This is a genomic window from Methylobacterium sp. UNCCL125, assembly GCF_900116795.1.
In the GTDB taxonomy this organism is placed as follows: domain Bacteria; phylum Pseudomonadota; class Alphaproteobacteria; order Rhizobiales; family Beijerinckiaceae; genus Methylobacterium; species Methylobacterium fujisawaense.
Genome location: NZ_FPBW01000023.1, coordinates 56532 through 113600, shown reverse-complemented (window position 1 = coordinate 113600; position 57069 = coordinate 56532). Strand labels below are relative to the sequence as shown.

47 protein-coding genes (1 of these 47 cut by a window edge) are annotated in these 57069 nt (G+C 70.9%); 28 read left to right on the top strand and 19 right to left on the bottom strand.

From position 1 onward, the window contains the following. The 5 genes from BM396_RS22565 to BM396_RS22540 all read right to left on the bottom strand — a co-directional run. On the bottom strand, window positions 1-1259 hold the 5' end (the start) of the coding sequence (locus BM396_RS22565) for an efflux RND transporter permease subunit (RefSeq protein ID WP_043384827.1). The gene continues 2209 nt to the left of window position 1, outside the view; 1259 of the gene's 3468 nt are visible here — the first part of the coding sequence; it begins with the start codon at window positions 1257-1259; its stop codon lies beyond the left edge, outside the window. Then, window positions 1256-2011: an endonuclease domain-containing protein gene (locus tag BM396_RS22560; RefSeq protein WP_091994954.1), complete on the bottom strand. Its 756-nt coding sequence runs from the start codon at window positions 2009-2011 to the stop codon at window positions 1256-1258. Before BM396_RS22560 ends, BM396_RS22565 begins: the two co-directional genes overlap by 4 nt. A gap of 101 nt (window positions 2012-2112) precedes the next feature. Next, complete coding sequence (locus BM396_RS22555) at window positions 2113-5238, bottom strand: MdtB/MuxB family multidrug efflux RND transporter permease subunit (protein WP_043384825.1); 3126 nt, start codon at window positions 5236-5238, stop codon at window positions 2113-2115. Window positions 5239-5512: 274 nt separating this feature from the next. Next, window positions 5513-6907 carry an MdtA/MuxA family multidrug efflux RND transporter periplasmic adaptor subunit gene (locus tag BM396_RS22545; protein ID WP_043384823.1) on the bottom strand — a complete coding sequence of 465 codons (1395 nt, stop codon included), beginning with the start codon at window positions 6905-6907 and terminating at the stop codon, window positions 5513-5515. Window positions 6908-7193: 286 nt separating this feature from the next. Further along, entirely contained in the window at window positions 7194-7370 is a 177-nt protein-coding gene (locus tag BM396_RS22540) for a hypothetical protein (protein ID WP_244538931.1), read from the bottom strand. A gap of 341 nt (window positions 7371-7711) precedes the next feature. On the opposite strand from BM396_RS22540, the gene BM396_RS22535 reads away from it, so the two are divergent. From BM396_RS22535 to BM396_RS22520, 4 genes are all read left to right on the top strand, one after another. Beyond that, entirely contained in the window at window positions 7712-8881 is a 1170-nt protein-coding gene (locus BM396_RS22535) for an aminotransferase (protein WP_170861859.1), read from the top strand. Between the two features lie 81 nt (window positions 8882-8962). Continuing rightward, entirely contained in the window at window positions 8963-9451 is a 489-nt protein-coding gene (locus tag BM396_RS22530) for a DUF4112 domain-containing protein (protein WP_043346332.1), read from the top strand. Between the two features lie 118 nt (window positions 9452-9569). Further along, window positions 9570-10784, top strand: a complete 1215-nt coding sequence (locus BM396_RS22525) for an ABC transporter permease (RefSeq protein WP_043384821.1) — start codon at window positions 9570-9572, stop codon at window positions 10782-10784. A 393-nt stretch (window positions 10785-11177) separates the two neighbouring features. Beyond that, entirely contained in the window at window positions 11178-11717 is a 540-nt protein-coding gene (locus BM396_RS22520) for a Ros/MucR family transcriptional regulator (protein ID WP_043346338.1), read from the top strand. A gap of 142 nt (window positions 11718-11859) precedes the next feature. Here the strand turns inward: BM396_RS22520 and BM396_RS22515 are convergent, their stop codons facing one another. Then, window positions 11860-13293 carry an FAD-linked oxidase C-terminal domain-containing protein gene (locus BM396_RS22515; RefSeq protein WP_043384819.1) on the bottom strand — a complete coding sequence of 478 codons (1434 nt, stop codon included), beginning with the start codon at window positions 13291-13293 and terminating at the stop codon, window positions 11860-11862. A gap of 228 nt (window positions 13294-13521) precedes the next feature. Here BM396_RS22515 and BM396_RS22510 point away from each other — a divergent pair, with 228 nt between their 5' ends. Then, the gene (locus BM396_RS22510; protein ID WP_043346349.1) at window positions 13522-14547 is read left to right on the top strand and encodes a KpsF/GutQ family sugar-phosphate isomerase; all 1026 of its coding nucleotides are present in this window, start codon (window positions 13522-13524) and stop codon (window positions 14545-14547) included. Between the two features lie 103 nt (window positions 14548-14650). On the opposite strand, the gene BM396_RS22505 is transcribed toward BM396_RS22510, so the two are convergent. From BM396_RS22505 to BM396_RS22495, 3 genes are all read right to left on the bottom strand, one after another. Further along, window positions 14651-15487 carry an SHOCT domain-containing protein gene (locus tag BM396_RS22505; protein WP_078947378.1) on the bottom strand — a complete coding sequence of 279 codons (837 nt, stop codon included), beginning with the start codon at window positions 15485-15487 and terminating at the stop codon, window positions 14651-14653. A gap of 156 nt (window positions 15488-15643) precedes the next feature. Beyond that, window positions 15644-16243: a nitroreductase family protein gene (locus BM396_RS22500; protein ID WP_043384817.1), complete on the bottom strand. Its 600-nt coding sequence runs from the start codon at window positions 16241-16243 to the stop codon at window positions 15644-15646. Between the two features lie 93 nt (window positions 16244-16336). Continuing rightward, window positions 16337-17404: a GSCFA domain-containing protein gene (locus BM396_RS22495; protein ID WP_043346353.1), complete on the bottom strand. Its 1068-nt coding sequence runs from the start codon at window positions 17402-17404 to the stop codon at window positions 16337-16339. A gap of 74 nt (window positions 17405-17478) precedes the next feature. On the opposite strand from BM396_RS22495, the gene BM396_RS22490 reads away from it, so the two are divergent. Further along, window positions 17479-18513: a WcbI family polysaccharide biosynthesis putative acetyltransferase gene (locus BM396_RS22490; protein WP_043384815.1), complete on the top strand. Its 1035-nt coding sequence runs from the start codon at window positions 17479-17481 to the stop codon at window positions 18511-18513. Window positions 18514-18582: 69 nt separating this feature from the next. On the opposite strand, the gene BM396_RS22485 is transcribed toward BM396_RS22490, so the two are convergent. Then, the gene (locus BM396_RS22485; RefSeq protein WP_043384812.1) at window positions 18583-18987 is read right to left on the bottom strand and encodes a response regulator; all 405 of its coding nucleotides are present in this window, start codon (window positions 18985-18987) and stop codon (window positions 18583-18585) included. Window positions 18988-19339: 352 nt separating this feature from the next. Between BM396_RS22485 and pal the strand changes: the two genes are divergently transcribed. The 6 genes from pal to glmM all read left to right on the top strand — a co-directional run bounded on the left by pal (window position 19340) and on the right by glmM (window position 26463). Continuing rightward, a complete protein-coding gene (gene pal, locus BM396_RS22480) occupies window positions 19340-19834 on the top strand; it encodes a peptidoglycan-associated lipoprotein Pal (RefSeq protein ID WP_043346359.1) in 495 nt (164 codons plus the stop codon). A gap of 112 nt (window positions 19835-19946) precedes the next feature. Next, entirely contained in the window at window positions 19947-20933 is a 987-nt protein-coding gene (ybgF, locus tag BM396_RS22475) for a tol-pal system protein YbgF (RefSeq protein ID WP_043384810.1), read from the top strand. Continuing rightward, the gene (gene tilS / locus BM396_RS22470) at window positions 20921-22093 is read left to right on the top strand and encodes a tRNA lysidine(34) synthetase TilS (RefSeq protein WP_348273026.1); all 1173 of its coding nucleotides are present in this window, start codon (window positions 20921-20923) and stop codon (window positions 22091-22093) included. The genes ybgF and tilS overlap by 13 nt, the downstream gene beginning before the upstream one ends. Before the next feature lie 3 nt (window positions 22094-22096). Further along, the gene (gene ftsH / locus BM396_RS22465; protein WP_043346363.1) at window positions 22097-24019 is read left to right on the top strand and encodes an ATP-dependent zinc metalloprotease FtsH; all 1923 of its coding nucleotides are present in this window, start codon (window positions 22097-22099) and stop codon (window positions 24017-24019) included. 223 nt (window positions 24020-24242) lie between these two features. Beyond that, window positions 24243-24989 (top strand): sulfite exporter TauE/SafE family protein, encoded by a 747-nt coding sequence (locus BM396_RS22460; protein WP_043346365.1) that lies wholly within the window; start codon window positions 24243-24245, stop codon window positions 24987-24989. A 133-nt stretch (window positions 24990-25122) separates the two neighbouring features. Next, window positions 25123-26463: a phosphoglucosamine mutase gene (glmM, locus tag BM396_RS22455; protein ID WP_043384857.1), complete on the top strand. Its 1341-nt coding sequence runs from the start codon at window positions 25123-25125 to the stop codon at window positions 26461-26463. 4 nt (window positions 26464-26467) lie between these two features. On the opposite strand, the gene BM396_RS22450 is transcribed toward glmM, so the two are convergent. Continuing rightward, on the bottom strand, window positions 26468-26806 hold the full coding sequence (locus tag BM396_RS22450; protein ID WP_043384808.1) for an MmcQ/YjbR family DNA-binding protein: 339 nt from the start codon (window positions 26804-26806) through the stop codon (window positions 26468-26470). 277 nt (window positions 26807-27083) lie between these two features. Between BM396_RS22450 and BM396_RS22445 the strand changes: the two genes are divergently transcribed. The 3 genes from BM396_RS22445 to BM396_RS22435 all read left to right on the top strand — a co-directional run bounded on the left by BM396_RS22445 (window position 27084) and on the right by BM396_RS22435 (window position 29440). Further along, window positions 27084-28052, top strand: coding sequence for an outer membrane protein (locus BM396_RS22445; RefSeq protein ID WP_043384806.1), 969 nt, complete (start codon window positions 27084-27086; stop codon window positions 28050-28052). Between the two features lie 252 nt (window positions 28053-28304). Continuing rightward, entirely contained in the window at window positions 28305-29204 is a 900-nt protein-coding gene (locus BM396_RS22440; RefSeq protein ID WP_043384804.1) for an outer membrane protein, read from the top strand. Then, window positions 29204-29440: a hypothetical protein gene (locus tag BM396_RS22435; protein ID WP_051044635.1), complete on the top strand. Its 237-nt coding sequence runs from the start codon at window positions 29204-29206 to the stop codon at window positions 29438-29440. Before BM396_RS22440 ends, BM396_RS22435 begins: the two co-directional genes overlap by 1 nt. Before the next feature lie 16 nt (window positions 29441-29456). Here the strand turns inward: BM396_RS22435 and BM396_RS22430 are convergent, their stop codons facing one another. Next, entirely contained in the window at window positions 29457-30005 is a 549-nt protein-coding gene (locus BM396_RS22430) for an HNH endonuclease (RefSeq protein ID WP_043346385.1), read from the bottom strand. Window positions 30006-30514: 509 nt separating this feature from the next. Between BM396_RS22430 and BM396_RS22425 the strand changes: the two genes are divergently transcribed. Continuing rightward, window positions 30515-33247, top strand: a complete 2733-nt coding sequence (locus BM396_RS22425; protein ID WP_043384802.1) for a DUF3772 domain-containing protein — start codon at window positions 30515-30517, stop codon at window positions 33245-33247. Here the strand turns inward: BM396_RS22425 and BM396_RS22420 are convergent, their stop codons facing one another. After that, window positions 33248-34270 carry a diguanylate cyclase domain-containing protein gene (locus BM396_RS22420; RefSeq protein WP_043384800.1) on the bottom strand — a complete coding sequence of 341 codons (1023 nt, stop codon included), beginning with the start codon at window positions 34268-34270 and terminating at the stop codon, window positions 33248-33250. It lies immediately after the preceding gene. 204 nt (window positions 34271-34474) lie between these two features. Between BM396_RS22420 and BM396_RS22415 the strand changes: the two genes are divergently transcribed. After that, on the top strand, window positions 34475-34969 hold the full coding sequence (locus tag BM396_RS22415; RefSeq protein WP_043384797.1) for a CAP domain-containing protein: 495 nt from the start codon (window positions 34475-34477) through the stop codon (window positions 34967-34969). 36 nt (window positions 34970-35005) lie between these two features. Here BM396_RS22415 and BM396_RS22410 read toward each other — a convergent pair whose 3' ends face one another. Together BM396_RS22410 and BM396_RS22405 are read right to left on the bottom strand one after the other, a co-directional pair. Next, window positions 35006-35839, bottom strand: coding sequence for an OmpA/MotB family protein (locus tag BM396_RS22410; protein WP_043384794.1), 834 nt, complete (start codon window positions 35837-35839; stop codon window positions 35006-35008). 42 nt (window positions 35840-35881) lie between these two features. Continuing rightward, window positions 35882-36655, bottom strand: coding sequence for a motility protein A (locus BM396_RS22405; RefSeq protein WP_043384792.1), 774 nt, complete (start codon window positions 36653-36655; stop codon window positions 35882-35884). A 283-nt stretch (window positions 36656-36938) separates the two neighbouring features. Between BM396_RS22405 and BM396_RS22400 the strand changes: the two genes are divergently transcribed. After that, the gene (locus tag BM396_RS22400) at window positions 36939-38714 is read left to right on the top strand and encodes a glucan ABC transporter ATP-binding protein/ permease (RefSeq protein WP_043384789.1); all 1776 of its coding nucleotides are present in this window, start codon (window positions 36939-36941) and stop codon (window positions 38712-38714) included. Between the two features lie 60 nt (window positions 38715-38774). Here the strand turns inward: BM396_RS22400 and BM396_RS22395 are convergent, their stop codons facing one another. Continuing rightward, window positions 38775-39647: an alpha/beta fold hydrolase gene (locus BM396_RS22395; protein WP_043351465.1), complete on the bottom strand. Its 873-nt coding sequence runs from the start codon at window positions 39645-39647 to the stop codon at window positions 38775-38777. Then, window positions 39626-40498: a YihY/virulence factor BrkB family protein gene (locus BM396_RS22390; protein WP_043384854.1), complete on the bottom strand. Its 873-nt coding sequence runs from the start codon at window positions 40496-40498 to the stop codon at window positions 39626-39628. The genes BM396_RS22395 and BM396_RS22390 overlap by 22 nt, the downstream gene beginning before the upstream one ends. Before the next feature lie 230 nt (window positions 40499-40728). Between BM396_RS22390 and BM396_RS22385 the strand changes: the two genes are divergently transcribed. The 5 genes from BM396_RS22385 to BM396_RS22365 all read left to right on the top strand — a co-directional run bounded on the left by BM396_RS22385 (window position 40729) and on the right by BM396_RS22365 (window position 48129). Further along, on the top strand, window positions 40729-41637 hold the full coding sequence (locus BM396_RS22385; RefSeq protein WP_043384785.1) for a DMT family transporter: 909 nt from the start codon (window positions 40729-40731) through the stop codon (window positions 41635-41637). Window positions 41638-41722: 85 nt separating this feature from the next. Beyond that, complete coding sequence (locus BM396_RS22380; protein WP_244538930.1) at window positions 41723-43288, top strand: FAD-dependent oxidoreductase; 1566 nt, start codon at window positions 41723-41725, stop codon at window positions 43286-43288. A gap of 128 nt (window positions 43289-43416) precedes the next feature. Beyond that, on the top strand, window positions 43417-43623 hold the full coding sequence (locus tag BM396_RS22375; RefSeq protein ID WP_043357188.1) for a hypothetical protein: 207 nt from the start codon (window positions 43417-43419) through the stop codon (window positions 43621-43623). Window positions 43624-43856: 233 nt separating this feature from the next. Then, window positions 43857-45539 carry an acyl-CoA dehydrogenase family protein gene (locus BM396_RS22370; RefSeq protein ID WP_043384782.1) on the top strand — a complete coding sequence of 561 codons (1683 nt, stop codon included), beginning with the start codon at window positions 43857-43859 and terminating at the stop codon, window positions 45537-45539. A gap of 94 nt (window positions 45540-45633) precedes the next feature. After that, window positions 45634-48129: a putative bifunctional diguanylate cyclase/phosphodiesterase gene (locus tag BM396_RS22365; protein WP_081948710.1), complete on the top strand. Its 2496-nt coding sequence runs from the start codon at window positions 45634-45636 to the stop codon at window positions 48127-48129. A 30-nt stretch (window positions 48130-48159) separates the two neighbouring features. Here the strand turns inward: BM396_RS22365 and BM396_RS22360 are convergent, their stop codons facing one another. After that, complete coding sequence (locus tag BM396_RS22360; protein ID WP_043384781.1) at window positions 48160-48339, bottom strand: hypothetical protein; 180 nt, start codon at window positions 48337-48339, stop codon at window positions 48160-48162. 249 nt (window positions 48340-48588) lie between these two features. Further along, the gene (locus tag BM396_RS22355) at window positions 48589-49854 is read right to left on the bottom strand and encodes a glycosyltransferase family 4 protein (RefSeq protein WP_043384779.1); all 1266 of its coding nucleotides are present in this window, start codon (window positions 49852-49854) and stop codon (window positions 48589-48591) included. A gap of 124 nt (window positions 49855-49978) precedes the next feature. On the opposite strand from BM396_RS22355, the gene BM396_RS22350 reads away from it, so the two are divergent. The 5 genes from BM396_RS22350 (at window position 49979) to BM396_RS22330 (ending at window position 56686) form a co-directional block, all read left to right on the top strand. After that, window positions 49979-51244, top strand: coding sequence for a glycosyltransferase (locus tag BM396_RS22350; RefSeq protein WP_043384845.1), 1266 nt, complete (start codon window positions 49979-49981; stop codon window positions 51242-51244). Between the two features lie 337 nt (window positions 51245-51581). Further along, window positions 51582-51938, top strand: coding sequence for a phasin (locus BM396_RS22345; protein WP_043357179.1), 357 nt, complete (start codon window positions 51582-51584; stop codon window positions 51936-51938). 197 nt (window positions 51939-52135) lie between these two features. Then, window positions 52136-52699 (top strand): phasin family protein, encoded by a 564-nt coding sequence (locus BM396_RS22340; protein ID WP_043384776.1) that lies wholly within the window; start codon window positions 52136-52138, stop codon window positions 52697-52699. 124 nt (window positions 52700-52823) lie between these two features. After that, window positions 52824-54083, top strand: a complete 1260-nt coding sequence (locus BM396_RS22335; RefSeq protein ID WP_043384773.1) for an N-acetylmuramoyl-L-alanine amidase — start codon at window positions 52824-52826, stop codon at window positions 54081-54083. A gap of 170 nt (window positions 54084-54253) precedes the next feature. Next, the gene (locus tag BM396_RS22330; RefSeq protein WP_043350075.1) at window positions 54254-56686 is read left to right on the top strand and encodes a penicillin-binding protein 1A; all 2433 of its coding nucleotides are present in this window, start codon (window positions 54254-54256) and stop codon (window positions 56684-56686) included. Window positions 56687-57069: the final 383 nt, after the last annotated feature.

Below are 57069 nucleotides of genomic sequence, written 5' to 3'. Positions count from 1 at the left end.
CGGGGCTTGCCCTCCTCGATGTGCCGCTGGACGTTCTCCAAGACCACGATGGCGTCGTCGACCACGAAGCCGGTGCCGATGATCAGCGCGGTCAGCGACAGGATGTTGAGCGAGTAGCCGAGCAGGTACATCGCCGAGAAGGTGCCGATGATCGAGATCGGCACGGCGACCGCCGGGACCAGGGTCGCCCGCCAGGAGCGCAGGAAGGCGAAGACCACCAGGATGACGAGGCCGACCGCCACCAGCAGCGTCTCCTCGGTGGCCGAGAGCGAGGCGCGGATCGTGGCGCTGCGGTCGCCGGTGAGCTTGATGTCGATGCCGCCCGGCAGCGCCGCGGTGATCTGCGGCAGGGCCTCCTTCACGGCGTTGATGGTCTCGACCACGTTGGCGCCGGGCTGCTTGTAGACGAACAGCAGCACGCCGGGCTTGCCGTTGACGATGCCGAGGTTGCGCTTGTCCTCGACCCCGTCGAGCACCTCCCCCACGTCGGTGAGCTTCACCGCGGCGCCGTTGCGATAGGCCACGATGATGTCGCGGTAATCGGCGGCCTTGCGGCCCTGGTCGTTGGCGTAGAGCTGGTAGCGGCGGTCGCCCGCATCGATCTCGCCCTTGGGCGAGTTGGCGTTGGCCGAGGCCAAAGCCGCCCGGATGCCTTCGAGGCCGATGCCGTAGTTGAACAGGGCCGTGGGATCGAGCTCGACCCGCACCGCCGGCAGGGACGAGCCGCCAATATCGACATTGCCGACACCGGGCAGCTGCGACAGCTTCTGCTGCACCACGGTGGCGGCGGAATCGTAGACCTGCCCGCGGGTGAGCGTCTCCGAGGTCATGCCGAGGATGATGATCGGCGTGTCGGCGGGGTTGAACTTCCGGTAGGTCGGGTTCTGCCGGAGCGAGGCCGGCAGGTCGGCGCGGGCCGCGTTGATGGCGGCCTGGACGTCGCGGGCCGCACCGTCGATGTCGCGGTTCAGGCCGAACAGCAGCACGATCCGGGTGGAGCCGAGGGCGTTCGTCGACGTCATCTCGTTGACGTCGGCGATGGCGCCGAGCCGCCGTTCGAGCGGCGCCGCCACGGTGGTGGCCATGGTCTCGGGCGAGGCGCCGGCCATCTGCGCCTGGACGAGGATGACCGGGAAGTCGATCTGCGGCAGCGGCGCCACCGGCAGCTTCAGGAAGGCGAACACGCCCGCCAGCAGCACGCCGATCGTGAGCAGCGTGGTCGCCACCGGCCGCCGGATGAACGGCTCGGAGATGTTCACGGGATGGGGCTCCCGTGGGGTGGGTGGCTGGCTGGCGCATCCTCACCGGAAGAGAAGCGACCGATGCCGCATCTCTCCCTCCCCCCTCTGCGGGGGAGGGTGGCCCCTGCGTCAGCAGGGGTCGGGAGAGGGGACCCGGGTTCTGGATAAGGCGAGGCCTTCATGACGGGCGCGGCCGCATTCTGCACCGTCGCTCCCCTCTCCCGACCCCCTTCGGGGGCCACCCTCCCCCGCAGAGGGGGGAGGGAAGAGCTACGTCCTGACCGCGCCGCGATAGCTGCACCGACCGCTTCCAGCACAGCGTACAGATTGTTGAGCACAACCTCGTTCGGGAAGCGCAGAACCGTGAAGCCCTGGCGCTTCAGCCAAGCATCGCGCTTCGCATCGCGGAGACGGCGTCCCTCCGTCTCATGCGGCTCGCCGTCCAGCTCGACGATCAGCCGTGCAGAGGCGCAGAGGAAGTCGGCGATGTAAGGCGGGATCGGAACCTGACGGCGGAATTTCAGGCCGTGAAAGCGCCTGCCGCGCACCTGCTGCCAGAAGGCATCCTCAGCCCGCGTGTAGGATTGCCGCTGCTCTCGGGCAAAGGCGCGCAGGCGTGGATCGGGCCTGCCGTAACGCAGGTCGTTCCGAGGTGACCCTGAGTCGGACCTGTCACACGCCCTCCCGCCCCCCTCTGCGGGGGAGGGTGGCCCCCGAAGGACGTCGGGAGAGGGGAGCGACGCATCCGGAAAGGTCGCGACGGGTTCCATATCCTGAACTGTCGCGCTGCCCCTCTCCCGACCCCTGCTGACGCAGGGGCCACCCTCCCCCGCAGAGGGGGGAGGGGATGCCTTGGAAACGTCCCGCTTCGTCATGGCAGGACCTCACCACGCTCCAACCCGGGCCCCCGCCGCCCGGAAATCCGCCGCTCCAGCCGGTCGAACGCCAGGTAGATCACCGGCGTCGTGAACAGCGTCAGCACCTGGCTGACGATCAGGCCGCCCGCGATGCAGATGCCGAGCGGCTGGCGCAGCTCCGAGCCCACGCCGGTGCCCAGGATCAGCGGCACCGCGGCGAACAGAGCCGCCAGCGTCGTCATCAGGATCGGCCGGAAGCGCAGGAGGCAGGCCTGGAAGATCGCCTCCCGGGGCTCGAGCCCGTCCTCGCGCTCCGCCTGGAGCGCGAAGTCGATCATCATGATGGCGTTCTTCTTCACGATGCCGATCAGCAGGACGATGCCGATCACCGCGATGATGTCGAGCGACAGGCCGAACAGCATCAGGCCGAGCAGGGCCCCGATCCCCGCCGACGGCAGGGTCGACAGGATGGTGATCGGGTGGATGAAGCTCTCGTAGAGCACGCCGAGCACGATGTAGACGGTGACGATCGCCGCCAGCACGAGGAACAGCTCGTTGCCGAGCGCCGACTGGAAGGCGAAGACCGAGCCCTGCGGCACCACCCGGAACGAGGGCGGCAGGCCGATCTCGGCCTTGACCGTGTCGATCGCCTCGACCGCCTGACCGAGGGCGGCGCCCGGGGCGAGGTTGAACGACACGGTGGTGGCCGGGAACTGGCCGAGATGCGAGATCAGGAGCGGCGCCCGCCGCTCGCTGATCCGCGCCAGCGCGGAGAGCGGCACCTGCCCGTTGGTCGCCGTGGAGGAGGGCAGGTAGATCGCGTCGAGGCTGCGCAGGGTCGTGTGCAGCTTCGGATCGGCCTCCAGGATCACCCGGTACTGGTTGGACTGGGTGAAGATCGTCGAGATGATGCGCTGGCCGAAGGCGTCGTAGAGGGCGTTGTCGATCGTGGCCGGGGTGATGCCGTAGCGGCCGGCGGTGGGCCGGTCGATGGTCACGTAGGCGGCGAGCCCCTGGCCCTGGTGGTCGCTCGCCACGTCCGCCACCACGGGCGACTTCGCCAGCGCCGCGGTGAAGCGCGGCACCCAGGTCTCGAAATCGTCGATGTTCGGGCTCTCGAGGATGACCTGGTACTGGGTCGCCGAGACCGCCGTGTCGATGGTCAGGTCCTGGACCGGCTGCATGTACAGCCGCATGCCCGGCTCGTTCGCGACCGCCGCCGAGATCCGCCGGATGATCGCGCTGGCCGAGGCCGTGCGCTCATCCCGGGGCTTCAGGTTGATCAGCATCCGGCCGGAATTGAGCGTGACGTTCTGGCCGTCGACCCCGATGAACGAGGACAGGCTGGCCACGTCCGGGTCCTTGAGGACGATCTCGGCCATGCGCTGCTGGCGCTCGGCCATGGCCGCGTAGGAGACGGACTGGTCCGCCTGGGTGATGCCCTGGATCACGCCCGTGTCCTGCACGGGGAAGAAGCCCTTGGGGATCACCACGAACAGGTAGACGGTGAGCCCCAGCGTGCCGAGCGCCACCAGCAGCGTCAGGCCCTGGTGGTCGAGGACCACCCGCAGGGAGCGCCCGTACGACGCGATGGTGGCGTCGATGGCGCGCCGGCCGAGACGGGAGAGCACGCCCTCCCGGCGGCGGGTCTCGGCCTCGGGCACGTGCTTCAGGAGCCGCGCGCACAGCATCGGCACCAGTGTCAGCGAGACCACCGCCGAGATGATGATGGTGGCCGCCAGCGTGATGGCGAATTCGTGGAACAGCCGCCCGACCACGTCGCCCATGAACAGCAGCGGGATCAGCACCGCGATCAGCGAGACGGTGAGCGAGATGATGGTGAAGCCGATCTCGCGGGAGCCCTTGAGCGCCGCCTCCAGGGGCGAGTCGCCCGCCTCCACGTGGCGGGCGATGTTCTCGATCACCACGATGGCGTCGTCGACCACGAAGCCGGTGGCGATGGTCAGTGCCATCAGCGACAGGTTGTCGAGGGAGAAGCCGTAGAGGTCCATGACCGAGAGGGCGCCGATCAGCGACAGGGGCACGGACAGGCTCGGGATCAGGGTCGCCGACAGGCTGCGCAGGAACAGGAAGATCACCAGCACCACCAGGGCGATGGCGAGGCCCAGCTCGAACTGCACGTCCTCCACGGAGGCGCGGATCGTGGTGGTGCGGTCGGTCAGCGGCGCCACCGCCACGGCGGCCGGCAGGCTCGCCTGGAGCTGCGGCAGCAGCGCCTTGATCTTGTCGACGGTGGCGATGACGTTGGCGCCGGGCTGGCGCTGGATGTTGAGGATCACCGCCGGCGTCGCGTCGGCCCAGGCGCCGAGCTTGGTGTTCTCCGGCCCCTCGACCACGTCGGCGACCTCCGAGAGCATCACCGGGGCGCCGTTGCGGTAGGCGATGATCGCCGAATTGTAGGCCTTCGGGTCGCGGATCTGGTCGTTGGCGTTGATCGCGTAGGACTGCGTCGGCCCGTCGATCGTGCCCTTGGGCGTGTTGACGTTGAGGTTGGTGATCGTGGTGCGCAGGTCGTCGATGTTGAGCCCGTAGGCGGCGAGCGCCCGGGCGTTGAACCGCACCCGCACGGCCGGGCGCTGGCCGCCCGAGATGCTCACGAGGCCGACCCCCGCCACCTGGCTGATCTTCTGCGCGAGGCGCGATTCGGCGAGGTCGCGCACCTGGGTGAGCGGCAGGGTCTTCGACGTCAGCGCCAGGGTGAGGACCGGCGCGTCGGCCGGGTTGACCTTGGCGTAGATCGGCGGCGCCGGCAGGTCCGAGGGCAGCAGGTTGCCGGCGGCGTTGATCGCCGCCTGGACCTGCTGCTCGGCGATGTCGAGGGACAGGTCCAGGCTGAACTGCAGGGTGATGACCGAGGCCCCCGCGGAGGATTGCGAGGTCATCTGGTTGAGGTTGGCGAGCTGCCCGAACTGCCGCTCCAGGGGCGCCGTGACCGAGGAGGTCATCACCTCGGGGCTGGCGCCGGGATAGAAGGTCTGGATCTGGATCGTCGGGTAGTCGACGGCCGGCAGCGCCGAGACCGGCAGGTTCAGGTACGACACGCCGCCGACGATCAGGATCGCCAGCATCAGCAGCGTCGTCGCCACCGGGCGCAGGATGAAGAGGCGGGACGGGTTCATGGGCGCGACCCTTCCGCGCCGGACAGCCTGCGCTGCAGGGAGGCTTGAATCGGGGGGCACGGACGTCCCATCCGCGCCCTCATCCTGAGGTGCCGAAGCGCAGCGCAGGCCTCGAAGGAGCCCTCCAGCCGGGCGCGCGATCCCTGAAGCCCTCCTTCGAGGCGGTGTCGCCGCACCTCAGGATGAGGAGGAGACTGGGACTGACCTTCCAGATTCTCCCCGACTCCGCGGAAGGGGGAGGGGAGGCCGCGGGTCCCGCGCGCCAGACCCGTCCTCACTGCGCCTGACGGCGCCGGTGCCGACGACCGCCCTCCGCTGTCCCTTGGGCATCCGCCGCCGCGTCGGTCGGCGCGCCGGACTTCACCTCACCCTTGCCGTCGGGCTTGGCCTCCGCGGCCTTCCCGTCCCCTGCCGCCGCCTGTGCGCCCTCCGTGATCCGCACCGGGGCGCCGTCCTTCAGCCGGTCGGTGCCGTCGGTGACGACCCGATCCCCGGGCTTCAGGCCCGAGACCACCACGGTGTTGGTCCCGTCGGTCTCGCCGGTCTTGATCGGCCGGACCGTGACCTTGTTGTCCCCGTCCATCAGGTAGACGTAGGTGCCGGGCGTACCCTGGAGCAGGCTCGCATTCGGCACGAGCGCCGCGCCCCGCACCGTGTCGACGGTGAGCTTGGCGTTCACGAACTGGTTCGGGAACAGCTCCTCGTCGCCGTTGTCGAACAGCGCGCGCAGCTTCACCGTGCCGGTGGTCGTGTCGATCTGGTTGTCGACCGTGTCGAGCCGGCCGGCGGCGATCTCGTGGGCGTCGCCGCGGTCGTAGGCCCGCACGGTCAGCTTCGCGCCCGCCCGCACCTGCCGCATCACCCGCGCCACGTCGTCCTCCGGCAGGGTGAAGATCACCGAGATCGGGTGGAGCTGGGTCACCACCACGATCGCCGTGGAGGCGGCCGAGATGTAGTTGCCCTGGTCGACCTGACGCAGGCCGACCCGCCCGTCCACCGGCGACGTGATGTGCGTGTAGGCGATGTTGAGCTTCTGCTGGTCGACCAGCGCCTGATCGGCCGCGACCGTGCCCTCGTTCTGCTTCACCAGGGCGCCCTGGGTGTCGACGTTCTGCTTCGAGATCGAGTCCTGCCGGTTCAGGGTCTGGTAGCGCTGCAGGTCGAGCTTCGAGTTCTGCAGGAGCGCCTGATCGCGGGCGAGCTGGCCCTGGTACTGGGCCAGCAGCGCCTCGTAGGGCCGGGAATCGATCTGCGCGAGTTCGTCGCCGGCCTTCACGGTCTGGCCCTCGCGGAACTTCACCTGGGTGAGATAGCCGCTGATCTGCGACTTCACCGTCACGGTAGCCAGCGGCGTCACCGTGCCGAGGCCCTGGAGCACCACCGGCATGTCGCCGGTCGTGACCGCCGCGACGCCCACCGCCTGCGGCATGTCGGCGCCGCCGTGCCGGCCGCCGCGGCCGCCGCCCTTGTGCGCCGTCGCTGGCTCCGCGCCCTTGTCGGTGCGCGCCTCGTACCAGCGATGACCGATCGCCCCGGCGCCGGCGAGCAGCATCAGGATCACGAGCCAGCGGATCGGCCGGAAGCGCCGCGTCCGGACCTCCCGCGCGGGCGCCTCGCCGGGCTGGTAAGCCCGGGCCGTGTCGGTCCGGATCGGTGAACTCTCGTTCATGCCTGACTAGAGCACATGCCGGTCGCCTGCGCGACCGGCGGCACCCTATCCCTCGCTGTCGAAGCCCCCACTCCGCCTCCGGAACGCCGCGTCCCGAAGACCTGTCCTGAAGCCGCCCTGTCCCTCGGGAACCGACGGCTCCGATCCCGTGTGCGGGAGCATACGCCCATAAAGCTGTCCGGGCCCCGAACGGCTCCTTACCGCGGCGACATGTTCACCTGCGGGTTCACCTGTCGGTGCACTTACCGGTGCCCGGCCAATGCGCCGTCACTAGGGCGGCGACGTTTCAGTCGTGTTGCTGGGTCCCGCCGGCCGCATCCGGCGCCGCATAGGCCCGCAGCACCGCGCGGAAGGCGTCATCCACCGGGGTGACTGTCACGGCGCGGCGCAGGCCGATCCCGACGCCGCCGATCAGCAGCGCCAGGATCAAGCAGCCGAGGACCGTGCGTGAGGAAGACCGCATCGTCGCATCCGGAAGACCCGCCCGACGATCGGAGCGGCCGCCTCCGGACATGCCGAAAGGGCCACCGACCCGCAAGTCGATGGCCCTTCTTGGGGACCGGAGCGGAACCCCGCTGACGGAGCGAGGGGGCGAAGCTCCGTCGGCGTGTGCGCCGCTCCGGCCGTGATCCGAACCTAAGATACGGGTGATGAATGTCAACATTCGTCAGCCGGTGCGTGCGCGTCGGAATCCGGGTCTGTGCGACCGCGCACATTCCGCAACGCGCGGCGCCCATGCTACAGGCCGGCGATGCCGACCCCCTCGATGCCCGGCGCCCCCAGCCGCGCCCCCTGCCGCGCCGCATGACGCCCGCCTTCATCAACCCCGTCTTCGACGCCCTCCCCACGACGGTGTTCGAGACCATGTCCCGGCTCGCGCGGGTCCACGGCGCGATCAATCTCGGCCAGGGCTTCCCCGACGATCCCGGGCCGGAGGACGTGCGCGAGCGGGGCGCGCGGGCGCTCCGCGACGGCTGGAACCAGTATCCCCCGATGATGGGGCTGCCGGCCCTGCGGGAGGCGGTCGCCGCCCATTACGCGCGGCACCAGGGGCTCGTCCTCGACCCGGAGACCGAGGTGATGGTCACCTCCGGGGCCACGGAGGCGCTGGCCGGCGCGCTCCTGGCGCTGATCGAGCCCGGCGACGAGGTCGTGCTGTTCGCGCCCATGTACGACGCCTACCTGCCCCTCGTGCGGCGGGCGGGCGGCGTGCCGCGGATCGTGGCGCTGCAACCCCCGGCCTTCCGCCTCGACGAGGCCGCGCTGGCGGAGGCCTTCGGGGCGCGGACCCGCGTCGTGGTGCTGAACAATCCCCTCAACCCGAGCGCCACGCTGTTCGCCCCCGAGGATCTCGACCTGCTCGCCCGCTACTGCCAGCGGTTCGACGTGACCGCGCTCTGCGACGAGGTCTGGGAGCACGTGGTGTTCGACGGTGCGCGCCACCGGCCGCTGATGGCGCTGCCCGGGATGCGGGAGCGGACCGTCAAGATCGGCTCGGCCGGCAAGATCTTCTCGCTCACCGGCTGGAAGGTCGGCTTCGTGATGGCCGATGCCCGTCTGATGCGCGGGCTCGCCAAGGCGCACCAGTTCCTCACCTTCACCACGCCCCCGAACCTCCAGGAGGCGGTGGCCTACGGGCTGGGCAAGCCGGCCCCGTGGTTCGAGGCCATGCGCGCCGGCTATGCCCGGTCCCGCGACCGGCTCGCGGACGGCCTGCGCGGCCTCGGCTTCACCGTGCTGCCGGCCCGGGCCACGTGGTTCCTCAACATCGACGTCGCGAATCTCGGCTACGCCGACGACGCGGCATTCTGCGAGGCGCTCGTCACCCGGCACGGCGTCGCGGCGATCCCCGTGAGCGCCTTCTACCCGGACGCCGCCGTCCGCAACATCGTCCGGCTGTGCTTCGCCAAGGACGACGCCACCCTGGATGCGGCCCTCGACCGCATGAGCGGTCTTGCCGGGAGGGCGGCGTGACCCGCGGCGGCCCCGTCCTTGCGGGGATCCGACCGGGGGGCCACATCGTTGCGGACGATGGCTTCCCGACGGATCCCGACCATGGACTTCACCCAGGCTGCCCAGGCCGGGCGTTTCGCCCGTGCCGAGACGTTCCCCGGGGGCGCGACGCCCTCCAACCCCGCCTTCCTGAAGGCGGATCTCGGCCGGGAGGCGAGCCTCGCCCGGCTGGAGACGCTGGCCCACCTGATGGACACGGCCTTCGTCATCCCGGGCATCAACCGGCGGGTCGGGTTCGACGCGCTGATCGGCCTCGTGCCGGTGATCGGCGACGTGGCCGGCATGGTGATCTCCTCCTTCATCGTCTACGAGGCGAAGCGCCTGGGCGCGCCGCGCTGGCTGCTGGCCCGGATGGGGATGAACGTCGCCTTCGACGGGCTGATCGGTGCGGTGCCGCTGGCGGGCGACCTGTTCGACGCCGCCTTCAAGGCCAACCGCCGCAATGTCCGTCTGCTGCGCCGCTGGATGGAGCGCAGCGGCGGTCTGCGTCCCACCGAGATCGAGGGCACCGCGACCCGGCTCGACGGCTGAGCCCCCTCAGCCGCTCCCCGTCCGGCCGGTCCTGGGGCTGCCCGGATCTCTGGGCGAGTCTCTGGGCAAGCCCCGGGGCAGCGGGATGGCGCGCGGCACGGGCCGGGAGACAGCACGGATGAACGAGGTCACGCGTCCCGGCGAGAGCGAGGTCGTGCCCGCGCCGATGCCCGGCGCCCAGCCGCTGGTCCTGCGGCCGGACGAGGGGGCACCGGTCCCGGTCGCCGCCGCGGGCCGGCGTACCCGCCTGTCGCCGCTCAACCGGCGCCGCCTCGACAATTTCCGCCGCAACCGGCTCGGCTACGGGTCGTTCCTGATTTTCGCGGTCCTGTTCGTCCTCAGCCTGTTCGCGGAATTCATCGCCAACGACCGCCCGATCCTGCTGTCCTACAAGGGCGAGTGGCTGGTCCCGGTGCTGGTCGATTATCCCGAGGAGAAGTTCGGCGGCTTCCTCGCGACGACCGATTACCGGTCCTCGGAGATCCGCAAGGAGATCGTGGCGAACGGCTGGGCGCTCTGGCCGCCGATCCCGTTCTCGTACGACACGATCAACGAGGATCTGCCGACGCCGTCGCCGTCCCCGCCCACCTGGATGCTCACCGACGCGCAATGCCGGCCCGTGGCCGAGAAGCTCGGCGGCACGGGCTGCGCGGACATTCCCTGGCACTGGCTCGGCACCGACAACACCACCCGGGACGTGCTCGCGCGGGTGATCTACGGCTTCCGAATCTCGGTGCTGTTCGGCCTGATCCTGGCCGCGGTCTCCTCGGTGATCGGCGTCGTCGCGGGGGCCGTGCAGGGTTATTTCGGCGGCTGGGTCGATCTCGCCTTCCAGCGCTTCATCGAGGTCTGGGGCGGCATCCCGACCCTCTACCTGATCATCATCATCTCGGCCTTCATTGCCCCGGGCTTCTTCGTCCTGCTCGGGATCATGCTGCTGTTCTCGTGGGTGGCGCTGGTCAGCGTCGTGCGCGCCGAGTTCCTGCGAGCCCGGAATTTTGAATACGTCCGGGCCGCGCGGGCGCTGGGCCTGTCGAACATCCGCATCATGACGGTTCATCTGCTGCCGAATGCCATGGTGGCGACCCTGACCTTCCTGCCGTTCATCCTGAACGGCTCGATCACCACCCTGACGTCCCTGGACTTCCTCGGCTTCGGCCTGCCGCCGGGCTCCCCCTCCCTCGGAGAGCTTCTCGCGCAGGGCAAGGACAATCTGACCGCGCCGTGGCTCGGATTGACCGGCTTCCTGGTCATCGCCGTGATGTTGAGCCTGCTCGTCTTCGCCGGCGAGGCTGTGCGCGATGCCTTCGATCCGCGTAAGACTTTCGTCTAACGTCGCGATCGGCGGGCGAAAATGACGCAGGCGCCCCGCCCGTCTTTCCACAACTGTACGAAGATCGAGCGTTGTCCCGGCATGACCGCAGGGCAATCGTGAGCGATCGTCTAGGTGCGCCCTCGGTCCGGGCGGTAAAGGTCTCTGCCGCCAGCGAAAACCCGGCTCCAGGATCCGGCTAGCATTCGTGGGACCGGCGGGGATAAAGCGCTTCAGAAGTGCGCCTCAAGTGCCATCAATGCAACCATACCCTGTAAGCCCAGCCGCGTGATCGAGGTTTAGACTTCTGCACGATCACAGATAATTGTATGAATCGCCTTGCATTTTCTGGACGCTGTCTTAACTCGCGAAAAGTGAGGATCCAACCAGGCTTTTGCGCCGAGGAAAGAGAGAATGTCAGAAGCTGCGCCGACATCGCAATTGGACTACATCGAACGGACCGTGGACGTCGTCGCGGCCTACGTTTCCAACAACTCGCTACCCTCGGCCGATTTGCCGGCCCTGATCGCGAGCATCCATGAGGCCCTGAACGCGATCGGATCCGGCCCGGTCGCCCCGGCGACCGAGAGCGTCGAGCGGCCGACGCCGGCTCAGATCCGCAAGTCGATCCGCCCTGACGGACTGGTCAGCTTCATCGACGGCAAGTCGTACAAGACGCTGAAGCGCCACCTGACCAAGCACGGGCTCGATCCGCAGAGCTATCGGGAGCGCTACGGCCTGCCGGCCGATTACCCGACCACCTCGGCGAACTACTCGGCCCAGCGCTCGGCTCTCGCGAAGAGCCTCGGTCTCGGCCAGCCGGGCCGGTCTCAGTCCGCCGACAAGGATGCGGAACCCGCTGACGAGGCGGTCTCCGCCCCCGCCCCGAGCCGGCGCAAGGCTTCGGCCGCCGCGACCAAGCCGCGTGCCGGCCGCAAGGTCGAGGCCGCCTGATCGCGGCGGCGGAAGCCGGACGGTCGTAGGCGCGCGATCGGAGACGGTCGCGTCCTCACCGTCCGCAGGTCCTGCAGGGCGCCCTGGCGCGCTGTGGGTTCAGGCCGGCTGCGGTCCGGCCAGACGGTCACGCGGCCGCCGATCAGGCCGCGAGCCGCCCATCCAGCGGAAAGACCTTGGCGGGGTTCAGCATCCAGTCCGGATCGAACACCGCCTTCACCCGCATCTGCTGCTCGAGATCGACCTGATCGTACTGGAAGCGCATCAGGTCGCGCTTCTCGATGCCGACGCCGTGCTCGCCGGTGAGGCAGCCGCCCACCTCGACGCAGAGCTTCAAGATCTCGTCGCCCGCGGCCTCGGCCTTCTGCAATTCGCCGGGCGTGTTGATGTCGAACAGGATCAGCGGATGCAGGTTGCCGTCGCCCGCGTGGAACACGTTGGCGACCCGCAGGCCCTTCCCGGCGCAGATCGCGCCGATCCGCTCCAGCACCGGACCGAGCTGGCCGGTGGGGATCGTGCCGTCCATGCAGATGTAGTCGGAGATCCGGCCGGTGGCCCCGAAGGCCGATTTCCGGCCCTTCCAGATCGCGGCCGATTCCGCCTCCGAGCGCGAGACCCGCACGCTGGTCGGGCGGAAATCCTTGGCGATCGTCTCGATCCGCGCCAGCATCGCGTCGCACTCGGCATCCGAGCCCTCGACCTCGATGATCAGCATCGCCTCGGCGTCGCGGGGGTAGCCGGCCTGGGCGAAATCCTCGGTGATGAGGATCGCCTCGCGATCCATGTACTCGATCGCCACCGGGATGATGCCGGCCGCGATGATCGCGGCCACGCAGTCGCCCGCATCCTCCACCTTCGAGAAGCCGACCAGCACCGGCCGCGCCCCTTCCGCCGCCCGCAGGATCCGCACGGTGGCCTCGGTGACGATGCCGAGCTGACCCTCCGAGCCGCAGACGAGGCCGAGCAGGTCGTAGCTGCCGCTGTCGAGGTGTTCGCCGCCGATCTCCACCACGGTGCCGTCGTTGAGCACCAGGGTGACGCCAAGCAGGTTGTTGGTGGTCACGCCGTATTTCAGGCAGTGGGCGCCGCCGGAATTCATCGCGATGTTGCCGGCGATCGTGCAGGCGAGCTGGCTCGACGGATCGGGGGCGTAGAAGAAGCCCTCGTGGGAGACCGCCCCCGAGATGGCGAGGTTGGTGATGCCGCTCTGCACCCGGGCGGTGCGATTGGCGAAGTCGAGGTCGAGGACCTTGGTCATCTTGCCGACGCCCAGGATGATCGCGTCGGCCTGCGCGATGGCGCCGCCCGCGAGCGAGGTGCCGGCGCCCCGGGGGACGACCCGCACGTTGTTGGCGTGGCAATAGGCCATCACGGCGGCCACTTCCGCGGTGGTGGAGGGCAGCACCACGGCGAGCGGCATCTGCCGGTAGGCGGTGAGCCCGTCGGTCTCGAAGGCCCGGCGCTCGTCCTCGCTGACCACCAGCGCCTCCGGCGCGACCAGGGGCGCGAGGCCGGCCAGGATCGCGTCGCGGCGGGCGAGGATCGCGGGATCGGGGTCGGGGAAGCGGATGGTCATGGGGCTTGTGCCCTCCTTGGGCCCGCGGCGCGGGGTGGCATGCGGGATGGCGTGCCGGCAGCATGGACCGCGGCGGCCGCGCCTTCAACCGGCGTGCGGCGCTGCGTCGTCCCCGCGTCACATTTCAACCACGACGGCTGCCTAGCGTCGCCGGACACGCTTCGCTGCGCCGATCCGCGAGCCCGGCCCTCGGTGCCGGATCCGGTCGACGGGTCCAGAACGGAAACGATGAACGCTCCCGCCTCCAGCGCCCTGCGCGACGATCGTTACGACGCGCCGTCGGCGCATCTCGCCACCACCCGTGACCTCGGGATCCGCAGCCTCCAGCTCGGCATCGCGGCCCTGCAGGAGGCGAGCGCGGCCTTCCAGGGCCGGCTCGGCGCGGCCTTCGAGGAGGCGGTGCAGACGATCCTGCAGAGCAAGGGCCGGGTCATCGTCAGCGGCATCGGCAAGAGCGGCCATGTCGGCCGTAAGATCGCCGCGACGCTGGCCTCCACCGGCACGCACGCCTTCTTCGTCCACCCCACCGAGGCGAGCCACGGCGACCTCGGGATGATCGCCCGGGACGACGTCATCATCGCCCTGTCGTGGTCGGGGGAGACCGCGGAGCTGTCCGACCTCGTCGGCTTCAGCCGCCGGTTCTCGATCCCCCTGGTCGCCATCACCCGCAACGGCGAGAGCACGCTGGGCAAGGCCGCCGACGTGCTGCTGGAACTGCCCCGGGTGCGGGAATCCTGCCCGCACGACCTCGCGCCGACCTCCTCCAGCCTGATCCAGCTGGCCCTGGGCGACGCCCTGGCGGTGGCGCTCCTGGAGCGGCGCGGCTTCACCTCGGCGCGCTTCCACACCCTGCATCCCGGCGGCACCCTGGCCGCCCGCCTCAAGACCGTGCAGCAGGTGATGCACGGCCCCCAGGACATGCCGCTGGTCCACGAGACCGCGCTGATGTCAGAGGTGCTGATCGAGATCGCGGCGCGGCGCTACGGCTGCGTCGGCGTCACGGACGCGGCCGGGCGCCTCGTCGGCATCGTCACGGACGGCGACCTGCGCCGCCACATGGGCCCCGCGATCCTCGACACGCCGGTCACGGACATCATGACCCGCGATCCGATCACCGTGGAGCCGCACAAGCTCGCCCAGACCGCGCTGGAACTGATGAACCGCCGGCTGATCACGGCGGTCTTCGCGGTCACGGATGGACGGCCCGTGGGCATCGTGCACGTCCACGATCTGCTGCGCGTCGGCATCGTCTGAGGCCGTTCGGAACCGGCGGGTCCGATCCTCGCCCCCGTCCTGAGGCCTCCGCCGCGCTGCGGCCCCTCGGGATGAGGACGGAGGGTCGGACGACCGGCGCCGCTCACAGCCGCGCCAGCAGCTCCGCCTTCTTGGTCGAGAATTCCGCATCGGTGAGCACGCCGCGCGCATGGAGCGCGGCCAGACGCTCGATGGTGGCGAGCACGTCGTCCGATGATGACCGATCCGGCGCAGGCGCTGCGGCGGGACCCTGGATCCCGGCCGCATCCACCGGATGCGGATCCGCCGGGTGAGTGCCCGCGGGGTAAGTGTCCGCGGGGTGAGTGTCTCCTGGGCGTGGATCCGCTTGGCGCGGCGCGGCGACCTCCGCCTCGATCCGGCGCAGGCGGTCGAGGGCGACGGCTCCGGCCGGCCCGGTGAAGCCGAGGCTTCCATCCGCCTGCGACACGCCGGTGATGCGGTGCTCACCGGTGTCGTAGAGAGCCACCCCCGCCCCCGATTCGACCGCGAGCCGCCGGCTGTCCGGGAAATAGGCGTAGCGCAGCCCGTTCTGCGCACCGGTGCTCGCCGGGTTCCCGAGACCGGCCGGCCACCACTCGCCGCCGCCCCGGAGGGCCGCAGGGGCCGCATCCGAGAAGCCGCCCGCCGGGAGCGCCCCGGCCAGCTCGGTGCAGAGCGCACCGACCCGCGCCTTCAGCGCGTCGTCGAACATCCGGCCGACCATCACCATGCCGCCGGCGAACCACTGGCCCATGCCGCCGAGATCCGGATGGTCGAACTGCGCCATCGTGCCGTGGCCGCGCTCCAGCGCCTGCACGAGATGGCGCACCGCATCCAGGCTGACCCCGTGGCGCTCGGCCACGCTCTGCAGCCCCGAGGCGTGGTCCAGCGGTCCGTCATCGAAGAAACCGTCGCGCGGGGCGCTGTCGGACGGGTTCATGAGCCAGCTCCCGATTCGTCGCAGGGCGGACCGGATCGGTGCAGGCCCGGCGATCCGCCGCCCGGCGTGCCGGGCCTGCGGCGGTGAGCCCCAGGCCGGCCACGACGTTGCGCTGCGGACACAATCCCTGGTCGAAGGCACCGGTTCCGGCCCGTCTCAGTCCGCGGCGGGCGGGAACGGACCCGCGATGGTGAAGTCGGCGATCGGCCGGCGGCCGTTCGGCGTCTCGCGGGGCCGCTGCTCCTCGGTGAGTTCGGCCTCGGGCGTCTTGCGGCCGACCGCGAAGGCGGCCTCGATCCGGTGGTTCTCGGGCAGGCGCAGGATCTCGGGGGCACGGACATGGTCGAAGCCGACCATGCCGTGGGCGTGCCAGCCCTGGTGGATCGCCTGGAGCTGGAAGGCCAGCGAGGCGGTGCCGGCGTCGAAGGAGTGGCTGTAGGAGGGCTTCAGCTCGTCGCCGACCTTCATGAGCCCGTTCGAGACCAGGAACAGGATCGCGCCGGTGCCGGATACCCATTTCTGGTTGCCGGGCACGAGCAGGCCGAGGAAGGTCTCCCAGTGGGCGTCGCCGCGGAGCGCGTAGAGGAAGCGCCAGGGCTGCGAGTTGTAGGCGGAGGGCGACCAGCGCGCCGCCTCGATCATCCGCATCAGCTCGGCTTCGGGCACGGCCTCGCCCGTGAAGGCGCGGGGCGAGTGCCGCTTCACGAAGACCGGATCGATGTCGTGGTCGGCGCGGCGGGGCGGGGGCAGGCTCAAGGGATTCGTCTCCGAAGGGCGGGGCGCCCGGGCGGCCGAGCTTGCCCGAAACGCCTGCCCGGAGGCAAACCCGATGCCGACCCGATGCCGACCCTAGGCCACGCTGCGCTCGATCTCCTCCTCGTCGCAGATCACGCCGGCATTGCCCTCGAACTCCGCCGCGAGGTCCACGGGGGCGTGGGTCGGCGCCGGCGAGACCCGGTCGCGGGCGAAGGTCGCCAGGAACAGGCGCATCACGTGGCGGACGCCCGCATCGTTGATGGTGCGCTGGTCCTCGTTGTAGTAGCGCCCGGCATTCACGTTGCTCGTGACGATGTCGTAGGCGGGGAAGTAGACTGCCCGCGGGTCGCCGCGGCCGACCACCTCGCCGGCCGCCACCCGCAGCACCGACTTGGAGTAGCTGTTCGACTCCATCACGTGCCGGTCCATGTAGGTGGCGATCATCGGCACCGGCGAGACCGTGAAGATCACCCGCGCCTTCGGGTTCACGCTCCAGAGCCGGTCGAGGAAGCCGTTGAGGTCGCCGAGCACCTCGCCCGCGCCGGCATTGACGCATTCGTAGAGGTCCGGATCGAAGGTCCCGCCCGCGACCCCGGGGGCGAGCGGCAGCGCCGCCCCGTCGGCCCGCCAGCGCCAGCCTTCCGTGAGGCCGAGCGTCAGCACGAACACGTCCAGGGTCTCGAACAGGCGGCGCACCTCGGCGAGATGCGCGTCGCGCGCCGCGACCACCTCGGCCTCGCTGGCGAAGCCCGCCGGCTCGACCGTGGGGCGGAACGGGTCGACGTAGCGGCCGTCGTCCCGCAGCCACGCCTTCAGCTCCGGCTCGAACTTGCCGTAGGCCCGGTCGAACAGCTGCACGAACTGGCGTGTGTAGTAGAGGTTGCCGTAGCGCGCCGAGAACGTGCCGAACTGCCGGGCATTGGCCTCCTCGGCGCTCATGCCGGGGGGCGGCGGCTCGGTCAGGTAATAGTTGAAGCCGGCGCCGCGCACCGCCTCGGCCACCCGCTGCGCGAAGCAGGAGCCGCCGGTGGCGACCTTGTCGGTCGGCCCGATGACGAACGTGTCCTTCGGGTGCGGATTGACCGCGAAGGGCGGCACGTTGGTGACGACCTTGCGCCAGAATCGCTCGGCCGGTAGACCCGTATACGGATTCAACGCCATCTTCGAACCCTCTTCTTCACGACGGCGGCAGGCCCTCGGGGGCGCTGACCCGTCCGCTGACACCGGCACGCGACGTGGCCCTGAACGACCTGCCCCGGCGCGCCCGCAGCGCGTTCACCCTCGCGACACCCAGTTGGGCGCCCACCTGGGCGACACCATGGCGGAACCGCGCCCGCGCCGCCACGACCCGTGACGGGCCGAGCATCGCGGTGCTGGGCAATTGCCAGGCGCGGGGCATCGCCCGGGCCATGCGCCTGCTCGCGCCGAAGAGCCCGGTCCGCTACCTGCCCATGGGCTCGCTGAAGCGCGACCACGGCCATGTCGACGGCTTGATCCGGACCCTGCGCGCCCACGACCACGTCTTCTCGCAGGCCTTCCCGGCCGGGCTGATCCCGGGCGGCGACGTCGCCACTCTGCGCGCGGCCGACCCGCGGCTCAAGCTCTTCCCGTCGATCGTGTTCTCGGCCTTCCACCCGGACATGGTCTATGCCGGCCAGGCCTCGGACCTCGCCGCCCTGAAGCTCGCGCCGTCGCCGATGGGCCAGTACCACTCGGCGATCGTCCTCACCGCCCACCGGCTCGGCCTCGAGCCGCAGCGCACCGCCGGCCTGTTCCGCGAGGAGGTGTTCGCCCGCCTGGGCTATCTCGACCATTGGGATCCGGCGGTGCGCGAACTCGTCGGCGCGGCGGATGCCCTGGGCTTCGGGCTGGAGCGGGAGGTGACCCGCTGGGCGCGCCGCGGCGCCTTCATGCACCTGATGAACCATCCCAAGGTCCATGTCCTCGGCGACATCGCCCGGCGGCTGCTGCTGGAGAACGGGCTCACGCCCGAGCCCGTGGAGATCGAGGATTACCTCGGCGACGAGCTGGCTCAGGACGTGGTCTGGCCGCTCTACCCGCCCATCGCCGAGCATTTCGGGCTGACCGGCTCATACCTGTTCAAGGCCAAGCCCCGGGGCGACGACTTCCCGGTGCTCTACGACCTCTCGGGCTTCATCGCGGCGAGTTTTGCCATCTACGACGCGACGTCCCCTGGGGATCTCGCCTGTCCCCGGGTGGACGCTTGGCTCGCCGCGCCGGAGATCGTCGCGCTGTTCCGGCGCGGTTGAGGCCGTCTCCGGCCGTGAAGGGCGTCCGACCGAAGGATGCGGACGGCCCGTGATCCGGGAGGCGGCGTCTCAGCCTGCCGTGCAGAGTTGGCTGCCGCAGTCGGTCGCGCCGAGGCCCTCGACCATCATCCGGACCAGCCGGTTGACCTCCTGCACCTGGAAGGGCTTGCGCAGGAACAGACTGCCCGGCACGCCGCTGCGGCGGTTCGTGTCCGTCGAGGAGTAGACCACCGGACGGTCCGGATGGATCGCCCGGAAGGCATGGGCCACGGTCCAGCCGTCGATCAGCCCCGGCAGGTGGATGTCGGTGAACAGCCAGTCGATCGCATCGCCCCGGTCGCGCAGGACGGTCAGCGCCGCCTCGCCCGTCGAGGCCTCGATCACCCGGATGCCGTGCGTCTCGCACAGGCTCGCGATGATCTCGAGGAGCAGGTAGCTGTCCTCGACGATGAGGACGCACTGGGCGGGGCGCATGACGGAGGTCCGGTTTTCGGCCCGTCGATTAGGAAGCGTTAGGGTTGAGGATTCCTTAAGGTCCCGGCCGGAACCGTTACGGTGCGGAAGCCCCGCGCCTGTTGCCGCGCCGCAACCGACACGGCCGAAATGGCCCTTCGCCTCCGTCCGCCCCGCCGCCGCCGCATTCCGGGCGTGTCCCGGGTGCGTCAGCGCACGCCATCGCTCGGTGCGGACCGTCACCACGGCCGCCGCGCCGCGCGACGGAACCGTCGCTTAACCATCCCCGCCTACCAACGGCGCCAGGACTATGCGGACCCGCCTCGAAGACCCGCAGCCGGCCTTCGGCACCGCTCGAGGAGTTTTTCAGACCATGCCCCAGCGTTTCCGCGCCGCCGCCCTCGGCCTCGCCCTCGTCGCCGCCCTCGGCCTCGGCGCCTGCAGCAACGACAAGGACCTCGCCGACGCCTCCGCCTTCGGGGCCGGCGCCGCGACCCCGGGCAGCGCGCAGGACTTCGTCGTCAATATCGGCGACCGGGTCTTCTTCGAATCGGATTCCACCGACCTGACGCCCACCGCGACCGCCACCCTCGACAAGCAGGCCGCGTGGCTGCAGCGCTACCCGCGCTACACCTTCATCATCGAGGGCCATGCCGACGAGCGCGGCACCCGCGAGTACAACTTCTCCCTGGGCGCCCGCCGGGCCCAGGCGGTGAACGACTACCTCGCCACCCGCGGCATCGCGGGCAACCGCATGCGGACGGTGTCGTACGGCAAGGAGCGGCCGGTGGCGGTGTGCAACGACATCTCCTGCTGGTCGCAGAACCGCCGGGCGGTGATCGTCCTCGACCGCGGCGCCGGAGCGTAAGCCGTCGCGACGCGTTACCCGGAGGCGGCCCCGGCCGCCGCCGCGCCGCAGTTTTGCCGCGGTGCGGCGCATCTGTTAGGGCCTCGCGCCGCCACCGGATCGCACCCCCACCATGTCCGCCCGTCTTCGCACTCGCCTCGCGCTCACCACGATCCTGGGAGCCGTGCTCCTCGGCCACCCGGCCGTCGCGCAGGACGCCTCCGAGCTGGTGGTGCGCCTCGGCCGCATCGAGAACCAGTCCCGGCTCATGGCCGGCCAGATCGAGACCCTCCAGTACGAGAACCGCCAGCTCAAGGAGCAGCTGCGCAAGTTCCAGGAGGACGTCGAGTTCCGCCTGAACGAGGGCAAGGGCGGCAAGCCCTCGGCCGCTCCCGCGCCGTCGGGCCCCGTCAACGGCGGGAATCCGGGCGCCGGACGCCCCGGCAAGCGCGGCGACGCCTTCGACCCGGCCCAGGCCCCCGGCGCCCCGGGCACCCCGATGCAGCTCGGCAGCACCCAGCCCTCGGCGCCGCTGCCGCCCCGGGAGGCCGTCGAGGCGGCCGAGGCTGCGCCCCGGCCGCAGCGCCTGCCGCAGGGCGCGATCAACGGGGAGGACGAGGACGCGGAGGCCAGCGCCCCCGGCTACGACGAGCCCGTGGACCTGCGGCCGCCGGCCCGGACCGGGGCGATCCCGGCGCGGCCCTCCGAGAGCGTCGCGGCAACGCGGACGGGCGATCCGGCCGCCGATTACGATGCCGCGGTCGAGCTGTACCGGGCCAAGCAGTACGAGCAGGCCGAGATGGGCCTGCGCCAGTTCATCCAGTCGCATCCCCGCGACAACCGCGTCGCCGGCGCGACCTACTGGCTCGGCGAGAGCTACCTCGCCCGCGGCCGCAACCGCGAGGCCGCCGAGCAGTTCCTGAAGGTCTCCACCGACTACGCCCGCTCCTCCCAGGCGCCCGATGCCATGCTGAAGCTCGGCGTCACGCTCAACGCGCTCGGCGCTCGCGAGCAGGCCTGCGCGACCCTGGCCGAGCTCGACCGGAAATTCCCCAATGCCGGCAGCGGCGTCCGTCAGGGCGTCGCCCGCGAACAGAAGCGCGCCCGCTGCGGCGCCTGAGCGACCCGGGCGACCCGGTCCTCGGCGCCCTCCGCCCCTGGCTCGATCCGGCCGCGCGCGGCGGGCGGGGTGTCCTCCTCGCCGTCTCGGGCGGCCCCGATTCGAGCGCCCTGCTGTATGCCGCCGCTGCCCTGCGCGACGCTGGCCCGGTCGCCGTGCAGGTCGCCACCGTGGATCACGGCCTGAGACCGGGCTCGAAAGCCGAGGCCGAGGGCGTCGGCCGTGCCGCCCGGGATCTGGGCCTGCCCCATGCACTCCTGACCTGGGCGGGCGCGAAGCCCGGCACCGGCCTGCAGGATGCGGCCCGCACCGCCCGCTACGCCCTGCTCGCCGCCCAGGCCGCGACGATCGGCGCCGGTCTCGTGCTCACCGGACATACGCAGGATGACCAGGCCGAGACGGTGCTGATGCGGCTCGCGGCCGGCAGCGGCCTCGCGGGGCTTGCCGGCATGCGCGCGGAGCGGACCTTGGCCGCCGGCCTCAGCCTCGGGCGCCCGTTCCTGCATCTGCCGAAGGCGACCCTGGTGGCGTGGTGCGAGGAGCGCGGCATCGCGTATGTCCGCGATCCCGCCAATGGGAATCCGCGCTTCGCCCGCGGCCGCCTGCGCGAGGCTTGGCCGGTTCTGGAACGCGAGGGCCTGACCCCGGCGCGTCTCGCCCGGCTCGCCGAGCGCGCCGCCCGCGACGAGGCCGCGCTCCGGAGCGCGGCGGAGCAGGCCCTCGACAGGATGGGGCGGTCCGGACCGGAGACGGGGGCGGGGACGGGGCTGCGCCTCGACGGAGCCGCTCTGGCGGTTCTGCCGGATGCCGTGGTCCTGCGCTGCCTCGATCTCGCCCTGACCCGGGCCGGCGCGGCACCGCGCCGCCTCGAACGCCTCGAGGCCCTGGTCCTCGAATCGCTCCTGCCGGCCCTGCGCCGCCGTGAACCGATCCGGCGCACCCTGGCGGGGTTTCTCGTCTCCGCCGATTCGGGGGGAGCCGTGAGCCTCGCCCCCGCTCCGCCGCGCCGAAGCAGGGGGGCAGGTGCTGCCCTCGCCGCAGGGGCTCCCGAATTACTTGGCAAGGGAGAGCCCCCCGCCTACATTGGTGACGTGTGCACGGATGGACCGGAACAGCCGCGTGGCATGTCCGTCCTGGGGGTCGCACGCGCCAAGGATTGATCGATGAACCCGAATTTTCGCAACTTTGCCTTGTGGGTCGTCATCTTCCTGCTGGTGCTGGCCCTGGTCACCCTGTTCCAGAACCCGGGGCACCGGGGCGGCGGCAGCGAGATCGCCTACAGCCAGCTCCTGAACGACGCCGATGCCGGCAAGATCCAGTCGGTGGTGATCTCCGGGCAGGACGTGTCCGGCACCTATGTCGGCGGCGGCAACTTCACGAGCTACGCGCCCAACGACCCGAGCCTGGTTTCCAAGCTCCAGGGCAAGGGCGTGCAGATCACCGCCCGTCCGCCGTCCGACAACACCCCCTGGTTCATCCAGCTCCTCGTGAGCTGGCTGCCGATCCTGGTCTTCATCGGCGCCTGGATCTTCCTCTCGCGCCAGATGCAGTCCGGCGCCGGCCGCGCCATGGGGTTCGGCAAGTCGAAGGCGAAGCTCCTGAACGAGGCCCATGGCCGCGTGTCGTTCGACGATGTGGCGGGCGTCGAGGAGGCCAAGGAAGACCTCCAGGAGATCGTGGAATTCCTCCGCGACCCCCAAAAATTCCAGCGGCTCGGCGGCCGGATCCCGCGCGGCGTGCTGCTCGTCGGCCCGCCCGGCACCGGTAAGACCCTGATCGCCCGGGCGGTCGCGGGCGAGGCCAACGTGCCGTTCTTCACCATCTCGGGCTCGGACTTCGTCGAGATGTTCGTGGGCGTCGGCGCCAGCCGCGTGCGCGACATGTTCGAGCAGGCCAAGAAGAATGCCCCCTGCATCATCTTCATCGACGAGATCGACGCGGTCGGCCGCCACCGCGGCGCCGGCCTCGGCGGCGGCAACGACGAGCGCGAGCAGACCCTGAACCAGCTCCTCGTGGAGATGGACGGGTTCGAGGCCAACGAGGGCGTCATCATCATCGCGGCGACCAACCGCCCCGACGTCCTCGACCCGGCCCTGCTGCGGCCCGGCCGGTTCGACCGCCAGATCATGGTGCCGAACCCGGACGTCACCGGCCGCGAGCGCATCCTGCGCGTCCACGTCCGCAAGGTGCCGCTGGCCCCCGACGTCGACCTGAAGACCATCGCGCGCGGCACCCCGGGCTTCTCGGGCGCCGACCTGATGAACCTCGTCAACGAATCGGCCCTGCTGGCGGCCCGCCGCGGCAAGCGCATCGTGACGATGCACGAGTTCGAGGACGCCAAGGACAAGGTCATGATGGGCGCCGAGCGGCGCACCCTGGTGATGACCGAGGACGAGAAACGGCTCACCGCCTATCACGAGGGCGGCCACGCCATCGTCGCCCTCAACGTCCCGGCCACCGACCCGGTGCACAAGGCGACGATCATCCCCCGCGGCCGAGCCCTCGGCATGGTCATGCAGCTGCCCGAGCGCGACAAGCTCTCCATGAGCTTCGAGCAGATGACCTCGCGGCTGGCGATCATGATGGGCGGGCGCATCGCCGAGGAGATGATCTTCGGTCAGGACAAGGTCACCTCGGGCGCCCAGTCGGACATCGAGCAGGCGACCCGCCTCGCCAAGATGATGGTGACCCGCTGGGGCTTCTCGCCGGAGCTCGGCACCGTCGCGTACGGCGACAACAACGACGAGGTCTTCCTCGGCATGTCGATGGGCCGGCAGCAATCGGTCTCCGAATCGACCGCCCAGAAGATCGACGCCGAGGTCCGCCGCCTCGTGGAGACCGGTCTGGAGGAGGCGCGCCGCATCCTGGCCGAGCACAAGGACGACCTGGAAGCCCTGGCGCAGGGTCTCCTCGAATACGAGACCCTCTCGGGCGAGGAGATCCGCAACCTGCTCAAGGGCCAGCCCCCGATCCGCGACGGCGGCGACGTGCCGCCGACCCCGGCCCGGGGCTCCTCGGTCCCCTCGGCGGGCCGCGGCCGGCCGAAGGAGAGCGACGGCGGCCTGGAGCCGCAGCCGCAGGCCTGAGGCACGGACAACAGCACGACCACCGGAAAGGGCGCCCCGCGGCGCCCTTTTTCGTGCCGGCGCCGGATGCGACGGGCGCACAGACCGCGTCGGCAGCCGCCTGTGACAATCCGGACGGCTCGTTTATGACTCGGCCGCGCCAACACGGCCGAAGCTTCGGTGCCGCCCACCCGGGGGTTGGGCCGGACTGGCCAAACGCTCACCCCGTCGCAGAAACGCTTCCATGCCGGTCTCGACCTATCTCGTCGTCGCCCTGGGCGCCGGCGTCGCCGGCTTCGTGCAGGGTCTGTCGGGCTTCGCCTTCGGCCTCGTGGCCCTGTCGTTCTGGGCCTGGGTGATCGATCCGAAGCTTGCCGCCATCCTCTCGGTGGCCGGGGGGCTCGCCGGCCAGATCGTCGCCGCCGTCTCGGTGCGGCGTGGCGTCGATCTCAAGAGCCTCGCGCCCTTCGTGCTCGGCGGCCTCGCCGGTATCCCGCTCGGCGTCCTGCTGCTGCCCAGCCTCGACGCCGACCGGTTCAAGGCCCTGCTCGGCCTCCTGCTGATGGTCTGGTGCCCGGTGATGCTGTTCGCCCGGGACCTCCCGCGGGTCACGGCGGGCGGTCGGATCGCCGACGCCGCCGTCGGCCTTGCCGGCGGTGTCATGGGCGCCCTCGGCGGCTTCACGGGCGTGCTGCCGACCCTCTGGTGCACCCTGCGCCGCTACGAGCGCGACGTGCAGCGCACGATCGTCCAGAACTTCAACCTCGCGATGCTCGCGGTGACGATGATCACCTATCTCGCCTCGGGGATCATCACCCCGCCGGTCCTGCCGATGCTGGCCGTGGTCCTGCTGGCCATGCTGATCCCCACGCTCCTCGGGACCCGGGCCTATGGCGGCATCAGCGAAGTGGCGTTCCGCAGGCTCGTGCTGAGCCTGCTCACGCTCTCGGGCCTCACCCTCTTGGCGTCGGCGCTGCCCCGGCTCCTGTAAACGCCGCGCCGCCCCATTTCGAACGCCTTTGTCGGGAAGCAACCGATTCACCGTCGGGGAGCGTCCGGCTCCGGATTTCACCGAAATCTGCTAGGCTCTGCCCGGCCCGCCCTCGGGTCTCGGAGACGTCATGGTGCGCAAGTATTTCGGAACCGACGGGATCCGGGGCCGGGCCAACGGCGTGATCACGCCGGAGCTCGCCCTCAAGGTCGGGCAGGCCGCGGGCCTCGTGTTCCAGCGCGGCGACCACCGGCACCGGGTGGTGATCGGCAAGGACACCCGCCTTTCCGGCTACATGATCGAGACCGCGCTGGTGGCCGGCTTCACCTCGGTGGGCATGGACGTGCTGCTGCTCGGGCCGGTACCGACGCCGGCCGTGGCGATGCTGACCCGCTCCATGCGGGCCGATCTCGGCGTGATGATCTCGGCCTCGCACAACCCGTTCGAGGACAACGGCATCAAGCTGTTCGGGCCCGACGGGTTCAAGCTCAACGACGCGATCGAGCACGAGATCGAGGGGCTGATCGACGCCGACATGCACAAGCGCCTGTCCGGCTCCAACGATCTCGGCCGGGCCAAGCGCATCGAGAGCGTGCATGCCCGCTACATCGAGTTCGCCAAGCGGACCCTGCCGCGGCAGGTGACCCTGGACGGGTTGCGGGTGGTGGTCGACTGCGCCAACGGCGCGGCCTACCGGGTCGCCCCCGAGACCCTGTGGGAGCTAGGCGCCGAGGTCATCGCCATCGGCACCGAGCCGGACGGCTTCAACATCAACCGGGATGTCGGCTCGACCGCGCCCGCGGCGCTGATCGACAAGGTGCGCGAGCGCCGGGCCGATATCGGCATCGCGCTGGACGGCGATGCCGACCGGGTGCTGATCGTCGACGAGAAGGGGCATGTGGTCGACGGCGACCAGCTCATGGCGGTCGTGGCGCGCTCCTGGCAGGAGGACGAGCGCCTCACGCAGCCGGGTGTGGTCGCGACGATCATGTCGAATCTCGGCCTGGAGCGCTATCTCGGCGGCCTCGGTCTCACCCTGGCCCGCACGGCGGTGGGGGACCGCTACGTCCTCGAGCACATGCGCGCCCACGGCTACAATCTCGGAGGCGAGCAGTCCGGGCACATCATCATGTCGGACTACACGACCACGGGTGACGGCCTCGTGGCTGCCCTGCAGCTGCTGAGCGTGGTGCAGCGGCAGAACCGGCCCGTGAGCGAGGTCTGCCACTGCTTCGACCCGCTGCCGCAGATCCTCAAGAACGTCCGCTACCGGAGCGGCGAGCCGCTCCGCCAGGACAGCGTGGTCAGCGCCATCGAGCATGCCCGCGAGCGGCTCGGCAATGCCGGCCGCCTGGTGATCCGCCCCTCGGGCACCGAGCCGGTGATCCGCGTCATGGCCGAGGGCGACGACCGCGGCCTCGTCAACGCGGTGGTCGACGAGGTGGTCGACGCCGTGACCCGCGCGGCGGCCTGACCGGTCAGGCCGCGGCGTAGGCGGCGCGCAGATCGGGCGGCGCGGTCACGCGCCACGCCCCCAGCAGCGCCGTCCGCAGGGTCTCCTCGTCGCAGAGATCGAGGTCGAGATTGGTCCAGCCCCGGCGTCCCCAGGCGCCGTCCAGGGGCGTGAACAGATCGGGCTCGGCCGCGCACAGGGCGGCCTGATCCGCGGGCGCGAGGCGCAGCACCACCCGGGCCTCCTCGACCCAGAGGGTCGCGAAGACCCGGCCGCCGACCCGGAAGTCCGGGTTGCCGCTGTGCGCGCCCGTCACCGTCTCGGGCAGCATCGGGGCCAGGATGCGTACGTCCTCGGGACCCATGGGGATGTCAGCCGGTGCGGAGCCCGGGCAGCCGGGCGGCGATGGTCGGGGGGCGCATGGGTCCCATCCAAGACAGATGAACCGGACCAACCTGGGGATCCCCGGCGGCAGAGGCAAGCAAGTCGCGTCCGGATAACGGTTTCGACAGGCCGGCAACGGATGCGCAAGCCTAACATTTAACGTTAAGCCGGATTTAAGACGTTGCTTCCATCCTTCGCTGCGTACCCCGGGACCGCGCGCCGCGCGTCCGGCTCACGAGTCCAGTGAAGGAATCTCCATGGCCCGCTCCAAGCTGAACGCTTTGGTGCGTAGCCTGACGCTCGCGGCGAGCGTCGGCGCGCCCTGCCTCGCCGCGGCCGCGGATCTGCTGCTTCCGCCTCCGCCCCCGCCCCCGCCGATCGAGGTCGGCGGCGGTTGGTACCTGCGCGGCGACGTGGGCGCGAGCATCTACACCCGTCCGCGCTACAGCGACGCCTACGACTACACCGGCTATCCGGACGCCAACCGCGCCTTCGGCAACACGATCGGCGGCGGCGGCTTTGCCGGCGTCGGCGTCGGCTACCAGTTCACCCCGTTCCTGCGCGGCGACATCACCGGCGAGTACCGCTACTCGACCGGCCTGCGCGGCAGCGAGTATTACAAGGGCCCCGATTTCGACAACGGGCTCGGGTCGTACGGCGTGAACAAGTCGAGCGGAAACTTCGACTCCGCGGTGGTGCTCGCCAACGCCTATTTCGACCTCGGCACGTGGTACGGCATCACGCCGTTCATCGGCGGCGGCGTCGGCTACGCCTTCAACCACGTCTCGAGCTACTCGACGAACCAGCAATTCACGAGCCCGACCTACGCCTACGATTACACCAATGCCGGCTGCGGCTGCATCCCGTACGCCCCGGTCTACGACCCGAACGGCAACGCGGTGTACAATACCAACAGCGGCAGCAAGTTCTACAAGGACAAGACGACCGGCAGCTTCGCCTGGGCGCTCCATGCCGGTCTCGCCTACAACGTGACCGACGCGCTGAAGATCGAACTGGCCTACCGCTACCTGAACCTCGGCAAGGCCGAGACGGGACCGGGCTTCGTGCCGTGCTGCACCGGCAGCCTGCAGGCGATCAAGGTGAAGGACATCGAGGCGCACGATGTGAAGATCGGCCTGCGCTACTACCTCGGCGGCCTCGTGGCGGCCCCGCTGCCGCCGCTGATGCCGGAGCCGATCCCCGGCCCGCTGGTGCGCAAGTACTGATCGGGCCTCGGTCCCGATCCCACCGACAGGCGATGACGGCGCGGAGGCTCTCCGCGCCGTTTCGCGTTTCCACGCCCCGTTCCGGTCGATCCGGGCCTGAACGCCGCCAATACCCGGCGCGTCACGCCGGGGTTGCAATCTCCGGATTGGAAATCCGTCATCGTGTTCAGCAACGGAGAATTAAGGTTACCGACGTATCACCGGGGTGAGGCTCGATCCGCTGCCGTCTCTTGCTGTCCCAGGACGATCCCGATGCGTACCGTCACCTTTCCGCTGCTGGCGGTTCTCGGTCTCTGCGGCGTGAACACCGCCCGCGCCGCCGATCTGGACTACGATTACCTGCGCGGCGCCGATTACGATCCGGTCCCGGCTCCGGTGGTCGACTGGAGCGGCGTGTATCTGGGCGTCCATGGCGGATACACGTCGGCGGGCCTCGGCAGTCGGGGCGCGTTGCAGCCGCTGATCTACCGCGACTCGCACGACACGACCGGCGAATCCGATTTTCGCGCTTCGACGCTGCTCAATCCGCTGTCGACGCGGGTGGGCTCCGGGAGCTTCGGTGCCTTCACCGGCTACAATGCTCAGTTCGACCAGTTCGTTTTCGGCGTCGAGGCCGATTACACCTATTTCGACCGGATGGGCGTGTCGAGCGATGGGCTTGCGCGCAGCCAGACCACCGCAGCAGGCTTCTATCAAGCGGTGAATCTCTCCGGATCGACGGCAACCCGAGTCGAAGATTACGGCACGCTCCGCGCGCGAGTCGGATACGCGCTGGGCAACTTCCTCCCCTATGTGACCGGCGGCGTGGCCATCGGACGGGCGCGGATTGCCGATACGACGACCTATCAGAACTATGGGTTCAACCTGAACGCCTACAATGCGAATCTGGCCGGAACACCGACCTATGTGAACAGCTTCGGCTACACGAGTTTCAGTTCCACGGCGCCCTACAACGGCACGCCCTACACGTCGATCCAGTCTCAGTCGAAAACCAAGGTGGTCGGCGGTGTCGCGGCAGGGGCTGGCATCGAGTATGCGATTACACCGAACATACTCCTGCGTGCTGAATATCAATATGTGCTGTTCAGTGATTTCGATGGCCACAAGGTCAACTTGAATACCGTTCGCGCCGGCGCGGCCCTGAAATTCTGATGCGCGCCTTGTTCCGCTTGCGGGCCGGGCGCCTGCTCCTCACCGGCGTCGCTCTTGCTCTCGCATCCTCGCCGGCATGGCCGGGAGAACGGGCCGAACCGCGCGTGGTCCGCCGCGTCGTGCGGGTCCGGCCGGTGCCGGCCGTTCCGCCGCCGGTGCTGATACGGGACTACCTGCCGCGCAACCCCAACGTCCCGATGTACAACGAGCCGCCCCGCCGCGAGCCCGTCTGGTAAGGGCCGCGGGCCGCGCTCAGTTCTCCAGCTCGCTGTCCCAGTACAGGTAATCGAGCCAGGTGTGATGGTACTGGCGGTGGTCGAACTCGGGCTGCCGGTGGTGCAGCTCGTAGCGCGTCGGCCGCCGGGGTTCGGTCATCAGCGGCATGTCCGCCTCGGCCGGCGTGCGGTTGGCCTTCCGCAGGTTGCAGGGCGAGCAGGCCGCCACGACGTTCTCCCAGCTCGACAGCCCGCCCCGGGAGCGCGGCACCACGTGGTCGAAGGTCAGGCCCCCCGAGGGCAGCCGCAGGCCGCAATACTGGCAGCTGAACCCGTCGCGCAGGTAGATATTGTAGCGGGTGAAGGCCGGGCTGCGGGCCAGCGCCACGTAGTTCTTCAGCGCGACCACGCTCGGGACCCGCAGGGAGCGCGAGGGCGACCGTGCCTCGACGTCGTAGCTCGCCACCAGGGTGACGCGGTCGAGGAACAGGGCCGTGAAGGCGTCCTTCCACGACCAGAGGGAGAGCGGATTGTACGAGAGCGGCCGATAATCCGCGTTGAGGACGAGGGTTTGGAGATCCATCATCGGCGCGACTCTTCGGACTAGCTCTGGCGCGGAGAACGCGCGGGACCAGGCCGCCGCCCCGCCGGCCCGTCCGAACCGGCCCGCGGCCGATGCAGGACGAGCCGGCGCGCGGAGCGACGGCTTGACGGGAGAGGCGGAGGGAACAACAGGGCGGCGGGCCGGCGCGTGGGGGCGCCGGTCGATGCGGTAGCATCCGGAACGCGGCCGGGCCGGGCCGGCATCGCCACCGGCCGCGCCCTTTCGCGTAGCGACGAAAAGGCCCTGTCCATCAGGTGTTCATCTAATCCCAGCGTGACACCCTTGTGAAGCTTTTCCGGATGGGCCGCGGGGACGCACCCACAGCGGCCGGCTGGCGCCGGATCCGGCGCCGGGGTGGGCAGGGGCACGCTTTCGCCCTATTGCTCGCCCAGAGCGCCCGGCCGCCAGGAGGCCCGCCCGGTCCCCGATCGCCGCCGATTCGCCGATGCCGGACCCCGGCCGGCCGCCGTGCGCCCGACGAGAGGTTGCTCATGCATCATATCCCAGCGCGGATCCGGAAGCCGGAAGGCGCGTCGCGCCTGTCCCGCCTGCTCGTTCTGTTCGCCGCGCTGGTGTTCGCAACCCCGGCGGCCCTGACCCTGCCGGCCTTCGCCCAGGATCCGGCGCCCGCCGCCAAGCCCGCGGATCACAAACCCGCGGACGGCAAGCCCGCGCCCGAGGCCAAGCCCGCGGACGGCAAGGCGCCGGACACGAAGGCGCCGGACACGAAGGCGCCCGACGCGCAGGCGACCGGCGCGAAGCCGTCCGAGGCGAAGCCCGCAGCCCCGCCGGCCGCCAAGGCCGAAGTCCCCGAGCAGTTCAAGAAGGTCCGGGCCAAGCTCGACGCCGCCAAGGCCGAGCTCGACGCCCGCGAGAAGCAGCTCGGGCATACGGACCTGACGGTGGCCGACCTCACGGCCATCCGCGACAGCGCCGTCACGGTCACCGACGAGATCCGCACCCTGGTCACCCGGCTCGACGCGCCGCTGGAGGCCGCGCGCGAGCGCCTCGCCCAGCTCGGTCCGAAGCCGAAGGACACCCAGGAGAGCGCCGATGTCGCCGCCGAGCGCGGCGAGCGCGAGGCCGCCGTCACCCGCATCGACGAGACCCAGCGCCTCGCCCGCGCCCTGGTGGTGCAGGGCGATCAGATCGTCGACCGGGTCTCGAACCGCCGCCGCGAATCCTTCACCCGCGACCTGCTCCAGCGCTCCCAGCCCCTGGTCGGCCCCGGCCTCTGGACCAAGGTGATGGGCGACGTGCCCCGGGACACGCGCGCCCTGCAGAGCGCCGTCTCGGATATCGGGCTGCTGTTCTCGCGCAACGGCAGCCTCACCAACCTGCTGTTCCTGGGGCTCGCCTTCGGGATCTCGGTGGCGCTGTATTTCGGCCGGCGCAACATCGCCCCCAAGGGCGCCCGCCGGGACGCCGCCCGGACCGATCCGTCGCGGCGCGCCGTGATGCTCGCCGCCTGGCGGGTGATCCTGCTCGGCACGGTGCCGGCGGTGGCCGGGTCCTACGCGGTCTACTACGCGCTGGACGCCACCAACCTGCTGCCGTCCCGGCTCCTGCCGGTGGCCGCCGCGATCCTCGGGGGGCTCGCCTTCATCGCCTTCGTGGAGGCCCTCTGCGACGGGCTGCTCAGCCCCGAGAAGCCGGCGTGGCGGCCGGCCCCGGTGAGCGATGCGGCGGCCACGCGCCTGACCCGGCTCGCGGTCGGCATCGCCACGGTGATCACCGTGGTGAAGTCCGTGGAGGCCCTGAATTCCGGGATCTCGGCGGCCCTGCCGATCTCCATCGCCACGCGGGGCATCGGGGCGGTCGCCACGGCCCTGATCCTGGCCGTCGGCCTCCACCGCTTCGCCGATACCGAGCAGGAGGAGGAAGCCTGCTTCGGCCCCTACGTGCCGACCAAGACCACCACGGGCATCGGCGGGCCGGCGCGGCTGCTCGGCTGGGCCGCGGTGGCGCTGATCGGGCTCGGCGCGCTGGTCGGCTACGTCGCCTTCGCGGCGTTCCTGATCGACCAGCTGATCTGGGACGCCAGCGTCCTGGTCCTGCTTTACCTGCTGGTCCAGAGCGTCGACATCTTCGTCGGCCGCGCGCTCAGCGACGAGACCCGGCTCGCCACCACGCTCCAGGCCAATACGGGCCTGCGCAAGCGCTCGCTGAACCAGATCTCTGTCCTGGCGACCGGCGCCGCCCGGCTCGTCCTGTTCCTCGCGGCCGCGATCCTCGTGCTGGCGCCCTGGGGCCTGGATTCCACCGACATCGTCTCCTCGGTCCGGCAGGCCTTCTTCGGCTTCAAGGTCGGCGACGTCACGATCTCGCTCTCCAGCATCGCCTTCGGGATCGGCATCCTGGTGGTCGGCGTGTTCATCACCCGCGGCGTGCAGCGCTGGCTGGAGAACACCTATCTGCCGGCCACGGACCTCGATGCGGGCCTGCGCAACTCGATCACCACGGTGGCGGGCTATTGCGGCTTCCTGATCGCGCTGGCGCTCGCCTTCTCGTATCTGGGCCTGAGCCTGGAGAAGCTCACCATCGTGGCCGGCGCCCTGTCGGTGGGTATCGGTTTCGGCCTGCAGTCGATCGTCAACAACTTCGTCTCCGGGCTGCTGCTCCTGTGGGAGCGCCCGATCCGGGTCGGCGACCAGGTGGTGATCGGCGATCAGGAGGGCATCGTGAAGCGGATCTCGGTCCGCTCCACCGAGATCCAGACCTTCGACCGCTCGGCCGTGATCGTGCCGAACTCGAACCTGATCTCCGGGGTGGTGAAGAACCGGGTGCGGGGCGACCGGACGGGGCGCGTCAGCATCACGGTCAGCGTCCTGCGCAACCAGGACCCGGTCCGTGCGGCCGAGATGATCGCGGCCTGCGCGCAGGGCCATTCCGACGTCCTGAAGGAGCCCGCGCCCCGGGTGGTGTTCAAGAAGATCGGCGATCCCTTCCTGGAATTCGAGCTGCTCGTCTGGATCGTGGACGTGAGCCTCGGCCAGAAGGTGGTGACCGACCTGAACTTCTCCGTGTTCTCGACCCTCTCGGAGGCGGGCTTCATCCCGCCGCTCGGGCCCGGCTCCAGCATCGTCACCGTGCAGGGCCTCGACACGATGCAGAGCGCCATGGGCGAGATCGCCAGCCGCTTCATCCAGCCGACGGATGTCCCGGAGGGGGGCGACTCGGCCCGGGTTCCGCGCGACCGCAGCCTGCGGAGCGCAGGCGGCTGACTAGCCGCTCCCGACGGCGATGCGGACGGCGTTCCCGCCCGCATCCTTGGCGGCGTAGAGCGCCGCATCCGCCCGCTCGAACAGCCGGGTCCGGCTGCCGCCCGTCGCGATGCCGGTCTTGACCTCCAGGGCGATGCCCACGGAGGCGCCGATCCGCACCATCTGTCCGCGATACGGAATCGGCCGGCTCAGGGCGGCGACGATGCGCCGGCCGCACTCCGCCAGCGCGCGGAGATCCACGGGCGCCCGCAGGAGCACGGCGAATTCGTCGCCGCCGATGCGCGCCACGAGGGCCGCGTCCCGGCAGATGGCGGCGAGCCGCGCGGCGGAGCGCCGGATGCACTGGTCACCGGCGATATGGCCATGGAGGTCGTTGACCGGCTTGAACCCGTCGAGGTCGATGAGGATCAGGGCACCGAGGGGATCCGGTCCGGCGCCGGACGATCCGGCGTCGAACTGCGCCTCGAAGGCGTGGCGGTTCGCCAGTCCGGTGAGAGGGTCGCGGTCGGCGCGCCGGCTCAGCTCGGCCAGCCGGGCGATCTCCTCGGTGACGTCCTGCTTGGTTCCGAAGAGCCGGGCTGGCCGTCCGCCCTCGGTCTCGACCGCCGCGCGGATCCGGATCCAACGCGGCCGGCCGCAGGCGGTGCGGATCTCGGCATCGAGCCGGAAGCTCGCGTGCCCGGCGATGGCCCGGCGGCGGATCGACTCCAGCAGCCGCCGCGAGGCCGGCTCGTAGAATTCCAGGATCCGCGGGCGGTGCAGCGCCGCGCCCCGGGGGATGCCGAACAGATCGTGGACTCCCCCGGACCAATCGAGGGCGCCGTCATCCAGGCGGCACGACCACAGCCAAGTCCCGGCGGCGGCCAGGGCATGCTCCTGACGCGCCAGCAGGCCGGCCTGCGCACGGATGATCGCCTGCTGCAACGCGAGCGTCGCCGCGGCGTCGGGATCGGTGGCCGATTCGGCCTGGGCCGACGGGCCGGCAGGCCCATCGACGGCGCGATCGCGGGGCGTCTCCAGCATGGTCAGGGAACGCTCGGTCGTGAGGTCGGTGCACGTTTAGACGACAGGTCTTTGAGGAAGCCCTAATCGTCCGATGCGCGACGGCCCGGCAGCGCCTATATGCCGCCGGGGCGGCTGGACCGTCGCAGGGATGGGTAAGTCGTGACGAGACGCGATCGGGACGGTCGGCATGCGGGGCGCGGGCTCGGCCGGATCACGGGCAGGATGCTGGGGCGCGCGACGGGCTCGGCGGCGCTGACCGCGGCAGCCCTGCTCGGCGGCTGCGCCACCCAGGCGCCGAGCACCGCGGCGTTGCCGAGCATCTACCTGCCCCTCGCCAGCAACAGCGCGCAGATCGACGTCGCGGCGGCCCGCGACATGATCTCGTCCTACCGCCGCAACCGCGGCGCGCCGCCCCTGACGGTCGATCCCGAATTGCAGCGCCTGGCCGAGGCCGAGGCGGCCGCGATGGCCCTGGCCGACCGGCCGAGCCGGGCGCAGACCGTCAAGGCTGCCGTGGAACGGCTCGGCTACGCCAACGTGAACGCCAACCTCTCGGCCGGCTACCACACCCTGGCCGAAGCCTTCTCCGGCTGGCGCGAGAGCCCGCCCCACGACGCCACCATGCTGGCGCCCGAAGCGACCCGGATGGGAATCGCCACCGCCTACGCCCCGGGCTCGAAGTACAAGGTCTACTGGGCTCTGCTCACCGCCCGATAGAAGCGGTTGACCGGCGGGCCCGGCGCCGCGGCGTCCTCACGGCAATCCCTTCACGTTCGGGACCGGCGGGGCCTCCTTGAGCAGCGTCACCGTCACGCGCCGGTTGGCGGGCATGTAGGGGTTGTCGGGGAACATCGGCTCGGTGTCGGCCTTGCCGGCGACCGTGGCGAACCGGTCGTCCGGAACGCCGGCGCCGGCCAGGATCTCCCGGACGCTGACCGCGCGGCCCGCCGACAAGTCCCACGGGGGCGCGGCGGGACGCCGGCCGGGGCGGTCCGTGGCGGTGTGGCCCGTGACGGCGATCCGGTTCGGCATCTGGCGCAGGGCCGGGCCGAGCTTCTCCAGCAGGCGCCGGGTGCGGTCGTTGGGCCGGGTCGAGCCTTCCGGGAACATCGAGCGCCCGTCCTGGTCGACGATCGACACGTCGAGCCCCTGCTCGGTCCGGGCGATCACGACGTTCTTCGACACTTCGGCGAAGTCCGGCAGGCTCTGCAGGGCCTGCCGCAGGGAGGCGGCCGCGAGGCCGAAATTCTCCGGCTTGCCGGTGTCGGTCAGGCCGAATTCGCTGCTCTTGTCGAGCCGCGGCGGCGTGGTCCGGTCGGTGGCCTGCTCGGGAGGGATATCGCGCAGGTGCTTCACGTGGTCGGCGGCCGGCAGGCCGTCGGTCTCGATGATGCCGGCGAACTTGGACTCCGTGTTCACGCCGAAGGCGTCGCGCATGGAGCCCGCCACCATCTGCATCTTCTTCTGGTCCTGCGTCGAATACGCGGCGATCATCACGAAGAAGCTCATCAGCAGCGCCATCAGGTCGGCGAAGGTGACGAACCAGCCGTGGCCGCCATGCGCGCCGCCGCGCTTCTTCCTGGCCATGTCATGCCATCCGCGGGCGCTCCGCCGGGGCGGTCCGGGCGGTCACGCGGCCGCCTCCTCGAACGACCCACGGTGGTGGTGCGGCAGGTAGGCGACGAGCATCTCGCGGACGAGGGTCGGGCTCCTCTGGTCGCGGATCATCAGGATGCCGTCGATGATGAGCGAGCGGGAGACGTCCTCCTCTTCCAGCTTCACGTGCAGCTTGTCGGCGATCGGCAGGGCCACGAGGTTGGCGATGAGCGCGCCGTAGAGCGTGGCCAGAAGCGCGGTCGCCATGGCGGGGCCGAGCTTCGAGGGATCGGACATGTTGGCGAACATCGTCACCATGCCGAGGATCGTGCCGATCATGCCCCAGGCCGGGGCGCAGTCGCCGAAGGCGCGGTAGATCTTCGAGCCTTCGTCGAGGTGCATGAGGAAGTTGTCGCGGTCGCGCTCCATCGTGTCGCGGATGAACTCGCGGTCGTAGCCGTCGGCGACGTAGCGGGCCCCCTGCGCCAGGAAGGGGTCGGAGATCTCTACGTTCTCCAGGGCCATGGGCCCGCTCTTGCGGACCACCTCGGCGATCGTGGTGATCTCCTCGATGAGGTCGTGCGGCCTCACCGCGCGCATGGTGAAGGCGTAGCGCAGGCCCATCGGCAGGCCGTGGGCGATGGTGGCGAAGGGGAAGCGGATGATCGTCGCCATGACCGATCCGCCGAAGATGACGATGACCGCATGCTTGTCGAAATAGGCGGCGAAGTTGCCGCCATCGATCATGATCAGCGTGAACACCACGCCGACGCCGCCCAGCAGTCCGACACCGGTTGCGAGATCCATGGGACGATGACCCGACGGGCTTTCCGGACAGAGCTGCACCGCGCTCGCATCCGCGACGCAGGCGGCCCGCGCCGAGCCTAGGGCATCGGGCTGAACGGACCGTAAAGGCGACTGTTTCGAACCTGTATCAGTCCGTCATCGCCCGTTCAGGCGGGCGCTGGCATACCCGTTTCCCAAGAGGGGTTTGACCCGGATTCGGCGCTGAAGCCGGCCGTGCGAACCCGTCAGAGACGGCGTGAGACCCGGGTCACACGGGCCGCGCCAGGGGTGGCGGAGCGGTACGATGGTTCGTCTGTACGGGCGGGTCCTGGGTTTCCTGAAGGCGGAGCGTCGGCTGGCCATAGGCTTGGCCGCAACCAACGTCGTCCTGGCGATCGCGGCCTTCGCCGAGCCCCTGCTGATGGGGCGGATCATCGACCAGCTGACCCATCTCAAGCGCGGCGGCGACGCCATGGGCACCATGCTGCCGCTGCTGGCCGCCTGGGTGGCGTTCGGCTTCTTCACCATCGCGGCGGGCGTGTTCATCGCGCTCCACGCCGACCGGCTCGCCCACCGCAACCGCCTGTCGTCGATGGCGAGCTACTTCGAGCACGTCCTCGACCTGCCGCTCGCCTTCCACTCGGCCAACCATTCGGGCCGGGTTCTGAAGGCGATGCTGGAGGGCACCAACGGCATGGCGTGGCTGTGGCTCGGCTTCTTCCGCGACCACCTCGTCGCCCTGGTCTCGCTCGGCGTGCTCCTGCCGATGACCCTCCTGATCAACTGGCAGCTCGGCTCGATCCTGGTGGTGCTGGTGCTGGCCTTCACGGCGCTCACCACCTTCGTGATGCGCCGGACCGAGGCGCTCCAGGGGCAGGTCGAGGAGTTCAACTCGGGTCTGGCCGCCCACGCCTCGGACGCGCTCGGCAACGTCGCGGTGATCCAGTCCTTCACCCGCGCCAAGGCCGAGAAGGACGCGATGCGCGGCATCATCACCAACCTGCTCGCCGCGCAGATCCCGGTCCTGTCCTGGTGGGCGCTCGCCAACGTGGCGACCCGCGCCTCGGCGACCATCACCATGACGGCGATCTTCGTCACCGGCATCTGGCTCTATCAGGCCGGCACCACCACGGTGGGCGAGGTCGTGGCCTTCATGAGCCTCGCCACCGCCTTCGTGGCGCGCCTCGACCACGTGGTGGGCTTCGTCAACGGCCTGTTCCAGCAGGCGCCCAAGATCGCCGAGTTCTTCGAGATCTACGACACCGTCCCGGCGGTGGCCGACCGGCCGCAGGCCCGGCAGGTGGCGCGCTTTGCCGGCGAGGTCACCTTCGAGGACGTCGCCTTCTCGTACGATGGCCGGCGTCAGGCGCTCGACGGCGTCTCGTTCTCGGCGAAGCCCGGCGAGACGATCGCGCTGGTGGGCACCACCGGATCGGGCAAGTCGACGACGCTCGGCCTCCTGCACCGCAGCTTCGACCCGGCCGCCGGCGCGATCCGCATCGACGGGATGGATATCCGCGACGTCGGCCTGTCGTCCCTCCGCCACAACATCGGCGTGGTGTTCCAGGAGCCGATGCTGTTCGCCCGCTCGATCCGCGAGAACCTGCAGGTCGGCTGCCCCGACGCCACGGATGAAGAGATGCTCGACGCCCTGGAGCGGGCCCAGGCCAGCGCCTTCATGGCGCGCCAGCCCGCCGGGCTCGACACGGTGATCGGCGAGCGCGGCCGGTCGCTCTCGGGGGGCGAGCGCCAGCGGCTCTCGATCGCCCGGGCGCTCCTGAAAAACCCGCCGATCCTGATCCTCGACGAGGCGACCTCGGCGCTGGACGCGGCCACCGAGCGCAAGCTCCAGGGCGCGCTGGAGACCGTGATGGAGGGCCGCACCACCTTCGTGATCGCCCACCGCCTCGCGACGATCCGCGACGCCGACCGCATCCTGGTGTTCCACGAGGGCCGGATCGTCGAGGCCGGCACCTTCGACCAGCTGGTGGGGCAGAATGGGCGCTTCGCCGAGCTCGCCCGGGCCCAGTTCATGGCGGCGGAGGCGGAGGACGACGAGGGGCTGGCGCTGGCCGCGTGAGGCTGCCCGGGCGCCGCTGCGCGCACGCCGTCCGCCTCCCCGTGCGGGGAGGGGACGCCCTCACGCCCACCCGATCCGCGCGAAGAACCCCGCGATCTCCGCGGCGGCCCGGTCGGGATCCTCCCGGTGGGGGAAGTGCCCCACCCCCGGGAACAGCGCCAGATCGAGATCCGAGAAGGTCTCGCCCAGGCGGTCGGTCCAGGCGAAGGGAAAGATCGGGTCGTGCTCGGCCCAGCGCACGCAGGTCGGCACGCCGATCGGCGGCAGGGCCGGGGCCTCGCCCTTGAGCATCGCGATCCGCCCGGCATGGGCGGCCCGGTAATGCGCGAAGCCGCCCGCGAGGTTTCCGGGCTTCAGGAAATTGTCCACGAAGGCGTCCAGCACCGGGTCGAACGCTCCCGTCCGGTGCGACCAGTGGCGCAGGAAGTGGCCGATATAGGCGGCGCAGCTCTCCCGGCTGGCGCCCACCAGCGTCACCGCCAGGTCCATCTGGTTGAAGGACTGGTACCAGATCTCGGTGAGGCGGTCCGGCGCCCCGAGCCGGGGGCCGATCCCCGGATAGACGAAGTCGAACAGGAACAGGCCGGCGCACCGCTCCGGGTGAGACCGGGCGAGGGCCTGGATCACCGCTCCGCCGACATCGTGGCCGACGATGCCGGCGCGGTCGATCCCGAGGGCGTCGAGGAGCGCCACCATGTCGGCGGCCTGCTCCGGCGGGCCGAAGGCGCCCGCGGGCTTGTCGCTGTCGCCGAAGCCGCGCAGATCCGGGGCGATCAGGGTGTGGCGGGCGGCCAGGCGCGCCATCACGGGTTCCCAGGTCAGCCAGAATTCCGGCCAGCCGTGGAGCAGCAGCAGCGGCGTGCCCGTGCCGCAGCGCGCCACATGCAGATCGGCGCCGTTCGCGCGGATCGTCAGGTGCTCGATCCGGTCCATCGTCCCTCCCTCTCGGCCCGGCGGGCCAGCATCTTCGCCTGCAGGCGGCTGCGGCGGGCGGCGATCACCGTGCCGTTGATCTCGCCGCCGAACAGGAACATGGCGGCGAGCCAGTAGAGGAACACCAGGAACACCATCGCGGTGGCCAGACCCCCATAGGTCGACGCGTAGGCGTTGGAGAACCGGTCGAGGTAGTAGCCGAAGCCGAGGCCGGCGAAGAACCACAGGACCAGCGTCACCCCGATCCCCGGCAGCACCGACAGGATCGAGCGCCGTCCGGCCGCCACGAACTTGTGGGCGATGACCAGGACGACGGTCAGCAGCAGGGCCGTCACGGCGATCCGCCCGATCGCCACGGTGAGGCTCAGGGGCTCCAGCCCCGGCGCCACCAGGACGACGTTGCGCCAGATCAGCGGCCCCAGCACCACGAGCAGCGCGAAGGCCAGCATCGCGAACGCCCCGCAGATCACGTAGCCGATCGATTCGAGGCGGGTCAGCCACCAGGGCCGGCTCTCGCGCAGCCCGTAGGCCCGGTTCAGCCCGACCCGCAGGCTCTCGACCCCCGAGGAGGAGAAGTACAGGGCGAACAGCGCGCCGAGCGTCAGCACGCCGCTGCGCTGCTCGGTGAGCACCCGGTGGACCTCGCCGACGATCGGCTTGGCGATCTCCCGGGGCCAGGCGTCGAAGATCAGCACCCCGGCCTCGTCGGCGAGCGACTGCGTGCCGAACAGGCCGGCCAGCGCCGCCAGCAGGATCAGGAACGGGAACAGCGAGGTCAGGCTCGAGAGCGCGATGTGGCTCGCGATCGCCCAGCCGTCATGGGAGACGAAGCGCTGCGCGGCGACGCCCATGATCTGCAATCCGCTGCGGAGAGGTTTCACGGGTGTCCAACGATCCTCGATCTCGTGATCCTCCCCGGGGAGAGGCCCGCCGATGAACGGTGCCGGCACCCGCGCGTCAACGCCGCCGGCCGGATCCGGTCCCGATCGCCGCCCGGTGACGCGTCCGCGCCACGCCGGCCCCCGGTGGCGGCCGCGCTCCGGCGGGCGGACGCGATCACCGTTGCGCCAGGCGCGCCGGCATGCTCCGTCCGGCGGACATGCCTACGCTCTCACGCCCGTCGCCGCTCGCGGCCGGCGCCCTTCCGGCGCTGTTCATCCCGATCTGGGCCACGGGTTTCATCTCCGCCCGGGCGGTGGTGCCGCACGTGGATCCGCTGGCCTTCACGGCAATCCGCTTCACGGCCGTCGCCCTGGTGCTGGCGCTGATCGCCACGGCCTCCCGGGTGCGCTGGCCCGGGGACCGGGCGGGCTGGCGCGACCCCGTCATCGCGGGCTTCCTGATGCAGGGGGTCTACCTGTCGGGGGTCTTCTGGGCGGTGAGCCACGGGCTGCCGGCCGGCATCGCCGCCCTCGTCGGCAGCCTCCAGCCGCTGCTCACCGCACTCCTGGCGCAGCCGCTGCTGGGCGAGCGCGTCAGCGGGCGGCGGGCCCTGGGCATAATGATGGGCTTCGTCGGCACGGGCCTCGTGCTCGCCCCGAAGCTCGGGGCCACGGACCCGTCCGGGATCCCGCCGCTGGCGCTCGCCGTCAGCCTCCTGGCGGTGCTGGCGCTGACCCTCGGCACGCTCTGGCAGAAGCGCACCGGCGGCCGGGTCGATCTGCTGGCCGGCGCGACCCTCCAGTTCGTCGGCGGCATGGCCTGCGCCATCCCGCTGGCGCTGGCCTTCGGCAGCACCGCGTTCGACCCCGCCCCCGCCCTGTGGCTCGGCCTCGGCTGGGCGGTCCTGGTCAACTCGGTCGCGGGGATCCTGCTGCTGCTGGTGCTGATCCGGCGGGGGGCGGTGGCGGGCGTCGCCGCCCTGTTCTTCCTGGTGCCCCCGGTCGCGGCCGTGCTCGGCTACCTGCTGTTCGGCGAGGTGCTGACCCCGCTGCAGGGCGCCGGCATGGCGCTCGCCGCCCTCGGCGTGGCGGTGGCGAGCCGGGGCTGAGGCGCCGGGCCTGCGACGGAAGGCGCGGAAACCCTTCGGGGCTTCGCGGTTTGGTGCGCACGGGCCGGCACCGGGCGAGGCGAGGATGGACCAAGAACACCTGGATTCGGGCAAGCCCCGCGAGATCCGCCTCGCCCTCGACGCGATCCCGCTCGGCGGCAAGGCCGAGGGCAAGGCGGGCGACGACGCGGTGCTGTTCGTGCGCGACGCCGACGGCGTGCGCGCCTTCCAGGCCAAGTGCCCGCATCTCGGGGCGCCGCTCGCCAAGGGCGAGATCTGCGGCGGCCGGCTCTACTGCCCCTGGCACAAGGCGGCCTTCGCCCTCGCCGACGGCAGCCTGGAGGAGCCGCCGGCGCTGGACGCGCTGACCCGCTATCCCGTCCGGATCGAGGGCGGCGAGGCGGTGGCGACGCTGACCCCCGAGCCCGCTCCGGCCCGGCACGCACGGACGCCCCTCGGACAGGTCCTGATCGTCGGCACCGGGGCGGCGGCGGCCGCCTGCATCACCACGCTCCGGCGCGAGGGTTTTGCGGGCGCGATCACGATGGTCGGCCGCGAGGGGCACCCGCCCTACGACCGGACCAAGCTGTCCAAGCAGTTCCTGGCCAAGCCCACCCCGGCGGAGAAGACCCTGCTGGAGCCGGATTTCTCCGCCGCCCACCAGGTCGAGCGGATCGAGGCCGAGGCGGTCCGGATCGATCCGGCGCGCCTCAGCGTCACCCTGGCGGACGGCCGGGTGCTCACCGGCGACGCGCTGCTGATCGCCACCGGCAGCCGCGCGGTGGTGCCGGATTTCGACGGCCGCGATCTCGACGGCGTGATGACGCTCCGCAGCCTCGACGATGCGGTGCGGCTCAGCGCCGCGGCGGAGCAGGCCAAGCGCGTGGTGGTGATCGGCGCGGGTTTCATCGGCCTGGAGGCCGCGGCCTTCCTGACCAAGCGCGGCCTGTCGGTGACGGTGCTGGCGCGGGAGGAGATCCCCTTCGCCAAGCGCTTCGGTGAGGCCGTGGGCGCGGCGCTGAAGCGCTACCACGCCGGCAACGGCGTGACCTTCGTGACCGGCAAGGTCGCGCGGATCGCCGGCACCGGCTCCGTCGAGGCCGTCGAGACCGCGGACGGCACGCGGCTGCCGGCCGATCTCGTGCTGATCGGCGCCGGCGCCGCGCCGGAGACCGGGATCGTCGCCGGGGTGGAGCCGGACGAGACCGGCGGCCTCCCGGTCGGCGCCGATCTGAAGCTCGCCGACAACGTCTGGATCGCCGGCGACATCGCGGCCTTCCCGGAGCGCGGCAGCGGCGTCACCGCCCGGATCGAGCACTGGCGTCTGGCGCAGCAGCACGGCACCCACGTCGCCCGGGCGATGCTGGGCGCCAGCGGCGCCTTCGCGGGCGCGCCGTTCTTCTGGAGCAACCAGGGTGACAAGCGCCTGGATTACGGCGGCTACGCGCCGGATTTCGATCGGATCATCCTGCAGGGCGATCCGGCGGCGCTGGACTTCATCGCCTATTATGTTCGCCAAGACCGGGCCGTGGCCGCCTGCAGCATCGGCCGCAACCCGGCCTTCACGGCGTTCCTGCACCTGCTGGGCGAGGGACGCGTGCCCAGCCCGGAGGCGATCGAGTCGGGTGCGGATCTCACCGCGCTGGTGTGACCCGCTCCGTCATCGCTATGCTCCGCTCGCGAGGACGGGCGTCCGGGCCGATGGAACCAGTTCCGGCGGCCCATCTTTCGGTAGACGCCGCCCGCCGTCTCGAGAGTCGGGCCCATACGGGAGGCCCCATGAACCAGATCATCGTCGTCGCGCTCATCTGCGCCGCCTCCGTCCAGGCCCCGGACTGCTCCCGCGAGACCGCCCTCGACGTGGTCACCGGGCCGGCCCACACGCTTCAGGAATGCCTCGTTCAGGGCCCGGTGCTGGCAGCCAGTACAGGCTTCAAGGGCGAGGACGGGGCCTACGTGAAGACGCGCTGCGAGCAGAGGCGCTGAGCCGGGCACGGTCTGGCGAACAGCTTTCGGCAGGGCGGCGGACGGATCATCAGTGTCGGGACCGACGCGTATCGCCGCACCGGCCCGGCCTTGACTTTCATGGGCTGCGCATCGGCCCGTGAGCTCCGGCCTTCAACTTGAGTTCAAGGCGAGCCAAACGAAATCTGCTTCGGCTCCGGCCCGCGACAGGTTAAAAGACCCGATCCAAGAAGACGCCACGCGAGCAGGAAACCATGTCCGCATCCCCCGCCATCCAGACCGAGCCGCAGGATATCGCCACCCTCGCCAGGGCCGCCGGCGAGAGCGTCAAGGCCCTCGTCGCGGAGGCGACCCGCCGGGTCCGCACGCGGATCCTCGGAACGGACGGGCGGATCGACGCGGCCAAGCTCGAGGGCGAGCAGCACGCCGCCCACGGGCTCGCATGGCTCGCGACCTACGCGGAGGCGGTCGCCGAGCTCGGCGGCTACGCCGAGCGCCTCCAGGCCGAGGGCCGGTTCGGCGAGACCGAGTCGCTCCTCGTCCGGATCGGCGCCGGCGAGTATCTCGACCAGCTGTTCTCCGGCATCCCGATGAGCCAGGGCGAGATGGTCCGCCTCACCGGCTCGCTCGGGCTCACCGCCAAGGAGGTGGCGCAGTACCGCACCGACGCCGTCGAGACCCTGATCGCCGAGGGGAACACGCCCGAGAACCGCGCCGCCCTGGTGGCGCGGATGCGCGACGGCAGCGGCTCGGCCACGGTCGGCGCCTCGGGCCTCGACGAGGACATGGAGGCGATCCGCTCCGAGATGCGCCGCTTCGGCAAGGCCGAAGTGGTCGATCAGGCGCACGAGTGGCACCTGAAGAACGCCTACATCCCGATGGAGATCGTCACCAAGATGGCCGAGCTCGGCGTCTTCGGCCTGACGATCCCGGAGGAATACGGCGGCATGGGCCTGCCGAAGACCGCCATGTGCGTGGTCTCGGAGGAGCTGTCGCGCGCCTATATCGGCGTCGGCTCGCTCGGCACCCGCTCGGAGATCGCCGCTGAGCTGATCCTGTGCGGCGGCACCGAGGAGCAGAAGCAGCGCTTCCTGCCCAAGATCGCCAGCGGCGACATCCTGCCCACGGCCGTCTTCACCGAGCCGAATACCGGCTCCGACCTCGCCTCGCTCCGCACGCGGGCGGTGAAGGACGGCGACACCTGGAAGATCACCGGCAACAAGACCTGGATCACCCACCCGGTCCGCGCCGACATCATGACGGTGCTCGTCCGCACCAAGCCCGAGGAGAAGGGCCACAAGGGCCTCTCCATGCTGATCGCCGAGAAGCCCCGGGGCACCGACGCGGAGCCGTTCCCGGTCCAGGGCCTGTCGGGCGGCGAGATCGAGGTGCTCGGCTACCGGGGCATGAAGGAGTACGAGCTCGCCTTCGAGGGATTCGAGGTGCCCGCCGGCAACCTGCTGGGCGAGGTCGAGGGCAAGGGCTTCGCCCAGCTGATGCAGACCTTCGAATCGGCCCGCATCCAGACCGCGGCCCGGGCCATCGGCGTCGCCCAGTCGGCCCTCGACGTCGGCCTGCGCTACGCCGAGGAGCGGGTCCAGTTCGGCAAGGCGCTGGTCAACTTCCCGCGGGTCGCCGACAAGCTCACCATGATGGCGGTGGAGATCAACATCGCCCGCCAGCTCACCTATTTCTCGGCCCGCGAGAAGGATGCCGGCAAGCGCTGCGACCTGGAAGCCGGCATGGCGAAGCTGCTGGGCGCCCGCGTCGCCTGGGCGGCGGCCGACAACGCCCTGCAGATCCACGGCGGCAACGGCTTCGCGCTGGAATACCCGGTGAGCCGGATCCTGTGCGACGCCCGCATCCTCTCGATCTTCGAGGGCGCCGCGGAGATCCAGGCCCAGGTGATCGCCCGCCGGTTGCTCGAGGCGGCCTGAAAATCGAGCTCAAACTGGGGAATAGTACGTATCATGGGATTATAAGTCGGCTCATGAACCCGGCTTAAACGAAGTCCCAGCTTCCTGGCCCCCGGTGAACAACTGGGGCGGCTCGGTGACCGCGCACGACGACGACGGACAGACGGGCCGCAACATCCTTCGGCGCTGGCAGGATTGCCGGACGCCGGGGGCACCGATCCCGTCCTACGAGGCCGTCGTGCTCGGGAGCCTCGGCCGCCTCGCCGACCGGGCCGCCCTGGTGACCACCCGGAACGGCCAGGCCGCCCGGATCCTCTGGGCGGGCCAGGAGTTCGGCGCCTGGCTCGCGCAAGGGTCGGAAGGCCCGTCGGCGGAACCCTGTCCCAGCGAGACCGTCCCGGTCGACGCGCTCCCGATCGAGCTGCGCGAGCCCGTCGGCGAGATGGTCGCGGCCGCCCTCGGATCCGGCCAGCCCGCCTACAGCCGGTGCGATCGCCTGGATGCCGGCGTCGTGACCTCGACCCGCCTCGTCGGTGTGCCCCTCGACAACCGCTGGGGCGAGCCGTTCGTGCTGATCGGGTTCGACGGGGCGAGCGTCCGGACCGAACTCGTCCAGGCGATGTTCACCGCCACCGACCAGGGGATCCTGGCCCTCAGCACGATCCGTGACGCGGCGGGCCACCCGGTCGATTTCAAGATCGTCGCCCTCAACCGCGGCGCAGAGCGCCTCCTGGAGCGGCCCGCCGCGGTCCTGCAATGGCAGCGCATCGGCCAGCTCTTTCCGGGGGCGATCACCGCGCGGACGATCGCGACCCTCGCCGCCATGGTCGAGCGGGGCGGGCGCTCCGCCTTCGAGCTGAGCCGCCCCCGGTCCGACGGCGGCACGCTCTACCTCAAGGTCGAGGCGGGCTGCGTCGGCGATCTCCTCTCGGTCACCATGACGGATGTCGGCGACATCAAGGCCCGGGAGGCCTCGTTCCGGCTCCTGTTCGAGAACAACCCGGTCCCGATGTGGGTCGTGGCCGACGCGCGCGACCGCTTCCTGGCGGTCAACGACGCGGCCGTCGCCCATTACGGCTACAGCCGCGAGCAGTTCCTGAGCCGGGCGCCGGCCGATCTCGCCATGCCCCCCGACGCGGCGCCGGGGCTCGGCCTGCCGCCCACCGGCGCCCTCCACCGGCGCGCCGACGGCTCGGCGATCGAGGTCTCCCTGTTCCAGCGGGCGATGCCGTTCGAGGGGCGGCAGGCCGTGCTCGAAGCCGCCATCGACATGACGGAACGCCGGAGGGCCGAGGCCCGCATCGCCCACATGGCGCACCACGACGCGCTCACCGGGCTGCCGAACCGCGTGCTGTTCCGGGACCGCCTCGCCGAGGCGATCTCCCGCCACGCCCGGGACGGGGAGGCGGCGGTGCTGCTCTGCCTCGACCTCGACAAGTTCAAGATCGTCAACGACACGCTGGGCCATCCGGTCGGCGACGCGCTCCTGCGCGAGGCGGCCGAGCGGATCGCCGGCTGCCTGCGCAAGGACGACCTCGTGGCCCGGCTCGGCGGCGACGAGTTCGCCATCCTGGTAGGGGGGATGGATCTCCCGGCCCTGGCCGACGGGCTGATCGCCCGGGTGATCGCCGAACTCGGCCGGCCCTTCCGCCTGGACGGCCAGGATTGCCATATCGGCACCAGCATCGGGGTCGCCTGCCTGCCGCGGGACGGCACCGATCCCGAAACCCTGATGAAGAACGCCGACCTCGCCCTGTACCGGGCGAAGGCCGAGGGCGGCGGCACCTTCCGGTGCTTCGAGCCGGAGATGGATGCCTGGGTGCAGGCGCGGCGGCGGCGCGAGAACGAGCTGCGCGAGGCCTTCGCCCGCGGCCAGTTCTCGCTGGTCTACCAGCCGCTGATGGATGCCCGTTCCGACCGGATCCTGGCCTTCGAGGCGCTGCTGCGCTGGTCCCATCCGGACCACGGCCCGGTTTCGCCGGCCGAGTTCGTGCCGCTGGCCGAGGAGACCGGCCTGATCGTCCCGATCGGCGCCTGGGTGATGCAGACCGCCTTCGCGGAGGCGGCGACCTGGCCGGAGGCGATCCGCCTCGCCGTGAACCTCTCCCCGATCCAGTTCCGCAACCGCAGCCTGGTCGAGACCGTGCGCGGCGCCCTCGCGACCTCGGGCCTCGACCCGCGGCGCCTCGAGCTGGAGATCACCGAATCGGTCCTGCTCGCCGACAGCGCCGCCAATCTCGCGACCCTGCATGAGCTGCGGGCCCTGGGCATCCGGATCGCGATGGACGATTTCGGCACCGGCTATTCGAGCCTCGGCTACCTGCGCAGCTTCCCCTTCGACAAGATCAAGCTCGACCGCTCCTTCGTGAGCCAGGTCGGCGAGAACACCCATTGCACGGCGATCGTGCGGGCGGTGGCGAGCCTGGGCGCCAGCCTCGGCATCGCCACCACCGCCGAAGGGGTGGAGACCGTCGAGCAGCTCGCGATGCTCCGCGCGGAGGGCTACGACGAGGTCCAGGGCTTCCTGTTCAGCCGTGCGGTCCCGGGGCCCGAGGCCCGCAGCCTGATCGACCGCGGGCGGGAGCCGGTCCCGGACGACCGGGCGGCCTGACGGCCGCCCGGCCGGTGCAGGCCCGGGGGCCTACTTGGTGATCTTCACCGACACCGGATCGCTCGACGGGAAGGTCTCCTCCAGGGCCTCGTCCAGGCGCTCGTTCAGCTTCTCCTGCTTGTTGTCGGGGTTCTTGGCGTCGCCCGGCTTGGCGCTGCCCTGCTGGAAGCCCGGCTTGGCTTCGTTCGGCTTGTTGTGGGTCTCGGCCATGTCGCTCACTCGTCCGTGACGGAGGCACGCAAGGGTGCTGGTGGGCATCAACGCGAGGGACGGCGGGTGTTTCCGATCTTTCCGGCGGCCGCATGGGCTTTCCGGTCGAAGCGTCCAGCCCATGGCCTCGCCGGCGTCACCCGCGCGGCGTCGGGATCCGCGGCAGCGCGACGGGCAGCGCGACGGGCGGCGCGGCGCCGACGGGCTGGCTCCGCGTCCCGCGCACGGACGGCCGAACCGGCGGCAGGGTCAGGTGGTCGCGAGCGGCCGATCGACCGGGCTCAGGCCCCTCCTGCGGGCGGTGGCCCCGCGCATCACCGTCTCGTAGACGCCCTCGAGGCGGTCGAGATGGGCGTCGAGGCTCAGGGGCGCCGTCCAGTAGCGGTCGTGGGCGGCCCGGCCCATCCGGGCGGCGAGGCCGTCGTCGGTCAGGCGGCGCAGATGGGCGGCGAGCGCCTCCGCATCGCCGGAGCGGAACCAGAACCCGGTCTCGCCATCGATCACCGCCTCCCGCCCCGCGCAGGCATCGCTGACGATCACCGGCGCCCCGCAGGCCAGGGCCTCGTAGACGGTGAGCGGCTGGCCCTCGTACCAGACGCTCGGGAAGACCAGCGCCCGGGCTTGGCGCATCAGCGCCTGTACGCCGGCGGCGTCGCGCCAGCCGAGCATGACGGCCTCGGGATGGCGCGCCGCGAGATCGGCCCGCTGGGGGCCGTCGCCGACGAAGACCGCCCGCACCCCCGCGCGCCTGGCCGCGTCCGCGAAGATCGGCGCGCCCTTCTCGGTGGAGATCCGCCCGACGAACAGGAAGTCGCCCGGCGCGCCTTCCCGCAGGGGCGCCTGCACCACCGCGATCGGGTTGTCGACCCGGTGGAACACGGTGCCGGGGGGCATCAGCGGCCGGACGACGCTTTCCTGCAGATCGCTGATCGTGACGACGTGGGCGAACAGATCCGGCAGCCGGGCCACGTGGGCGAGGCCGGCATGGCGGACCATCCGGGCCACCTTGCGCGGGTAGCTGCGTGCGTCGCAATGCGCCGCGATGCAGGCGGCCGACATCGGGGTCCGATGGCAGATCCGCTGCTCCGGATAGGCGTAGAAGCCGCCGGTGGGGCAGACGAGGAAGAACTCGTGCATCGTGTAGAGGCACGGCAGCCCGGAGGCCCGGATCGCCGGGCCGATCGACGGCGACAGCGCCTTGGCGAAGGCGTGGACGTGGACGAGGGTGTCCCGGGGGTCGCAGGCGGCGAGTTCCCGCGCGAGGGCGCGGCGCGCCGCACCGTTCCAGATCGCCTGGGCGGCGAAGGCCAGTTTGCTGCGCGCCGTGGTGACGTCGTCCTGCTCCAGGCAGACCACCCGGATGCCGGCGGGCTCCAGCCGGGGGTCCACCGGGCCGACCGCGGCGAACAGGCTGACGCGGATCCCCCGGGCGGCGAGCCCCAGGGCGGATTCGATCGCGACCTTGGCCTGGCCGCCGTTGATCGCGGCGTGGTCTGCGACGAGGACGACGTGCACGTCAGGAATTCCGCCGCTCTGATCCGGGGCAGAGATCTGTATCCGGCCGCGGTTGATCCCCCGTAAACCGCTCTCCTTCATCCTCCCGGCTCCCGAGACCGACGCGATCCCCGGGAGGGACACCGTGCATGTCGTGATCCTGGCCGAGTTCGCGGCCGCCAGCGGCGGGGCCGAGAAGGTGGCGCTGGAATCGGCCCGCGGGCTCGCCGAGGCCGGTCTCGCCGTCACCTACATCCAGGCGATCTCGGGGGCCGTCGATCCGCTCCTCGACCATGCCGGGATCCAGCGGATCGATCTCGGCCTGCCCGACATCTGGTCGCTCGGTGCCGCGCGGGCGGCCGCCGCCGGGATCTGGCACGCCGCCGCCGCCCGCCGCCTCGCCGCGGCCCTCGCCGGCCTCGCCGCGCCGCCGGACTGTATCCACCTGCACCAATGGACCCGGACCCTGTCGCCGGCGATCGTTCCGGTCCTGTCGAAGACCGGGGTGCCGCTGGTCGTCACGCTGCACGACTACGCCCTGGCCTGCCCGAACGGCGTCTATTACCGCTTCGACCGGGCCGAGCCCTGCGGGCTCGCCCCCCTGTCGGCCGCCTGCCTCGCGGCGCCCTGCGATCCCCGCAGCCGGGGGCACAAGCTCGTGCGGGTCGCCCGTGCCGCGGCGATGCGGCAGGTCGTCGGTCGGGCCAGCCGGCGCCATCCGCTCCACGTCGTCCATGTCTGCGACGCCAGCCGGCAGCGGCTGGGCGCTCTGCTCGGCGGCTACGCCCTCACGCATCATCGGATCGACAACCCCGTCCGGCTTCCGGAGGGGCCCGCGGCCGCGCCCGCCCGCGGCGACTCGATCGCCTATGTGGGGCGCCTGACCCGCGAGAAGGGCGCCGACCTCGTGGCCGACGCCGCGCGGAGGGCCGGACTTCCGGCCCTGTTCATCGGCGCCGGCCCCCTGGAGGCGGAGCTGCGTGCCCGGGACGGCGTGGAGGTGATCGGATGGCAGAGGCCCGAGGCGGTCTGGGCTACGCTCCGGACCCGCGCCCGGGCGCTGGCGGCGCCGTCGCGCTGGTACGAGACCGGCCCGCTCACCGTCTACGAGGCGCTGGCGGCCGGCATCCCGGTCGTGGCCTCCGACCGCTCCGGCGCCGCCGAGAAGGTCCGGCACGGCCGGACCGGATTCGTGCTCGCACCGGAGGTCGGGCCCCTCGCCGAGGCCTTCACGGCGCTCCGGGACGACGCCCTGGCGGCGTCGCTCGGGGCGGAGGCCCGCAGGCTCTTCCGCACCGCGCCGATGGGCCTGGACGCCCATGCGGCGGCGCTCCGGGGGCTCTACGCCCGTCTGTCCGGAGCCGCGGCTGGTGCGATGCAGCATCCGGATTCGCTGGCCCAGCCGCGATGATCCGAGGCGGCCCGGCCCGTCTGGTATACCACAAGCATTCACGATCCGTTCGTGCCCCTCTGGACAGGCAGATCGTTTTTTGCGAAGCGGCCTCTTGCCGGGATCGGCAATCTTGGCCGATCGGATAAATGGCGCAGCTTGCACGCAATCTGCTATCGGGGCTGCAGCCGCGATGCGATGACTGTGCGAGATCATCGGATCTGCATTTTATCGGGCTTCCGGGTCCTGCATGGCCCCCGAAGCATGCACTTGACTTCTTGTTGCGGTGCAACATATAGAAGCGCGTCAACGCGGACGCATCCGGCGTCCCGCTCCATGAATGTTGCTGGAGACATCGATGCAGACCCCGAACTTCGAGATCCCGACCGAGATGCGCGACTTCGCCGAGAAGAGCGTCGATCAGGCTCGGACCGCTGTCGGCACCATGATGACGAACGCCGTGAAGGTCGCCGAGCAGGTCCAGACCTCGGGTCAGACCTTCCAGTCGACCCTGACCGCCGCGGTCGCGAAGGGGTTTGATCACGCGCAGGCCAACGCCAACGCGACCTTCGACTTCGCTCAGAAGCTGGTGCGCACGAAGGATCTCCGCGAGGCGTTCGAGCTCCAGTCCGAGTTCGTCCGCAGCCAGTTCGCCGCGCTCCAGGCCCAGGCCAAGGATTACGGCGCCCTCGCCCAGAACGCCGCCGCCCGCTGAGGCCGGCGCGCCGTCCCCGATCCTCGATCGGGGACACGATACGGGATCCGGAGGGCGCGCGGCGCCGACCGGATCCGAGGCTCTGACACCCGGGCGTCACGGGTCCGAGGCCGACACCGCGGGCGAGCCGGCTGCGCATGACCCTCCGGCCGCCGCTCCGTCAGGACGGCCTGACGCCGACAGGAGGAGATCGCGCGATGGGAAAGCCGCGTCGACCGAGGGGAGGCCGCCCCGCCGGATCACCCCAACCGCTCCGGAAGGCGCCGGCCCCGGCCGAGACCCGCCCTGCGCCGATCGCCGAGGACGCACCCGCGCCGGCGAGCGACGTTTCCGTCGAGACCCACGAGCCGCAGGCCGAGCCGGCCCAGGCGGCGCCCGCGGCGACCACCCCGGTCCTGCCCGAGACCGCCTCTGAGGTGCCGGCCGATGGGCCGACCGAGACGGCCGCGCAGGCGGTCCCCGAAGCCGGTGCCGCGGCGGATATCGCCGTCCCGCCGATGCCGGACGCCGTCGACGTCCCAGACCGGATCGTCTTCACCCCCGACCGCTTCGATGTCGTCGAGATCGGCTCGACCATCGCCCGCTACGTGCGCGGCGAGGGCGAGGCGGCCCTGGCGCATCTGAGGGCGCTCTCGGGCGCCCGGTCGCCGGCCGAGGTGATTCGCCTGCAGGTCGGCGAGGTCCAGCGGGCCGCCGACGCGTCCCTGACCTGCTGGGTCACGGTCATCGGTCAGACGAGCCGCGTGGTCGCGTACCGCTGAAGCGGCGCGGGACTTGTCGCATCCCGGCAACACGGGCGCCCGGATCGAACCGGCGGCGGCAACCGTCCGTTAACCAAGTCGGTCCCATGCCGTAACGGAGGGCACGGGAAACGACACCGGACCGATGCCGAACTGCGCGCGCCTGATCCGTACCGCATGGCTTCGCCTGGCCGTGGCGCTTCTGCCGGCCCTGGCGGGAGCGCCGGTTGCCGCGCAGAACGGCGAGAAGCCCGCCGTCGCCATCGGGGCCGACCTCGCGAGCCAGGCCGGCGGCACGCGCCTGACCCTGACCCTGTCCCGGGCCGTCGAGGCCCGCGGCTTCGTGATGGAGCGGCCGGACCGGGCGGTGATCGACCTGCCCGAGGTCAACTTCCAGCTGGAATCCGGGACCGGCAGCCGCCGCGACGGGCTCGTCCAATCCTTCCGCTACGGCCTGTTCGCCCCAGGCCGCTCCCGCATCGTGATCGACCTCACCGCCCCCGCCACCGTCGGCAGGATCGAGTCGGTGACGCGGGCCCGCGACGGCGCGGTGCTGCTCACGATCCCGCTCCAGCGCGCCGACCGCGACGCCTTCCGCAAGGCGGCGGCCGCCGCGGATCCCGCCCCCGCCCAGGCCCGCAGCGCCCCGCCGGAACCGACCGACCAGCGCCCGCTGATCATGGTCGATGCCGGCCACGGCGGCACCGATCCCGGCGCCATCGCGGTGGGCGGCGTGTTCGAGAAGGATATCGTGTTCGGCTTCGCCCAGGCGCTGGTGGAGAAGCTGGAGGCGGCCGGGCGCTACCGGGTCCGGATGACCCGCGACCGGGACGTGTTCGTGCCCCTCGCCGACCGGGTGCGCCTCGCCCGCGAGGCCAAGGCCGACCTGTTCGTGTCGATCCACGCGGATTCGATCTCGGCGGCCCCCCAGGTGCGGGGCGCGACGATCTACACCAATGCCGAGAAGGCCACGGACGCCGAATCCGCCAAGCTCGCGGAGCGCGAGAACCGGGCCGACGCCGCCGCGGGCGCCGACGTCGCCGAGGCGCCGCCGGACATCGCCGACATCCTGCAGGAGCTGACCCTGCGCGAGACCCGCGGCTTCTCGTCGGGCTTCGCCCGCACGCTGATGGGCCAGCTCGCCCCCGTGATCGAGATGAGCGCCAAGCCCCACCGCGAGGCGCGCTTCGTGGTGCTGCGCTCCCCCGACGTGCCGAGCGTGCTGGTGGAGCTGGGCTATCTCTCCAGCAAGCGCGACCTGGAGATGCTGCAATCGCCGGAGTGGCGGGCGGGCGTCACCGGCTCCATGGCCAAGGCGATCGATCTGTTCTTCACCAACCGCGCCACCCTGGGGCGTCCGACAGTCATGCGCCGCTCAGCCGCTGTCGCCCCAGTTTCACCATAGAATGCGTGTCGATACGGGACGTCCGAACGCCCCGTCGCACCGCCGTCGAAACCGGCATTCCGAAGGGGCCTGACGGGAGCATCCGGGGGCTGACCGCATCGAGAGCGGACGCACGCGCCGGATGAGCCGATTCCGGCATTCGGCCGGGCCAGCGACGAGCGGAACACCGGATGCGTCTGATCCTTCGTTTCTTCGGGATCCTGTTCAGCGCTGGCGCGGTGCTGTTCGTGGTCGGCGCGGCGGTGGGCGGGTACTTCTACTGGAAGTACAGCCAGGACCTGCCCGACCACGCGGCGCTCGCCAATTACGAGCCGCCGGTGATGACCCGCGTCCACGCGGCGGACGGTTCGCTGCTCGCCGAATATGCCCGCGAGCGCCGGCTGTACCTGCCGATCCAGGCGATGCCCAAGATCGTCGTCGCGGCCTTCCTGTCGGCCGAGGACAAGAATTTCTACAAGCACGGCGGCATCGACCCCGAGGGGATCGTGCGCGCCTTCCTGACCAACGCCAAGTCGGGCAAGCGGCAGGGCGCCTCGACCATCACCCAGCAGGTCGCCAAGAACTTCCTGCTCTCCTCCGAGCAGACCTACGACCGCAAGATCAAGGAGGCGCTGCTGGCGCTCCGGATCGAGGCGGCCTACTCGAAGGACAAGATCCTCGAGCTGTACCTCAACGAGATCTTCCTCGGCACGATCGTGCCGGGCCGCAACCTCCACGGCGTGGCGGCAGCGGCGTTGGATTACTTCGGAAAATCGGTCCACGAGCTGACCATCAACGAGGCGGCCTACCTCGCCGCCCTGCCGAAGGGGCCGAACAACTACCACCCCTACCGCAAGACCCAGGCGGCGCTGGACCGCCGCAACGAGATCATCCGCCTGATGGCGGAGAACGGCTACATCACCAAGGAGGAGGCGGATTCCGCCAAGAAGATGCCGCTCGGCGTCAACCCGCGCGTCGCCTTCCCGAACGCCGCCAACGCCAATTACTTCACCGAGGAGGTCCGCCGCGAGATCTCCGAGCGCTACGGCGAGAAGAAGCTCTACGAGGGCGGCCTCTCGGTGCGCACGACCCTCGATCCGAAGATGCAGGGCTGGGCCCGCAAGGCGCTGGTCGACGGCCTCGTGCGTTACGACCAGGCCCATGGCTGGCGCGGGCCGGTCACCAAGGTCGACCTGACCGGGCGCGACTGGGGCATGGCGGCGGCCGAGGTTCCGGCGCTGGGCGACGTGGCACCCTGGCGCCTCGCCGTGGTGCTGGGCAATGGCGGCGGCGGCGTGCAGATCGGCCTGCAGCCCAAGCGCGAGGCCTCCGGCCAGGTGGTCAAGGACCGCGAGACCGGCGTGATCACGCCCGAGGGCATGCGCTGGGCCGGCCGCGCCAATCTCCAGCCCGGCGACATGGTCTATGTCGAGGCGATGGATGGCGGCCGCGGCCAGTTCCGCCTGCGCCAGAAGCCCGAGGTCTCCGGCGCCATCGTGGCCATGGACCCGAATACGGGCCGGGTGCACGCGATGGTCGGCGGCTTCTCGTACGACGAATCCGAGTTCAACCGCGCCACCCAGGCGATGCGCCAGCCCGGCTCCTCGTTCAAGCCGATCGTCTACTCGGCGGCGCTGGACAACGGCTACACGCCCGCCTCGATCATCCAGGACACCCCGATCACCATCGAGGCCGGCCCCGGCCAGGAGGCCTGGACGCCCTCGAACTACGACGGCAAGTCCGGCGGCCCCCACACCCTGCGCTACGGCATCGAGCACTCGAAGAACCTGATGACGGTGCGGCTCGCCAAGGATGTCGGCATGCCGCTCATCGCCGAGTACGCCCGCCGCTTCGGCGTCTATGACGACATGCTGCCGGTTCTGCCGATGTCGCTGGGCGCGGGCGAGACGACGGTGATGCGCATGGTCACCGCCTACTCGATGCTGGCCAATGGCGGCCGGCGCATCCGGCCGACCCTGATCGACCGGATCCAGGACCGTATCGGCGAGACCATCTACCGCCACGACAACCGCAAATGCATCGGCTGCGACGCCGAGAAGTGGTCCGGCCAGGACGAGCCGAAGCTGGTGGACGATTCCGAGCAGGTGCTCGACCCGCTGACCGCCTACCAGATGGTCTCGATCATGGAGGGCGTGGTCCAGCGCGGGACCGCGACGATCCTGAAGCAGATCGGCAAGCCGCTCGCCGGCAAGACCGGCACGACCAACGACGCCAAGGACGCGTGGTTCGTGGGCTTCTCGCCGGATCTGGCGGTCGGCATCTATATCGGCTTCGACAAGCCGCGCTCGCTCGGCGACCGCGCCACCGGCGGCGGGCTGGCGGCGCCGATCGCCCTGGAGTTCCTCAAGACCGCCCTCAAGGACAAGCCGCCGACGCCGTTCCGCGTGCCCCCGGGGATCAAGCTGATCCGCATCAATCTCGCCAGCGGCACCCGTGCGGGGTCCGGCGAGGGCGCCGGGACCATCCTGGAGGCGTTCAAGCCCGGTACCGCACCGGCCGATTCCTACGTGGCGCCGTCGTCCTCGGGCGGCGGCCAGGCGGCCGCCCCCGCGGCGGTCCCGGCCGATCCCGACAGGGCCGCGCAGGCCGGCGGATTGTACTGAAGCGACCGGTCCCGGCTCGCGCTCCGCTCAAGTCGGGTCTGCCCAGGTCGGGTCCGCCCGGCCTGGGCTTTTTGTTGCGGATCCTGAGCGGGCGCAGCGCCGACACCGACGCGGCGTTCTGAAGCCGCGGCACGGCCTCGACGAGGGGCACGGATCCGGCCTCATCCTGTCCCCCTCCCGCGTGGGATCAGGGTGCCTGCCCTGGACGATTCAGGGTTCGTGCCGTCGTTCCGGGGCGCGGCAGCGGCCGTGCGCGGGCCGGAAGACGTGGCTCGCGCGATCCGCGCACCGGCATTCGCGCAGAAAAAAGCCGCCCCGGATGGAGCGGCTCGAAGAGTCATCAGGGAGGCATCAAAACAGAGCGGACGAACATGTCCAACTCG

Excerpts from the sequence above, each read along its gene's own strand:
- BM396_RS22560 (WP_091994954.1), bottom strand. The coding sequence starts at position 2,011 with ATGGAACCCGTCGCGACCTTTCCGGATGCGTCGCTCCCCTCTCCCGAC.
- BM396_RS22555 (WP_043384825.1), bottom strand. The coding sequence starts at position 5,238 with ATGAACCCGTCCCGCCTCTTCATCCTGCGCCCGGTGGCGACGACGCTG.
- BM396_RS22545 (WP_043384823.1), bottom strand. The coding sequence starts at position 6,907 with ATGAACGAGAGTTCACCGATCCGGACCGACACGGCCCGGGCTTACCAG.
- BM396_RS22540 (WP_244538931.1), bottom strand. The coding sequence starts at position 7,370 with ATGCGGTCTTCCTCACGCACGGTCCTCGGCTGCTTGATCCTGGCGCTG.
- BM396_RS22535 (WP_170861859.1), top strand. The coding sequence starts at position 7,712 with ATGACGCCCGCCTTCATCAACCCCGTCTTCGACGCCCTCCCCACGACG.
- BM396_RS22530 (WP_043346332.1), top strand. The coding sequence starts at position 8,963 with ATGGACTTCACCCAGGCTGCCCAGGCCGGGCGTTTCGCCCGTGCCGAG.
- BM396_RS22525 (WP_043384821.1), top strand. The coding sequence starts at position 9,570 with ATGAACGAGGTCACGCGTCCCGGCGAGAGCGAGGTCGTGCCCGCGCCG.
- BM396_RS22520 (WP_043346338.1), top strand. The coding sequence starts at position 11,178 with ATGTCAGAAGCTGCGCCGACATCGCAATTGGACTACATCGAACGGACC.
- BM396_RS22515 (WP_043384819.1), bottom strand. The coding sequence starts at position 13,293 with ATGACCATCCGCTTCCCCGACCCCGATCCCGCGATCCTCGCCCGCCGC.
- BM396_RS22510 (WP_043346349.1), top strand. The coding sequence starts at position 13,522 with ATGAACGCTCCCGCCTCCAGCGCCCTGCGCGACGATCGTTACGACGCG.
- BM396_RS22505 (WP_078947378.1), bottom strand. The coding sequence starts at position 15,487 with ATGAACCCGTCCGACAGCGCCCCGCGCGACGGTTTCTTCGATGACGGA.
- BM396_RS22495 (WP_043346353.1), bottom strand. The coding sequence starts at position 17,404 with ATGGCGTTGAATCCGTATACGGGTCTACCGGCCGAGCGATTCTGGCGC.
- BM396_RS22485 (WP_043384812.1), bottom strand. The coding sequence starts at position 18,987 with ATGCGCCCCGCCCAGTGCGTCCTCATCGTCGAGGACAGCTACCTGCTC.
- pal (WP_043346359.1), top strand. The coding sequence starts at position 19,340 with ATGCCCCAGCGTTTCCGCGCCGCCGCCCTCGGCCTCGCCCTCGTCGCC.
- ybgF (WP_043384810.1), top strand. The coding sequence starts at position 19,947 with ATGTCCGCCCGTCTTCGCACTCGCCTCGCGCTCACCACGATCCTGGGA.
- ftsH (WP_043346363.1), top strand. The coding sequence starts at position 22,097 with ATGAACCCGAATTTTCGCAACTTTGCCTTGTGGGTCGTCATCTTCCTG.
- BM396_RS22460 (WP_043346365.1), top strand. The coding sequence starts at position 24,243 with ATGCCGGTCTCGACCTATCTCGTCGTCGCCCTGGGCGCCGGCGTCGCC.
- BM396_RS22450 (WP_043384808.1), bottom strand. The coding sequence starts at position 26,806 with ATGGGTCCCGAGGACGTACGCATCCTGGCCCCGATGCTGCCCGAGACG.
- BM396_RS22445 (WP_043384806.1), top strand. The coding sequence starts at position 27,084 with ATGGCCCGCTCCAAGCTGAACGCTTTGGTGCGTAGCCTGACGCTCGCG.
- BM396_RS22440 (WP_043384804.1), top strand. The coding sequence starts at position 28,305 with ATGCGTACCGTCACCTTTCCGCTGCTGGCGGTTCTCGGTCTCTGCGGC.
- BM396_RS22435 (WP_051044635.1), top strand. The coding sequence starts at position 29,204 with ATGCGCGCCTTGTTCCGCTTGCGGGCCGGGCGCCTGCTCCTCACCGGC.
- BM396_RS22430 (WP_043346385.1), bottom strand. The coding sequence starts at position 30,005 with ATGATGGATCTCCAAACCCTCGTCCTCAACGCGGATTATCGGCCGCTC.
- BM396_RS22425 (WP_043384802.1), top strand. The coding sequence starts at position 30,515 with ATGCATCATATCCCAGCGCGGATCCGGAAGCCGGAAGGCGCGTCGCGC.
- BM396_RS22420 (WP_043384800.1), bottom strand. The coding sequence starts at position 34,270 with ATGCTGGAGACGCCCCGCGATCGCGCCGTCGATGGGCCTGCCGGCCCG.
- BM396_RS22415 (WP_043384797.1), top strand. The coding sequence starts at position 34,475 with ATGCTGGGGCGCGCGACGGGCTCGGCGGCGCTGACCGCGGCAGCCCTG.
- BM396_RS22410 (WP_043384794.1), bottom strand. The coding sequence starts at position 35,839 with ATGGCCAGGAAGAAGCGCGGCGGCGCGCATGGCGGCCACGGCTGGTTC.
- BM396_RS22405 (WP_043384792.1), bottom strand. The coding sequence starts at position 36,655 with ATGGATCTCGCAACCGGTGTCGGACTGCTGGGCGGCGTCGGCGTGGTG.
- BM396_RS22400 (WP_043384789.1), top strand. The coding sequence starts at position 36,939 with ATGGTTCGTCTGTACGGGCGGGTCCTGGGTTTCCTGAAGGCGGAGCGT.
- BM396_RS22395 (WP_043351465.1), bottom strand. The coding sequence starts at position 39,647 with ATGGACCGGATCGAGCACCTGACGATCCGCGCGAACGGCGCCGATCTG.
- BM396_RS22390 (WP_043384854.1), bottom strand. The coding sequence starts at position 40,498 with ATGGGCGTCGCCGCGCAGCGCTTCGTCTCCCATGACGGCTGGGCGATC.
- BM396_RS22385 (WP_043384785.1), top strand. The coding sequence starts at position 40,729 with ATGCTCCGTCCGGCGGACATGCCTACGCTCTCACGCCCGTCGCCGCTC.
- BM396_RS22380 (WP_244538930.1), top strand. The coding sequence starts at position 41,723 with ATGGACCAAGAACACCTGGATTCGGGCAAGCCCCGCGAGATCCGCCTC.
- BM396_RS22375 (WP_043357188.1), top strand. The coding sequence starts at position 43,417 with ATGAACCAGATCATCGTCGTCGCGCTCATCTGCGCCGCCTCCGTCCAG.
- BM396_RS22370 (WP_043384782.1), top strand. The coding sequence starts at position 43,857 with ATGTCCGCATCCCCCGCCATCCAGACCGAGCCGCAGGATATCGCCACC.
- BM396_RS22360 (WP_043384781.1), bottom strand. The coding sequence starts at position 48,339 with ATGGCCGAGACCCACAACAAGCCGAACGAAGCCAAGCCGGGCTTCCAG.
- BM396_RS22345 (WP_043357179.1), top strand. The coding sequence starts at position 51,582 with ATGCAGACCCCGAACTTCGAGATCCCGACCGAGATGCGCGACTTCGCC.
- BM396_RS22340 (WP_043384776.1), top strand. The coding sequence starts at position 52,136 with ATGGGAAAGCCGCGTCGACCGAGGGGAGGCCGCCCCGCCGGATCACCC.
- BM396_RS22335 (WP_043384773.1), top strand. The coding sequence starts at position 52,824 with ATGCCGAACTGCGCGCGCCTGATCCGTACCGCATGGCTTCGCCTGGCC.
- BM396_RS22330 (WP_043350075.1), top strand. The coding sequence starts at position 54,254 with ATGCGTCTGATCCTTCGTTTCTTCGGGATCCTGTTCAGCGCTGGCGCG.